The sequence below is a fragment of the Bradyrhizobium sp. U531 genome, assembly GCF_051710265.1.
Lineage (GTDB): Bacteria > Pseudomonadota > Alphaproteobacteria > Rhizobiales > Xanthobacteraceae > Bradyrhizobium.
The window spans coordinates 280,929-335,363 of the sequence record NZ_JASVEN010000003.1 but is presented as its reverse complement, the minus strand read 5'-3'; the positions used below and the strand labels follow the sequence as shown (position 1 = coordinate 335,363).

Sequence of the window (54,435 nt, the reverse complement as noted above, 5' to 3'; positions counted from 1 at the left end):
AGAAGCTCTTCGGAGGAAATCCCGTGATGATCCCGACCAAATCGTTCGCGCTGACCGCCCTCGCACTCTGTCTTGCCCTCGGACAGCCTGCTCTCGCCGCCGGACCACACGCGCACGAAGGACCAACCGCGACCGCACGGCCTCAGCTCGATCACGGCAAGAAATGGCCGACCGATGATGTCCTGCGCCGCGGCATGAACGACATCAGCCTTGCGATGAGGCAATCGCTGTCACCCATTCACAGCAACATGTTTACGCCTGCGCAATACGAGGCTCTGGCCACGCAAATCCAGGCGCGGGTCGATGACGTCGTGGGAAATTGCAAGCTGCCCGAGCGGGCCGACCAGCAGCTCCACCTCGTCCTCGAGCAGATCATCGAAGGTGCGGCCCATATGAAGACGGGCACCAGCCGCGACCAGGGAGCGATGAAGATTTTGCGGGCGCTCGCGGAGTACGGTCGGTATTTCGACCACGCCGGCTGGCAACCGCTGGAACACTGAGGTCGACTGCCGCCGCCTATGCCGCCACCGCCTCGTAGATATCCTCTTCCTGGGCCGTGTGCATGCGCACCAGCGTTTCGATCGCCTCGATCACGCGCTGAGCGTCCCGAATGAGGTAGCGGTCGATCTTCTCCGACGGCAGATCCTCCGCGATCCGGGCGAGCAGCCGCGCCAGATGCAGGATCTCGCGATGCGCCCGGCTCATGGCGGAGAGTCCGTGGCGATCGCGCAGCACCTCCGTGAGCTTCGGATACACGCTGTCTTCGTCCTCGCGCTCGTGCATCACGACGCTGCTCTGAACCAGTCGATCGGCCTCGCCAATCAAGGCGGCGGCGGATTCCGGCGCCGCATCGTCCAGCGCATCGACGATCCGGCGCAAGCGGTCGAGATCCCCAAGCAGGGCCTGGTGATCGTGATGCAATGTCAGCCCCTGCTCCGCGCTGAGGCGCGGACCAGTCCTGAGCAGGGGCGGATTGAGCGCCCGCAACGCGTTCAGAATGACGGCAACGTCGATCACTTCCTGGACGATCGCGGCGGGCACGGGATCGAGCCAGCCAACGGCGGCAGCGGCCATTGCCGCGAATGACAATCCCATGCCGACGAAAATGCTTTGCAGGGCAATGCGCCGCGCGCGCTGCGCGATGATGATCGCTTCGCCGACCCGGTCCAGCCGATCGGTGAGGATCACCACATCCGCCGCCTCGGAGGAGGCGCTTGCCCCGCGCGCTCCGAGCGCGACCCCGGTATCGGCCACGGCCAGCGCCGGCGCATCGTTAATGCCGTCGCCGACCATGATGGTCGGATGCAGCCGCTGCTCGCTGCGGACCGCTTCGACCTTGTCTGAGGGAACGCGGTCGGCCAGCACGGCATCGAGATCGAGCGCAGCTCCAATGGCCTGCGCCGCCGCGGCACGATCGCCCGTGACCATCACCATGCGCGCGACGCCGGCATCGCGCAGCAGCCGGATCGCGCGCGGCGTATCGGCCCGCAATTCGTCGGCCAGCAGCAACGCGCCGATGAGACGGCCGTCTACCGCGACAAAGACGATCAGCGCCGAGCGCCACGAGGCGCGTCGGATCGCCCGCAATTCCCATGGCGAGAGCTCGGCGCGCGAGAGCACCATGTCGCGCGAGCCAGCCACGACCTGGCGTCCGCCGATCTCGCCGCTGAGGCCCGACCCCATGGTCTCCTTGACGTGTTCCGGCGGCTTCAACTCGAGCCCCTTGGCGAGGGCCGCAGAAACCACGGCCTTCGCGAGCACGTGATGCGAAGCCTGCTCGAGCGACGCCCCAAGCGAGAGGACCTCATCCGGATCTTCGCCCGGCGCAACTTCCACGGACAGCAATCGCGCCCCGCCCACAGTCAGGGTCCCGGTCTTGTCGAACAGCACGGTGTGCGCACGGGCCAGCGCCTCCAGCGCCCGCCCGCCCTTCACCAGGATGCCGCGGCGGGCCGCTCGCGCCACGCCGGCGATGAAGGCGACGGGCGCGGCCAGAATCAGGGGGCACGGCGTTGCCGCCACCAGCACGGCAAGGCTACGGGTCAGATCGCCGGAGATGTGCCATGCCGCAAAGGAGACGACGAGCGTCACCGGCAGGAAGATCAGCGCATATCGATCCGCCAGACGCACGAAGGGAGCCTTTGCCGTCTGCGCCGCGGTCACCATGCGCACGATGCCCGCATAGGTGCTCTCGCTGGCCGCCGCGGTCACGGTCAATTGGAACGTGTCGCCCGCATTCAGAGAGCCGGAAAGAACGGCGCTTCCACGCGTCTTCTGCACCGGTATCGGCTCGCCGGTCACCGCGGACTCGTCGATCGCAGCGAAGGCCGAGGCGACGACGCCGTCGACCGGCACGATCTCGCCGGCCTTGACGAGAAGCTCGTCGCCGACCGCGACGCCCTCGATTGGAATATCCTCGATCCGCTCGCCGGACTTGCGATGGACCTGCCGCGGCGCCCGATCGACCAGGGACCTGAGATCATGCTCCGCCCGTGCGACCGCGATCTCCTCCAGCACGTTGCCGCCGGAATACATCAGCGCGACCACGGCGCCTGCAAGCGGCTGTCCGAGCGCCAGGGCCGCACTCATCGACAGCAGCGCAATCGCGTCCACCCCGACCCGGCCTCGCAGCAGATCCTGGACGATCGAGACCGCCAAACCCGCAATCACGGGCACCGTGCCGAGGGCCCACGCGCCATCGGCGAGTTCAGGCCGCCCTGCGGCCCGCGCGACAACACCTGCAGTCAACCCAGCGATCGCGATCGCAACCAGACCCCATCGCAAAACCCGATCAAACGACATGGCCTGGCGCACCCGCCCCTCGGTTTCCATTCGCTATTGCTGCGGGGCAGCGCCCTTGCTCCTGTGCATGAACGCCGTCATCTCGTCCGGAGTGAGCTTGCCGTCCTTGTTGATATCCATTGCCTTGAAAATTCGTTCATGCGCGACCTGAAACTCGGGCAACGAGACGGTGCCGTCGCCATCCGCATCCATCAGCGCGAAGATGATGCGGAAGGCGACCGGCGGCTCCATGGCCTCACCGCCCGCCGCGCCATGCCCCTTCATTCCCTGTCCCATCATGCCGCGCCCCATCATTCCCAACATATCTCCAGCGCGCGAAGGATTCTGCCGCTCGGTGGATGGGTTCGCAGGAGGGGTCGACTGCGGCGACGCCGGCGCCTGCTCATGTCCGTGATCGTGGTTCTGATGGTCCGCCGGGGATTGGGCCAATGCCGGCTGGCTCAAGATGGCGAACAGCAACGCTGCAGCAACGGTTCGACCTCGCATGGTGCTTCCTCCGACCCTGGTGTGGGGCCTCAGAAGGTGTCGAACTCTGCTGAATTTGCCTTGAGCCAAGTCAACAAAGCGGCTCATGCAGCCATGGCTTTTCGGTGCGCATGGCGCCGAATTCGGCCGGCGAAATCGCGCCAGTCGGACAGGCCGCTAGTCCTGCGTCCTAGCCGCCGCCGATACGGGCGCAGCCGATCGCCTCCGTCAGCACCTCGCGGTCGCCGATGTGATTGGCGAGCAGCAGGATCAGCCGGGCGTTCATGCGCAGCGCCTGCTCCTCGTCGAGGTCGCGCTGGCTGTTGATCAGCTCGGCATAGAAATCGTCGGGATCGGCGATGTTCGGTGAGAGGTTGAGCATCATGCCGCAAGCTCCGTCCGGTCGGCGGTGTCGTGGCCGGAGGCGCGCAGCGCCGCCTCGGTGATCTCTGCCTCGTCAAATCCGCTCCAGCGCGCGGCAACGTATTGATCCGGGCGGAACAGATAGGTGGTCCCAAGCGAGGCGCCATAGCGCTGCGCAAGGACGCCGGTGGGATCCTCGATGTCGCGGCCGACGAGAATGAGCTTCGCCGTGAAAGGGCCCACGGCGATCTCGGTCTTGTCGCTCACCTTGCCGAAGGCCACGACCGTGAAGCCGTCGCCGAGACAATGCAGGAACCAGCCCGGCCTGCCGTCGACGGCGATCGGCGCGTCGGCCGCATTGGTGCCGGGCCGCAGGCCGCCCGGCACCGCGCCGCGGTCGGGCGTATTAAGCGCCGACGTCACGTAAGGGGTCGGCGTCGAGAGCCGGCCGGAGTTGACCAGCGGTCGCGCAAAGCCGTGATGCCGGGCGAGTTCCAGCACCGCGTCACGGAAGTAGCGGCTCGGTTTGGTCTTCGGCGTGATGAAGTCGGTGGCGCGGGTGGAGTTCAGGATGTTGTCGTCCGCGGCATAGGCACGCTCCTCGTGATAGCTGTCGAGCAGCGCTTCGGACGCCTCGCCGCGCAGCACCATCGCGAGCTTCCAGGCGAGATTGTCGACGTCCTGGACGCCGGTATTGGCGCCGCGCGCGCCGAAGGGCGAGACCTGATGCGCCGCGTCGCCGGCGAACAGCACACGGCCTTGGCGGAAATTGTCGATGCGCCGGCAGGCGAACTGATAGATCGAGACCCATTCGAGCGCGAACTCGGTGTCCTCGCCGAGCATGGCGCGGATGCGCGGGATCACGCGCTCGGGCCGCTTTTCCTCCTCGGGATTGGCCTCCCAGCCAAGCTGGAAGTCGATGCGCCAGATGTTGCCCTCCTGCCGGTGCAGCAGCACGGACTGGCCGGGATGAAACGGCGGATCGAACCAGAACCAGCGCTCGGTCGGGAAGTCCGCCTTCATGGAGACATCCGCGATCAGGAAGCGGTCCCGGAAGAACTGCCCCGTGAACTCGGCGCCCACCATCTTGCGCACGTCGGAATTGGCGCCGTCACAGGCGATCACCCATTGCGCCTCCATGGTGAAGATGCCGTCGGGCGTTTCCACCGCCAGCGTCGCATGGTCGGCGGCCTGCTTGAGGCTGAGGAGACGGTGCTTCCAGCGCAACTCGATCAGCGGATTGGCCCGGCATTTGGCCACCAGCATCTCTTCCAAATGATATTGCTGCAGATTGATCATGGCCGGCCATTGGTGCTCGGCCTCGGGCAACAGATCGAACTGGTAGGACAGCTCGTCCTGGAAGAACATTTTCCCGACGTTCCAGCTTACGCCGCGCTCGACCATGGGGCCTGCGCAACCGAGTCGGTCCCATATCTCGAGCGGGCGCTTGGCGTAGCAGACCGCGCGCGAGCCGATCGAGACGGTGTCGTTGTCGTCCAGCACCACGACCGGCTGGCCGCGCGCCGCGCAATCGAGCGCCGCGGTCAGGCCGATGGGCCCGGCGCCGACCACCACGATCGGATGCCGCTTCACGACCCCCTCGGCCTGCTCCTGGGAACGCCGATAGCCGAACTTCGGATAGATGTAGCTCGTCATGTTCGCTTCCTGATGCGCGTGCCGGGGATCATTGCGCGTCCGCGAATTCCTTCTCGTGCATCCAGGCGGTGTGGCGCGGCGGACGCTTGGTGCGCGACCATTCCTCGACCATCTCGTGCGCGACCGACTTCATGCGATCGATCTGCTCGGGCGTGGCGGTCCAGACCGCGATCTCCAGGCGATGACCGCTGGGATCGCGGAAATAGATCGACTTGAAGATGGTGTGATCGGTGACGCCGACGACGTCGAGGCCGGCAGCTTCCGCGCGTGCCTTGGCCTCTTCGAGCTCGGCGAGGTCCTTGACCTGGAAGGCGATGTGCTGGGTCCATTCCGGCGTGTTGGGATCGCGACCCATCGGCGGCGAATTCGGCAGCTCGAAGAAGGCGAGGATGTTGCCGTTCCCGGCATCGAGGAAGATGTGCATGTAGGGATCGGGCGCCTTGGTCGACGGCACCCTGTCCTCGGCAATGGCGCCGAGAAGATCCATGTTCATGACCTTCTTGTAGAACTCGACCGTGGCCTTGGCGTCGACACAGCGATAGGCGACGTGATGGATCTTCTCGATCTTCATGACTTTCGCTCCCTGGATTTGCAGTTGCGAAATTGGTATCAGATGTTACTATTTGCTGGATTTGATCTGGATCAACCGGGTTCGGAGATTTTTTTCGGGATGGGTCGGCAGGCGGGACTCGCGTGATGGGACGTTCGGACGTGGCGCGCCGAGAAACGGCGCGGGCCGCAACGGCGCAGGACGGCGTCGAGCTGGACTTGCAGCGCTATTTTCCATACCGGCTGGCGCGCCTCGCCGAGCAGGTGTCGCTGGCGGTGGCCGAGGTCTATTCCGAGCGCTTTGCCTTGACGCGGCAGGAATGGCGCGTGCTTGCCATTCTCGGCGTGCGCCCGGAAATCGCCACCAAGGAGATCGGTCCGCTGACGACGCTCGACAAGATGCAGGTCAGCCGCGCGGTTCAGGGCCTGGAAGCGCGCGGCATCGCGAGCCGCAAGCACCATCCCGACGACCGGCGCGAGCTGATCGTCTCGCTAACCCCGGCCGGCCGTACGCTCTATCGCAAGATCGTGCCTTATGCGCTGGCGCGGGAGACGGAGCTGCTCGGCGTGTTGACCACCGAGGAAGCGAAGGTACTCGACCGGGTGATGCGCAAATTGTCGGCCGCGCTGGCGTAGCGTCTTCCGCTTAGCCCGACTTGATATCGCCCCTGGTAAACAAGTTTCCGCAATGAACGGGTGCCCTGTCTACGCCGCCGACCGCTCCGGCAGGCCGCCCTGCCAAGCCTCAAGCAGATAGAGCTCGCGTTTAGAAATATTCAGGCTCGTCGCCCTGTCAAGACGCCCCTTCGCCGCTCCCGCGATGCCGCCGGTGGGACCCTGAAAAAATTTTCGGCCGCCCTCTTGCAAGGTTTTTGAGGCGCTCTAATTCGTCTTTCGCCGCGAGAGCGGTGCGCCGGATGCCCGATCGGGTCCGGCGCGGGCGCCGGGGTCTTCGGATCCGCTTCCGATCCCCCTCGCGCTCCTTCGTAACCATCTTGCTCTTTGGAGGACTTGGTATGAGGACCACCTTTGACTTCGCGCCGCTGTGGCGCTCCACCATCGGCTTCGATCATCTGGCCGACCTCGTCGACAGCACGCTGCGGCAGGCGGGCGAGGACAATTATCCGCCCTACAACATCGAGCGCTCCGGCGAAGACCAGTACCGGATCACGTTGGCCGTGGCGGGCTTCGGCGTCAACGACATCACCGTGACGGCCGAACAGAACGCGCTCACCATCGAGGGCCGGAAGCCCGACAGCGCCACCCGCGAATATCTCTATCAGGGAATCGCGGCGCGCCCGTTCCGCCGCGTGTTCAACCTTGCGGACTACGTCCAGGTGAAGCAGGCAGCTTTCCAGGACGGTCTTCTGGTCATCGACCTCCTGCGCGAGATTCCGGAAGCCATGAAGCCGCGCCGGATCCAGATCGCGGGTGCTGCGTCACCGCAGATCGAGCAGAAGAAGGCGGCCTGATCGTGCCGCCGCGGCGGATGGCGACCTCCTCGCCGTCCGCCGATCAAACATCCCTTCGAAAGGAGTGTAGAGGGAGACCAGAGATGACCAACGCCAATGCGACCACCGGCAGCCTCGGCCCGCTGTTTCATCCCGCCGCGCATTATGCATCGCCGAACGCCGTGCTCGACGACGGCGAGCTCTCGACCGCGGAGAAGCGGATCATATTGTCGTCTTGGGCCTCGGACATGTACGCGGTCGAATCCCATCCGGCGCTGCGCGAGATCCCGGGCATGGATCACCCGGTCCGGCTCGTGGACATCCTCGCGGCGCTGCGCAAGCTCGATGACGACGACGACCCGCCGCCCGGCGGCGGCGTCCCGATGCGGCTGCGGCGGCCATGGGCCGCCGCAAAGGGACGAAGCCTGCCCTCGGCGCACCCATAACGAAACGCGAGACTACGGCAGATTGTCCCGCAGGAAAATATCGATGCGAATGCGCTCCTGGTCGGGGCTGATCGGCTCGCCCGAACAATGCGCGAGCAGGATCCGCGCCGCAGACCGCGCCTCGTGGCCGGCATCCTGGTTGATGACGGCATCGAGCGTCCCGCGAACCAGGAATCGCCGCGTGTACTCCGTCAGCTCATGCGTGATCCAGACCACCTCGCGGGCGCGGCCCGCGGCCTCGAGCGCATCGGCGATGCCGCGGTTGCCGGCGCCGCAGCAATAAATGCCGCGCAGGTCGGCATGGCGTGCCAGCAGCGCAGCCGTGAGCTTTCGCGTGCGATCACTGTCGTCGCGGCCCTCGATGACGGGGAGCGTGGACAGGTTAGAATACTCGCTGGACAGAATCTGGTGGAAGCCGAACTGCCGCTCGGTGTGATCGCGCAGCGACAACGATCCCGCAATCACGGCGACGGTCCCTTCCCGCTCCGCGAGGAAGCGCCCCATCAGTGTCGCGGCGGTGCGGCCTGCGGCCGGATTGTCGATCCCGACATAGTGGACACGGGACGAGCTCGGCGCGTCCGACACCAGCGTCACCACGGCGATCCCGCGTGCAACGAGGTCGTCGATCGCGGCGCGGACCCTGGGATGATCGAGCGCGACCACGGCAACGCCCTGATAGGCGGGCGAGAGGTTCTCCAGCGCACCGGCGAGCACATCGGGATCGAACACGTCGACATGGTGGATATCGATGAAGCCGCGCTGGCTGGCGAGCCAGTCTGCCGTGCGCTGCACCTGGTCGGTCAGATTGGTCATAAAGCTGTTGCTGCCCGTCGGCAACACGAAGGCGAAGCGGAACGTCTGCCCGCGGGCCAGCCGCGCCGCCGCAACGTCGGCGCGATAGCCGAGTTTCGCCACCGCTGCCTCGACACGCGCGACGGTCTTGGCGCGGACGCCGTCGCGCCGGTTGACGACGCGATCGACCGTGGCGAGCGAAACGCCCGCCGCTCGCGCGACGTCCTCGAGCGTGGCGCGCATTACCGGCTGGATCGCACCAGCCGTCATTCGCGCGCGGCCCACAGCATGCCGCGGGTCATCAACGTCCGGATCTCCGGCACGTCGAGCTCGTAGGCGCGGTGGCCGAGCGAGGAATAGAACACCCGCCCCGCGCCGTAGCGCTTCTTCCACACCACGGGCATCACCACGCCCTCGATCCAGGGCGCGTGCTCGCCGGTGAAAGTGGTCGTCGCCAACACCTCGTTGGCGGGGTCGACATGCATGTAATACTGCTCGGACCGATGTTCGAAACTCTTCAGGCCCTTCATGATGGGGTCATCGGGCTTCGTCAAGTCGACCTTGTAGTCGATGATGTTACCGGGATGGGCCACCCACTGTCCGCCGCACAGGAACTGGTAATCCACCGACTCGCGGAAGGCATCGCACATGCCACCGTGATGGCCGGCAAGCCCGACGCCATTGCGCACCGCCGCGCAGAGATTGAGCGCTTCCGCCTTCTCGATCTTCGACATCGTGTAGATCGGGATGATCAGCGAGAGATCATGGATGGCGGGATCGGCGAAGGCCGCCGTCGAGGTTTCGATCCGAACCTCGAAACCTTCCGCCTTCAGCCAGCCGCGGATCATCGACGCGCAGAGATCGGGATCATGTCCCGGCCAACCGCCCCATACAATCATTGCCTTGCGCATGGTCATTCCCTCAGTCGATCTGTCCGGTTTCACGTCCCGTGGGCAGCATCGCCGGCCGCTCGACCCGGCTCTCGATCCTGACGCGGCGGCCTTCGCCTGCGGAGGTCTGGAACGCCTCCATCACCTCCAGCACGTGGAAGGCGAGCGCGCCGCTGGCGCGATGCGGCCGGTCGTTCAGGATCGCGGAAGCCATGTCAGCGACGCCGATGGAGCGGAACTCGCCCTCGACATGGCCGTGAGTCAACGGCACCGTTTCCCATTCGCCGCCGGTCTTTGCGACCTGGACCTCGCCGCCAAAGCGGTTCGGGTCCGGCACCAGCATGCTGCCCTTGTCGCCGTAGATCTCCATCGGCGCATGCCGGTGCTTCGGCACGTCGAAGCTCATCGTGATCGAGACGACGGCGCCGCTCTCGAACTCCAGCGTCCCCGCGACGTGGGTCGCGACCTCGACCGGGATCATCGCACCGTTCATCGGTTGGCTGGTGACGAGACGCTCGGTTCTCGGACGCGCGGTCGAACCCATCACGCTGGCGACCGGGCCCAGCAATTGCACGAGATCGGTGATGTAATAGGGCCCCATGTCCAGCATCGGTCCGCCGCCGCGCAAGTAATAAAAACCGGGCGCCGGATGCCAGCGCTCGTGTCCGGGGCAGCCGAAGAACGCACTGCCGCCGACCGGCGCGCCGATCGCACCGTCGTCGATCAGCTTGCGCGCGGTCTGATGCCCGCCGCCGAGAAACGTATCCGGAGCGCAGCCGACGCGCAGGTTCTTCTGTGCGGCAAGCTCCATGACCTTGCGCGCCTCGCCGACATCGATGCCGAGCGGCTTCTCCGAATGAACGTGCTTGCCGGCGTTCAGCACCGCGAGGCTGACGTCGGTGTGGGCGAGCGGCACCGTGAGATTGACGACGATTTCGACATCGTCGCGCTTCAACAACTGGTCGACCCGCATCGCCGGCAAGCCGAACGCCGCTCCCTGCCGCTCCGCGACGTCGCTGCGCATGTCCGCGAGCGCCCGGACTTCCATGACCGGGAAGCGTTGCGCCGCCTTGAGGTAGGCGGTGCTGATCACACCGCAGCCGATAATTCCGACGCCGACTTTTCTCATTGTGATCTCCCGAGACGATGGCTCATCCCTTGACCGCGCCTGCGGTGAGGCCGGCCACGATGTGTTTCTGCGCCAGCAGGAACAGAATGATCGTGGGCAGGATGGTGAGCGTGATGAAGGCCAGGATCAGGTGCCATTCGGACGAGTATTCGCCCTGATAGACCATGATCCCGAGCGGCCAGGGATAGAGAGCGTCGGTGTTCAACATCACCAGCGGCAACAGATAGGCATTCCAGCTGTTGACGAAGGTGATGGTACCGACGGTCGCCAGGATCGGGCGCGACAGCGGCAGCGTCACATAGCGGAAGAACTTGATGTAGCTGCAGCCGTCGACCAGCGCGGCCTCGAGCAGCTCATACGGAATGTCCTTGAAGAAGCGGCGGAGCAGCAGCACGCTCATGGCGAGGCTGAACGCCACCTGCGGCAGCGCGACGCCGAAATAGGTATCGAGCAGCCCGAGATCGCGCACGTTGATGAACAGAGGCAGCACGGCGGTCGCAGCGGGAAACAGCAGGCCCAGCGTCAAATAGCTGAGCAGCATCGAACTGCCATAGAACCGGACATGGGCGAAGGTGAACGCGGCCATCGACGCCGTGATCAGCGTCAGCACCACCGCCAGCGTCGAGATGACAAGCGAATTGCGCAGGAGCTCCCAATAGCGCGCCGAGAACAGGATGTCCGCGTAGTTCTGCCATTCCCAATGCCTGGGCAGACCGAACGGATTGACACGCAACTCGCCGAGCGACTTGAAGCCGCCGAGCAGGGTCGCCAGCAACGGCACCAGGACGAAGACCGCGACCAAGCCGAGGAACAGCGCCTTGAACAGCGCGGCGGGATCGAATGCGCTTGTCGTCTCGACATTACTCATCGCGCATGAACCATCGCTTGTAGGTGAAGGCAAAGGTGACGCAGATCGCGAACAGGATGACGCCGATGGCGCTGCCATAGCCGACCCGCATGCGGGAAATGCCGTTGTTGTAGAGGAAGCTCACCATCGTGTTCGAGGAGTCGGCCGGCCCTCCCCGCGTCAGCGGCATGACGAGGTCGAACAATTGCAGGGACCCGACGATGGCGAAGAACACGGACAGACGGATGGTCGGGTAGAGCAAGGGGATGACGACGTGGCGCAGCGTCTGCGTCCGCGTCGCGCCGTCGATCCTGGCGGCTTCGACCAGGCTCTTGTCGAGGCCCTGGAGCGCCGCAATGAACAGCATCATGTGGAAGCCGAAATACTTCCAGACCACGACGATCAACACCGCCAGCATCGCCGTGTCGGTCGAGGCCAGCAGATGCGGCGGCTCGGCGCCGAAGGTACGCCAGATCGAGGCGACAAGGCCGTAATCGCCGTCGTAGACGAAGCTGAAGATCAGCCCGGTCGCGATCTCGGCCAAAATATACGGCATGAAGAACAGCATGCGCAGCGCCACCGCCCCGCGAAAGCGCTCGGCGAGCATGAGAGCCAGCGTGAGCGCAAGCGGCAGCTGGATGGCGAGCGAAACGGCGATGATCAGCCCGTTGTTGCGCAGTGCGAGCCAGAAAGCCCGCGTCTCCAGCACGAAGCGGTAATTGTCGAGGCCAATCCAGTTCGTCGGCCTGCCGAACCCGTTCCAGTTGAAAGCCGAGTACCAGGCGGCCTCACCGATCGGCAGCACCACGAACAGCGTGAACAGCAGCAGCGCGGGCGGCAGGAACAGGATCAGGACCGTGAAGCGGCCGTCCCAACTCGGCCCGCGAACCGCGACCTGAGGAGCCGCCTCGCCGGCAACGCCGATCGGCGAGGTGATCGCGATCCGTCGCGCCACCGTCAGTTCCCCTGCTTCCACGCGGCTTCGATCGCTTTCGCCGCGTCCTGCGGGCTCATGCTGCCGCCGGCGATCTCCGCCGTGACGTCGTTGACGACGCGACCGACCGAGGGACCGAGGCTCTGGTCATAGAAGTTCTGGTGATAGTTGGACTTCGCCAGATTGCCCGCGATCTGCTTCATGAAGGCGCTGCTGAGGCCGGCCTCGCCGCCCTTGACGACGGGAACGATGAAGTTGCCGCCAGCAAGCCGAGCCTGCACGTCCTTGGAGATAAAGAACTTGAGGAAGTCGGTGGCTTCCTTGGGCGCGCCCTTGGTGATCAGCCAGCCGGTGATGCCGCCGAGCGTGTCTGATGGCTCACCCTTGCCGCCGGGTACGACCGGAAAATCGAACCAGCCAAGCTTGTCGTCGCTGAGACCCACCTTGTCGGCGGCGAGTGCGCGCTGGGTGTGATAGAAGGACGAGATGGCCAGGATCATCGCGGCCTTGCCGTCACCGAAATAGCCGACGGCCTGCGGGTTCTTGAAGCCGAGGAAGCCATTCTGGAACGGCTGCAGATCGACCAGCTGCTTGAAAAGCTCGCCGGATTTCTGGAAGGTCTCGCCGGTGAAGCCACCGTTCTCCCCCTTCAGCGCTGCATCGAAGGCCGGCTTGCCGCCGATGCGCACTGCGAGATGCGTCCAGTAGAAATGCAGCGGCCATTTATCGGCACCGCCAACCACGATCGGCGTAACACCCGCGGCCTTCAACGTTTTCACCGCGCCGAGCAGATCGTCCCAGGACTTGATGGCAGCAGGATCGACCTTCGCCTTGGCCATCAGCTCCTTGTTGCAGAGGAATCCGACCTGCGACAGCGAGATCGGAAGTCCGAAGACGCGGCCGTTCTGGGTGAAGGCCGCGAGCGCCGCCGGTGCGATCGTGTCGCTATAGCCGTCGCTTTTCACGGAATCGGTGATGTCTTCCAGGACGCCGGCTTCGACCTGCGTCTTCAGGACCCCGCCGGCCCAGCTATAGATGATGTGCGGCCGGTCCTTCGATTGCAGGATGGTCGGCAGCTTGGCCTTGTAGGCCTCGTTCTCGAGGAACTGCATCTCCACCTTCACACCGGGGTGCGACGCCTCATAGCTGCGTGCGACTTCCTCCCAGATCTTCACTTGGGCCGGATTGACCTCGATGTGCAGCCATTTCACGGTGGTGTCGGCTGACGCGGCAGGGCCCCAAAGCAGGCATGCGACAGCGGCGAGTCTCAGCTTCCCGAGCAATCTCATCACATCCTCCCAACCGGCTCTTATTCTTTGGCCGCGATCCTGCCCTCAATTTTTGAGGTGCGCAACACAAATTCTGACCTATGTACCTCACGGACGGAATGGCTAAGGTCGGGACGAGAATCGGGCCAGCCGCTGTGCTGGCCGCAACAAACCGAGGTTGCCCATGGCTGCCATCTATTCCGACCTCGCCGGCAAGGTCGTGCTCGTCACCGGCGGTGCCGCAAGAATTGGCGCTGCGATCGTGCGGCGTTTCGCCGAGCAGAAATCCACGGTGGTGTTCTTTGACATCAAGCTCGACGAGGGGCAGCGCCTGGCGCGTGAGCTGTCCGACCAGGGACTGGCTGCGCATTTCCAGCACGTCGACCTCACGGACATCCCCGCGCTCCGCGCCGGCGTCGTCGAGGCACGCAAGACTCACGGCGCGATCAACATCCTGATCAACAACGCCGCGCATGACGAGCGGCACAACACCGAGGAGATGACGCCGGAATATTGGGACGACCGCATCGCGGTGAATCTGAAGCACCAGTTCTTTGCGTCGCAGGCCGTGTTGCCAGACATGAAGGCGGCCAATGCCGGCGCCATTGTCAATTTCGGCTCGGTGTCGTGGATCGCAGGACAAGGCGGCATGGCCGCTTACACCGCCAGCAAGTCGGGCGTGATCGGACTGACGCGCTCTCTGGCGCGCGACTACGGCCCGTACAACATCCGCGTCAACGCGATCGCACCGGGCTGGATCATGACCGAGCGCCAACTCGAGAAATGGATGACGCCGGCGGGCGAGATCGAGTTGCAGCAACGACAATGCTTGAAACGCAGGCTCGTGCCGGACGAAGTCGCGAAGTTCACCGTCTTCCTCGCGTCCGATGAGGCCTCCGCCTGCACCGCTCAACACTACATCGTCGATGGCGGCTGGGTCTGAGCTGCCTTGTGGGCGCGGACCACTTCACGGTCAGCGGGTCGCGACGTCGTGCAATTTCCCAAGCCGGGTGGGTTCGTCAGCAATCTGTGAGAAGCGGAGCATCTGGCTGGGGCGGGAGGGATCGAACCTCCGAATGGCGGAATCAAAATCCGCTGCCTTACCGCTTGGCTACGCCCCATCAGGCGACCAGGGAACGGGGCGGAAGAACTGGCTACCGCAGATTCCCGCTGGTCGCAGCCGGTCTATAGGGAGACCAGCGGCATTTCAACCGCCTGGAGGGGCAAAATACCGCGGGCCGCCGAGGCAGGCCGCGCCACACCTTATTATGGGGCCGGCAGAATCCCGATGCGGTGCCGTATCGCCCCCATTGAGACCTCTCCCGTTTCATGGGAATACGGCGCCAATGATGTCCACGGGAGTGAGCCATGACCTACCGCGCGCCGATCTCTGACATGCTGCTGTCGCTCAACCACGGCGCCGGCCTCAAGGCCGCCGTGGAGGCCGGTCATTACGGTGATTTCGACGGCGATATCGTCGCGGCCGTGCTGGAGGAAGCCGGCAAATTCGCAACCGACGTGCTGGCCCCGCTCAACAAGGTCGGCGACGAACACGGCATCAAGCTCGATGCCGGCAAGGTCACGACCGCACCGGGCTGGCCGGACGCCTACAAGCGCTGGATCGAGGGCGGCTGGAACGCGGTCTCGGGGCCGGAGGATTTCGGCGGCCAGGGCCTGCCGATCGCGATCAACGCCGCCTGCACCGAGATCTGGAGCGCCGCCAACGTCGCCTTCGGCCTCTGCCCGCTGCTGACGGCCTCCGCCATCGAGGCGCTGGACGCCCATGGCAGCGACGAGCTGAAGACGGTCTATCTCGAAAAGCTCGTCTCCGGCGAATGGACCGGCACGATGCAGCTGACCGAGCCGCAGGCCGGATCCGACGTCGGCGCGTTGCGTACGCGTGCGGAGAAACAGGCCGACGGCACCTATCGCATCAAAGGGACGAAGATCTTCATCACCTATGGCGAGCACGACATGACCGACAACATCGTGCATTTCGTGCTGGCCCGCCTGCCGGACGCGCCCGCCGGCACCAAGGGGATCTCGCTGTTCCTCGTGCCGAAATTCATGGTCAATGCCGACGGCTCGCTCGGCGCGCGCAACGACATCTTCGCCTCCGGCGTCGAGCACAAGCTCGGCATGCATGCCTCCCCGACCTGCACCATGACCATGGGCGATCATGGCGGCGCGATCGGCTTTCTGATCGGCGAAGAGAACCAGGGCATGCGCTGCATGTTCACGATGATGAACCAGGCGCGCCTCGGCGTCGGCCTGGAAGGCGTCGGCGTTGCCGACCGCGCCTATCAGCAGGCGCTGTCTTACGCGCAGGAGCGCAAGCAGGGCCGCGCCGTCGGCAAGAAGGGCGACGGGTCGGATGCGATCTTCGTGCATCCCGATGTCAAGCGCATGCTGATGCGGATGCGGGCGCAGACCGCCGCCGCGCGCACCATCTGCTATGCGACCGCGGTTGCGATCGACGTCTCGACCCGTGCCAAGGACCCGAAGGTGCGCGCCGACGCCGCCGCGCGCGCGGCGCTGCTGACGCCGATGGCCAAGGGATATTCCACCGACATCGGCAACGAGGTCGCCTATCTCGGCGTGCAGATCCATGGCGGCATGGGCTTCATCGAGGAGACCGGCGCGGCGCAGCATTATCGCGATGCCCGCATCACCGCGATCTACGAGGGCACCAACGGCATCCAGGCGATCGACCTCGTCACGCGCAAGCTGGCGGCCAATGGCGGCGCCTCGGTGTGGGCGCTGCTCGACGAGCTCGCGGCCACCGTCAAGCAGGTCGAGGCCTCCAACGATCCCGCTTTCGGCACCACGGGTGCGAAGTTGCGCGAAGCGCTGGACGCGCTGACCCGCACCAGCAAATGGCTGCTGGAGCGCGTGACGTCGGCGCCGAACGACGCCCTGGCCGGCGCGACGCCCTATCTGCAGCAGTTCGGTGCGACGCTCGGCGGTTGCCTGCTCGCCTCCGAGGCGCTCGCCGCCAAGGCCGACGGCAACACCGACGCCGCGCGTTACGTCTCGCTGGCACGCTTCTTCGCCGAGAACATCACCGTGCAGGCGCCCGCGCTCGAGCGCACGGTGACGGAGAGCGCGGAATCGGTGGCGGCGGCGGACGCCGTGCTGCTGGGGTAAGCTGACCCCGCAAGCATTGATGCGTAGGGTGGGTTAGCCGTAGGCGTAACCCACTGCTTGTGCCGCCGCGTGAACAGAATAGGTGGGCTGTCATTCCCCGCGAAGGCGGGGAATCCAGTACGCCGCGGCCTCTCGATCGATCCCCGGCGTCTCGGAGTACTGGATCGCCCGATCAAGTCGGGCGATGACACCGCCTTTGGGGTGAGCGCCTATCCCACCTTTCGATCTTGCCCTGGGGATAGATCTCGCGAGACGTGCCTCCCCGGCCGCCACAGCACGACACTCGCCGCCACCAGATCGAGCGCGACGCACATCGCAAAAGCCATCGTGTAATTGCCGGTGAAACTCCGCGCGAGGCCGACGATGCCGGGACCGAAGGCGCTGACGACCCCGCTGATCGAGGTGCCCAATCCCATGGCGGCGGCGAAGGCGCCGGCGCCGATCTCGCGCTGGATGATCAGGGGCGGGAACGTGATCATGTTGCCGATCGAGAAGCCGTAGACGGCGCAGCACAGCAGCAGCATCGTCGGGCTCGTGCTCTGCAGGAGAACGAGCAGCGCCGCCGCCTGGCTCGTCATCGACGCCGCGCAGGCGAGGCGCGGATCGAGCCGGTCCACGAACAGGCCGAGCGTCAGGCGGCCGACCACCGCCATCGCCGCCATCAGGGTCACGGCAAGGCCGGCACTCGCGCGCCCGATCAGCGGCTCGAGAAAACTCACCTGGTGGATGATGAACCCCATCTGCGCCATGACCGCGATCGCGATCGGCAGCACCATGGTCCAGAACGCGGCGTTGGCGAGCAGGTCCTTGCGCGTTTGGCCGCGCGCGGCGGCGCCCGCGCTTTCGGATCGCCTGTCCGATGCCGGCGAGGTCCCGACCGGCCAGCCGATGAAGCTCACGACGACGGGCAGCACCAGCACCATCATCGCGAGCGTGACCGCCAGCATGGCGGCGCGAAAGCCGATGCTGCCGCTCAGCGACAGCAGCAGCGGCACGAGGATGATGCCGCCGCAGGTCGCGCCGTTGAAGGCGAGGCTGAGCGCGAGCCCGCGCCGGCGTTCGAACCAGGAGTTCAGCACGGTCGCGATCACCACGGTGCCCATGCCGGTCCAGCCGACCGACATCAGCGCATAGGCGAGATAGAGCTGCCAGGGCGTCTGCATCAGCGCCAGCAGCACCGTCGAGGCGCCGAGCGCCACCAGGCCGCTCAGGATCAGCGAGCGCAGCCCGATGCGCGCCAAGAGATCGTCGGTGAAGACGACGAGCACGGAGGTCAGCAGGAACGAGAAGGTGCTGGCCGCGGAGACCAGCGTGCCCGGCCAGCCATGGGCGCGCTGCAGCTCGGCCAGATAGACGCCCTGCCCATACAGCCCGAAGCCGAACATGAAGAAGGCCATGAGAAAGCAGGCCAGCACGACGCGCCAGCCGCGATAGTGCAGCGAGGATTCGTCGACACGGGTTGCGGCAATCATCGATCGGGGCAATCGGTCAAATGGAACCGGACGATCGTGCACCACAACCAGCGGTTTTTCAAACGAAACATTGTAGCCGATTGTTGCAATGCGTGACAGCGACGGCTGCCATGCGCCGCCTCGCGAAATCCGCTGGCGAAAACCTTGACCCAGCGCATTGGCACGCCTGCGGGATGATGTAGGCTGATGCACGGCGAGGCTTGCAAAGCAGCAAGCGTCGCGGCGACCGCAGGGAGTTCTCATGCCGAACGGCAACATCGTCGTCACCGAAGAGCGTGGAACGCGCGTGATCACCCTGCGTCGTCCGGGCAAGAAGAACGCGATCACCCAGGAGATGTACCGGGAGATGGCCCGCGCGATCGACACCGCGCAGAACAACCCCGAAATCCGCTGCATGATCATCACCGGCGGCTCCGGCGTGTTCACCGCCGGCGACGACATCGACGATTTCATGCATGCCGACACATCCCGCCCCGAGACGCTGTCCGAAGGCGCGAAGTTTCTCTATTCGCTCGCCCTCAACGTCAAGCCGATCATCGCGGCCGTCGACGGCGCCTCGATCGGCATGGGCACCGTGATGCTGTTCCACTGCGACTACGTGCTGGCCTCGAACGCTGCGACCTTTTCCGCGCCTTACATCCATCTCGGCCTCGTGCCGGTCGGCGCAGCCAGCCTCCTGATGCCGAACACGATGGGCTATCAGCGCGCCTTTGCCTTGCTGGTGATGGGACGGACTTTCTCCGCCGCGGAGGCTCATGCCGCCGGCTTCGTCAACACCGTGGTGTCGCCGGGACATACCGAAGTCGAGGCGCGCAAGGTCGCGCGCGAGATCTGCCGGCTGCCGGCCGAGGCGGTCGCAACCTCCCGCAAGCTGCTGCGCGCGCCGGCCGAAGAGCTCACCCGCCGCATCGACCAGGAAGGCCATCTGTTCGGCGAGCGGCTGAAATCGGACGAAGCGGTCGCGGCGTTCAACGCGTTCGCGAGCAGGAAGAAGAGGTAGGGACTCTTCCCTCTCCCCTTGTGGGAGAGGGTGGCTCACCGCGTAGCGGTGAGACGGGTGAGGGGTATCTTGCCTCGCACTGACATGTCACCTTGTGGAGAGATACCCCTCATCCGGCGCTTCGCGCCACCTTCTCCCACAAGGGGAGAAGGAAGAATGCTTCGTGAAATCTTCGCGCGGAGCGACTAATCTGGTTCCATGCGATACCGATCCATCCTTGCCGCGCTCGCGCTGATCTTTGCCCTCCCCGCTGCGGCCCAGACCGCCGACCCCGTCGAGCTGCGCATCCTCGCGGTCAACGATTTCCACGGCAATCTGCGGCCGCCGCCGGGCGGTATCCGCATCAATGACCCCGAGGACAAGAGCAAGAAGGTCATGGTCGCGGCTGGCGGCGCCGAATACATGGCGACGCTGGTCAAGCAGCTGCGCGAGGGGCACAAGAACACAATCTTCGTCGCCGCCGGCGATCTGATCGGCGCGAGCCCGTTCCTGTCGGCGATGTTTCACGACGAGCCTTCGGTCGAAGCGCTGTCGATGATGGGACTTGCGATCACCTCGGTCGGCAATCACGAATTCGACGAGGGCAAGACCGAGCTGCTCAGGATGCAGAATGGCGGCTGCCACCCCGTCGACGGCTGCCAGGGACCACATCCATTCACAGGTGCCAAATTCAGCTATCTCGCAGCCTCGACGATCGAGACGGCGACGGGCAAGAGCGTGCTGCCGCCTTACGAGATCAGGGAATTCGAGGGCATCCCCGTCGCCTTCATCGGGCTGACCTTGAAGGAGACCGCCGGCATCGTCTCGCCCTCGGGCATCGCCGGGCTCGAATTCCGCGACGAAGCCGAGACGGTGAACGCGCTTGTGCCGCAGTTGAAGGCGCGCGGCGTCGAAGCGATCGTGGTGCTGATCCACCAGGGCGGCGAGCCCTCGGGCGATTACAACGAATGCCCTGCCATCACGGGGCCGATCGTCGACATCGTGAAAAAGTTCGACCGCGCCGTCGACGTCGTCGTTAGCGGGCATACCCACCGCGCCTATGTCTGCGACATCGACGGGCGGCTCGTCACCAGCGGCGATAAATACGGCACGCTGGTCACGGCGATCGACCTCAAGCTCGATCGCACGACGCGCGACATCGTCACCGCCAGGGCCGACAATTTTCTGGTCGCCAACGCCTCGCTCGCGAAGGATCCCGAGCAGACCGCGCTGATCGAGGCCTATGACAGGCTGTCGGCGCCGATCGCCAACCGGCCGGCCGGATCGGTGACGCAGACATTGTCGCGCGTGCCGAACGAAGCCGGCGAAAGCGCGCTCGGCGACATCATCGCGGATGCGCAGCTTGCCGCGACCCGGGCGGCGCAGGATGGCAGCGCTGTCATCGCCCTCACCAATCCCGGCGGCATCCGCACCGACATCGTGCCCAAGGAGAACGGCGCGATATCCTTCGGCGACGTGTTCGCCAGCCAGCCATTCCGCAACCGCCTCGTCACGATGACGCTGACGGGCAGCCAGCTCAAGGACATGCTCGAGCAGCAATGGCTGGACCCGAAGCGACCGCGGATCCTCCAGGTCTCGAACGGCTTCAGCTATGCCTGGGATGCGTCGAAGCCATTCGGCGAGCGCGTGCTGCCTGAGAAGATGACGCTGGGCGGCCGCCCGATCGAGCCGGGAAGCGGCTACCGCATCACCCTCAACGATTACCTCGCCGTCGGCGGCGACGGTTTTACCGTCGCCAAACAGGGCACGGCGCAGCAATATGGCGGCTACGACGCGGATGCGCTGTTCGCGTTCTTCCGGGCGCACGGGCCGATCGGTCCGTTGCCACCGACCCGCATCCTGCGGGTGAATTGATCCGGATCAAACCGGCGAGGGCCGGACGCCCCTTTGCCATTGCCGCCCAAGCGCATAGATTGGGGTTAGAGATTGCGTTTTGGCGCCGGATGCGCCAAGCGACGACGAGAGTCCGTTTCCTGTGAGGCCGACCTGATGAGCACGCTTCTTCTCTCCCACAAGGCCTGCCTCGACCACGTCACCCCGCCGGGACATCCTGAAAGGCCCGATCGCCTCCGTGCCGTGGAAGAAGCGTTGTCGCACGAGCGCTTCCAGTTCCTGGCGCGCGACCTCGCCCCCGAAGGCGATCTCGATCTCGTCACGCTCTGCCACAACGAGCATTACGTCACCGAGCTGCGCCACATCGCGCCGGCCAGCGGCCAAGTTTATATCGACGGCGACACCTCGATGTCCCCCGGCACGTGGGAAGCGGTGATGCGCGGCGTCGGCGGCGCGGTTGCGGCGACCGAAGCGGTGATGAACGGCGAGCATCGCAACGCCTTCGTCGCGGTGCGACCGCCCGGCCATCATGCCGAGATCGGCAAGCCGATGGGCTTCTGCTTCTTCGACAATGTCGCGATCGCCGCGCGCCACGCGCAGCGCAAATACGGCATCAAGCGCGCCGCCATCGTCGATTTCGACGTGCATCACGGCAACGGCACGCAGGACATCTTCTGGTCGGACCCGACCGTGATGTACTGCTCGACCCACCAGATGCCGCTGTTTCCGGGCACCGGCGCCAAGGGCGAGCGCGGCGACCACGACACCATCGTCAACGCGCCGCTCGCCTCGGAAGACGGCGGGCCGGAATTCCGCTCCGCCTTCGAGAATCTGATCCTGCCGCAGCTCGAAAAATTCAGCCCCGAATTGCTCGTCATTTCCGCCGGCTTCGACGCGCATTATCGCGATCCCCTGGCCTCGCTGAATCTGCGCGCAGAGGATTATGCCTGGGTGACGCGCAAGCTGATGGATCTCGCCGACAAGACCGCGGGCGGGCGCGTTGTTTCCGTGCTCGAAGGCGGTTACGACCTGCAAGGACTGAAAGAATCTGTTACGGCGCATGTCGGCGCCCTCATGGGCGCCTAGAGGACCCGCCACATTAAGCCCGCAAAACCCGCCTCCACTGCGGGCCAAAGGAATCGGGCAATCGGAAACGGATATGGCCGAAAACACCCAAGTCGACGTCAGCAGGCTCACCTTCGAGCGCGCGATCGAGGAACTCGAGACGATCGTGAAGCGGCTCGAAGACGGCAAGGTGCCGCTCGAGGAATCCGTGACGATCTACGAGCGTGGCGAGGCGCTGAAGCGCCGCTGCGAGGAATTGCTGCGCCAGGCCGAGGCACGCGTCGACAAGATCACCACCGATGCCAGCGGCCAGGCCACCGGCACGGCGCCGCTCGACGTCCAGTAACCCAGGCCCTTCCCAATCCGGCCCGGACCGCGCTCCCCTGCGAACTTTCTGCGCAAGGAGCCGCCGCGTTTTCCTGATCGCACGCCCCAGGGGTCCGCGGCGGATGTTGGTTTCATTGGCAATGCCGGGATTGGACGGCCCCAAATCGGCCCGTCGCGGCTCAAAAGCTTCCATTTCGGCAAAAAAAGCCTGCCAACGAACCCGGCAGGCCGGGAACCTCTGATCCCCGCCCACAGTTAACCACTCTGGCCCGCGAGTTGCACCTGCATACCCCTAAGCGGCCCAGCGGGTTGGCTTTGGCCCCAGCTTTGGTGTAAAGCTGCGCGCAGTGTGGCTTTTTGTTAGCCTTGACGTGGGGACCGATTTCCGACGACAAGCGCTTCAAATCGCTAATGAAATTGGCTGGGACGGACGAAGCCGATCTACGTGACAGGGATCACAGAGACTGAACCGGAGCGCACTTAAGCTCACCTAAGCTTGAAGACGGGGTTGTCAGCTTGAAGAAGAGGCTTGGCCCCATGCAGGTGGCTCCGACGGTTTGAGGACTCGCGCTGCGCCGATATTGTGCAAACCCATCGCGCACCGGAATGACCTTCCGGCGCTGACAAATTGGAAATCGCCGTGAACGCATATAGCAAGACGCCGCTTCTCGACACCATTCGGACGCCGGAAGACCTGCGCAAGCTCAAGATCGAGCAGGTTCGCCAGGTTGCCGACGAGTTGCGGCAGGAGACCATCGATGCCGTCTCGGTGACCGGCGGTCACTTCGGCGCGGGCCTCGGCGTGGTCGAGCTCACCACGGCGATCCATTACGTCTTCGACACGCCGCGCGACCGGCTGATCTGGGACGTCGGCCACCAGGCCTATCCCCACAAGATCCTGACCGGGCGGCGCGACCGCATCCGCACCTTGCGCACCGGCGGCGGCCTTTCCGGCTTCACCAAGCGCAGCGAGAGCGATTACGATCCGTTCGGCGCGGCGCACTCCTCGACCTCGATCTCCGCCGGCCTCGGCATGGCCGTCGCGCGCGACCTCTCGGGCGGCAAGAACAACGTTATCGCCGTGATCGGTGACGGCTCGATGTCGGCCGGCATGGCCTATGAAGCCATGAACAATGCGGGCGCGATGAACTCGCGCCTGATCGTGATCCTCAACGACAACGACATGTCGATCGCGCCGCCGGTCGGCGCCATGAGCGCCTATCTGTCCCGCCTCTACTCCGGCAAGACCTATCGCACGCTGCGCGAGGCGGCCAAGCAGATCAACAAGCGCCTGCCCAAGATCATCGCCAACCGCGCCAACCGCGTCGAGGAATACTCGCGCGGCTTCATGATGGACGGCGGCACCCTGTTCGAGGAGCTCGGCTTCTACTACGTCGGCCCGATCGACGGTCATAACCTCGACCATCTGCTGCCCGTGCTGAAGAACGTCCGCGACATGGAGACCGGCCCGATCCTGGTCCACGTCGTGACGCAGAAGGGCAAGGGCTACGGCCCCGCGGAAGCCTCCGCCGACAAGTACCACGCCGTCGTCAAGTTCGACGTCGCCACCGGCACCCAGGCGAAGGCCAAGCCGAACGCTCCGGCCTACCAGAACGTGTTCGGCCAGAGCCTCGTCAAGGAAGCCCAGAAGGACGACAAGATCGTCGCCATCACCGCGGCGATGCCGTCGGGCACCGGCGTCGACATCTTCAACAAGGCTTTCCCCGACCGCACCTTCGACGTCGGCATCGCCGAGCAGCACGCGGTGACCTTCGCCGCCGGTCTTGCGACCGAAGGCTACAAGCCGTTCTGCGCGATCTACTCGACCTTCCTGCAGCGCGGCTATGACCAGATCGTGCACGACGTAGCGATCCAGAACCTGCCCGTGCGCTTCGCGATCGACCGCGCCGGCCTCGTCGGCGCCGACGGTGCGACCCATGCCGGCTCGTTCGACAACGCCTATCTCGGCTGTCTGCCCAACATGGTGATCATGGCTGCGGCCGATGAGGCCGATCTCGTGCACATGGTGGCGACCCAGGTCGCGATCAACGACCGCCCGAGCTCGCTGCGCTATCCCCGCGGCGAAGGCCGCGGCATCGAGATGCCCGAGGTCGGCATTCCGCTCGAGGTCGGCAAGGGCCGCATGATCCGCCAGGGCAGCAAGATCGCCCTGCTCTCCTTCGGCACGCGTCTCGCCGAGTGCGAGAAGGCGGCCGACGAGCTCGCCGCGCACGGCCTCTCCACCTCGATTGCGGATGCGCGCTTCATGAAGCCGCTCGACACCGAGCTGGTGCTCAAGCTCGCGCGTGACCATGACGTGCTGATCACGATCGAGGAAGGCTCGATCGGCGGCTTCGGCTCGCATGTCGCGCAGTTCCTGACCGATCAGGGCGTGCTCGACAGCGGCATGGTCAAGTTCCGCACGATGGTGCTGCCCGACGTGTTCCAGGACCACGACACCCCGGCCGCGATGTACGCCCGCGCCGGTCTCGACGCCAAGGGCATCGTCGCCAAGGTGTTCGAGGCGCTCGGCAAGGACGTCAAGGCCGAGACCGTCAAGCTCGCCTGAGGGCGAGCTTCGACGCTCTGCGGCGAAGCGATAGCACTCGATGAAAATCTATCTGGCAGGTCCCGACGTGTTCCTGCCGGATGCCATCGAGATCGGCCGCCAGAAGGTCGCGATCTGCGCGGCGCACGGGCTGACCGGCCTCTATCCTCTCGACAATTCCATCGATCTTGCCGCGCCCGATGCCGCGCGACAGATCTTCTGCGGCAACGAGGCGATGATGGATGCGGCCGACGCCATCATTGCGAACCTCACCCCGTTCCGCGGCGCCGGGGCCGATCCCGGCACGGTCTACGAGCTCGGCTACATGGCGGGACGACGCAAGTTCTGCCTCGCCTATTCCAACGACCCCGCCACCTATGTCGACCGTGTCGGCCGATTCCTGGACGTCACCTCCGAGGACGGGCGGCTGGTCGATGCGCAGGGACTGACGGTCGAGGATTTCGGCCTCGTCGACAATCTCATGATGATCCATGCGCTGGAGCTGCACGGCTGTCCGCTGGTGACACCGGCCACGATGCCGATCGACGTCTGGCATGATCTGGCCGCGTTCGAGACTTGCGTCCGGATGGCGGCTGCGCGATTGATCGCACCCTGAGCGCCAGTCCCTGTTGAGAGAGCCGATGTCCCCTGCCCGCAAGCGCGCGGATGTTCTTCTGGTCGAGCGCGGCCTGTTCGAAAGCCGGGCGCGGGCGCGCGCGGCCATCGAGGCCGGGCTGGTCACGGCCGACGACAAGCAGGTTTCAAAGCCCTCGGAGACAATCGCCGAGGACGCGGTGATCCAGGCCGAGCCCGCACACCCCTACGTCTCGCGCGGCGGCGTCAAGCTCGCCGGCGCGCTGGAGCGCTACAGAATCGAGATCGAGGACCACGTTTGCCTCGACGTCGGCGCCTCAACCGGCGGCTTCACCGAGGTCCTCCTGGCCAACGGCGCGAGCCTGGTGTTCGCGATCGACGTCGGCACCAGCCAGCTGCACGCCTCGCTGCGCGGTCATCCCAAGATCGTGTCGATGGAGGAGACCGACATCCGCAGCTACGACGGCAAGCGGCTGCCGGCGCGGCCCGATGTCGTCGTCATCGACGTCAGCTTCATCTCGCTCAAGACGGTGCTGCCGGTGGCGCTGTCGCTCGCCGCGGCGCCCATGAGCCTGCTGGCCCTGATCAAGCCGCAATTCGAGGCCGACCGGAAGCACAACAAGAAGGGCATCGTGCGCGACGCCGCCGTGCACCGGGAGATCTGCGACGACATCACAGCCTTTGCCGCCTCGCTCGGCTGCACCGACATCGAGGTGTTCCCCTCGTCGATCTCGGGGGGCGACGGCAATATCGAATTCTTCCTGGGCGCGCGCCGTGGTTGAGCGTCTGACCATCGATCACGTCGGCCATCGCGGCGACGGCATCTCGCTCACCACGGGCGATGCGGTCTATGTGCCCTACACGCTGGGCGGCGAGACCGTCGAGGTCGATCACGTCGTGGGTCATCATCCTGATCGACGCAAGCTGCTCGCCGTGGAGGTCGCAAGCCCGGAACGCATCGCGCCGTTCTGCCCGCATTTCGGCGTCTGCGGCGGCTGCGCGATCCAGCATTGGGCGGCAGAGCCCTACCACGCCTGGAAACGTGGCATCGTGGTGGAGACGCTGGCGCAGGCCGGCATCGATTGCGAGGTCGCGCCGCTGGTGGACGCCCACGGCGCCGGCCGCCGGCGCATCACGCTGCACGGCCGCTTCGGCACCCATGCCATCCTCAAGGTCGGCTTTTCCGCTACGGGCTCGCACGACGTCATCCCGATCGATCGCTGCCCGATCCTCGATCCCGCGCTCGACGGCGCGCTCGAAGCCGCCTGGGCGATCGCCGAGCCGCTGACATCGAAGATGCCGGTGACCAAGCCGCTCGACATCCAGGTCACCGCGACCGCCAACGGTCTCGACGTCGACGTGCGCGGCTCCGGCCCGCTGCCGACGCCGCTGGTCACCGCGCTGTCGCAGGTCGCCGAGCAGAACCGCCTGGCGCGGCTGACGCGGCACGGTGAGCTCGTGCTGCAACGCCTGCCCCCGACGGTGAAGATGGGCCGCGCCGAGGTGACGCTGCCGCCGGGCTCATTCCTGCAGGCGACGGTCGCCGGCGAGGAGACGCTCGCCGCGCTCGTCGTCGAGCGTATCGGCAAGGCCAAGGAGATCCTCGACCTTTTCTGCGGTGTCGGCCCGTTCGCGCTGCGGCTCGCCGAGAAGGCGCGCGTCACGGCCTACGACAGCGATGCCGGCGCCGTTGCGGCGCTGGCGAAGGCCGCGCGCACGCCGGGCCTGAAGCCGATCAAGGCCGAGCCGCGCGACCTGTTCCGCCGGCCCCTGGTGCCACCGGAGCTGCGCGACTTCGACGCCGTGGTGTTCGACCCGCCGCGCCAGGGCGCGCAGGCGCAGGCGCTGAAGCTCGCCGCAAGCAAGGTGCCCGTCGTGGTCGCGGTATCCTGCAACGCCGCCACGTTTGCTCGCGACGCGCGGCTATTGATCGACGGCGGCTACCGGCTGGAGGCGGTGGTGCCGGTCGATCAATTCCGACACACGCCCCATGTCGAGCTGGTGGCACGCTTCAGCCGCTGACGTCAGGCTCTACTGTTTGAGCATGATCTTTTCGGAGAACCGCTGCACACTTTGCGCTAACGCGGCCCTCCGGGTCCGGATCATGCTCTACGCCGACGCCTCGAATTGCGGCTGCCAGCGCAGCAAATAGGATTGCAGCGAGCGCACCGCGATCGCGAGCAGGATGCCGACGAACATCATGACGAAGATGGCGACCATCATCTCGCTGGCATTGGCGCGCGCCTCGGCTTCGATGATGAGCTTGCCGAGGCCACGTTCGGCGCCGATGAACTCGCCGACGATGACGCCGATCAGCGCAAAGGACACCGCCGGCAGCAGCGAAGCGAACACCCAGGCGAGCGCGGAGGGAATCACGACGGTTCGCAGCACGGTGAATTCGCTGGCGCCGAGCAGGCGGGCGGCGGCGATCTGGTCGCGGTCGACCGCGCGCGTGCCCTCGAAGGTGTTGAAGAACACCACGAAGAACACGACGAGCCAGGCGGTCGCGATCTTGGAGAGGTCGCCGAGGCCAAAGATCAGGATGACGAGCGGCACCAGTGCGATGCGCGGGATCGAGTTGAGCGCCACGATGTAGGGGCCGAACACGCGGGCGAGGAAATCGGACCGGCCGAGAACGAGGCCCGCCGCGATGCCGCTGGCCGAGCCGAACAGAAAGCCCCACCATGTGTTCTTCAAGGTGACGAGCGTCGCAAGCCACAGATTGTTGTCGTTACCCTTGATGCAGGCGGTAAAGCCGCTCGCATCGGCAAAGCAGCCGAGCCGCAGAAAGCTCTGCCAGATCAGTGACGGCTTGGCGACGAAATAGGGATCGAGGATCTTCGGCACATAGGCTTTCGGCAGCAGTGCCTTGCTCCACTCGAAGCCCCACTGCCAGACGACGAGAACGGCGGCAAGGATGGCCAATTGCCAGAACAGGATGACGGTGCGGCTGTTGGACATGGTCAGTCGGCCCTGGTGCGGCGGAATTCCTCGCCGAGCGAATGCCAGATGTGCGAATAGAGGCGGCCGAACTCGGCGGTCTCGCGCACCGAAACGGGATCGCGCGGACGCGGAATGGCGACGTCGAAGTCCTCCTTGAGACGGCCGGGCCGCGCCGAGAGCAGGATGATGCGGCTCGCCAGTGTCAGGGCTTCGCCGAGATCGTGCGTCACGAACAGCACGGTCTGCCGCTCGCGTTCCCAGATCTCCAGCAGCGTCTTGTGCATCTCCAGCTTGGTGTGGGTGTCGAGCGCACCGAACGGCTCGTCCATCAAGAGGATCTCGGGCTCGAGGATCAGCGTGCGCATCAAGGCGACGCGCTGGCGCATGCCGCCGGACAGCATGCGCGGAAAGCTCTGCCCGAAGCCCGCGAGCCCTGCCTTCTCGACGGCCGAGGCGACGCGTCCTGCGCGCTCGGCCTTCGGAAGACCCGCGATCTCCAGCCCATAGCCGATGTTCTGCTCCACGGTTCGCCAGGGAAACAGCGTATCGCGTTGGAAGACGTAACCGACTCTGGCGTTGACCGTGCCGGTCTCGACCGTGTCATCGTCGATCAGGATGCGTCCGCCCGTGCGCGGCAGCAGCCCCGCGACCATGTTGAGAATGGTGCTCTTGCCGCAGCCGGAGGGACCGAGCAGCGCGACGAACTCGCCTTGCTTGACCTCGAAGGAGACGTCGTCCACCGCCACGAACTCGCGACCGGACGCGGTGAAGCGCTTGGCAAGCCCCTGCACCGCGATGCGGGTGCGCGCCGCCGTCGTTGCATCCGCTTCGCGTGCGAGCGCGAGGCCCGGGCCTGGCGCGGCGATCATTTGTATTTCGCCCTGGCCGCCTGGAGGAAGCTCATGTCGACGACGTCCTCGTATTTGGTCTCGGGAATATCCGTACCCTTGCGATACCAGGGCTTGGCACCGCGCTCGAACGCGGCCTTGTCGATGACGCCGTCATAGGCCCAGGTCGACTTGTCGAAGCCGAGCTCGGCACTGACCGCGTCGGGATCGATCCCTGAGAAATATTTCGGCGTGACCAGCGCCTGTACCTCCGCGAGCGGCGTCGCCTTGACGAAGGCCATCGCGCGGTAGATCGCGTTGACGTAGGCCTGCACCATCGCCTTGTCCTGCTCGACCGTGTCCTGCAGCGTGTAGATCACGAGCACGGGCAGCGCGCCGCCGAAATCCTTCTCGAACACGCCAGGCTTGGACGTGTCGTAGATCGTCCTGCCAAAGCCCTTCTTCTCGACCTCGACGATCCAGCTCGGCGGCGCCATGATGGCATCGAACTGCTTGGTTTGGAGCGAGGGGAACATCGTGTTGGGGCCGCCGCCGGCGACCCAGTTCACCTTGCCGCCGAGCCCGCGCGCTTCGAACACGTAAGTGCCGAACACCCAGGTGCCGGATCCGATCGCGGTCGCGGCAACGATCGGCTTGGCGCCGTCGGGGCGCTTGTACTCGGCGAGCTTCTCGACCGAATTGATGCCACTCTCATAGAGGTCCTGCCGCACCATGATGCTGGCGTAGGAGCACACCATCTCGGTCGCGAGCAGGATCTTGCAGGGCTTGCCGCGGGCACCGAGCTGCAGCGGATGGCTGGCATCGCCATGGGCGAACAGCGCCTGCCCTGCCGCCAGCGTCTGGCGACCGAATGTGCCGGCATTGCCGGTGACGAGCTTGGAATCGAGTCCTTCGTCTTTGAAGTACCCCTTCAGCTCCGCGATCATGCCGATGGCGTAGACCGGCGACACCGGCCCGAAGGCGAGCGAGACCTGCTTGGCCTCGGCGTGCAGCTGGCCGGGCAGCAGCGATGCGCCGGCCCATGCGGAGCCCGCGATCAGTGCCTGGCGCCTGGTAATGCTCATATGCTCCTCCCTCCCTTGGTTTTGTTCGGTTATGCCGATCCGTCAGGATGGCGCGACCTTGATCGTCCCCGCCGCTCGCAGCGCTTCGATGTCGTTCGCGGACATGCCGATCTCGCGCAGGATCTCGCCGCTGTGCTCGCCGATCCCGGGGGGATCGTAGCGATTGGGCAGGCGCCTTCCGTCCATCGAGATCGGCAGCAGCGGCGTCCTGGCCTCCCTGCCGTCGGGCAGCCGGATATCCGTCAGGCCGCCCGACTGGTTCAGATGCGGATCATCGAAGAGATCGCCGGGCTTGTTCACCGGCGCGTAGGGCAAATCGAGCTGCTCAAGACGCGCGGCCAGATCGGCCTTGTCCCATTGCCTGAATATCTTCGCGATCTCCGGGATCAGCCAGCTGCGATGATCGACGCGGTCGTTGCTGGTCGCAAAGCGCGGATCGACGAGCCAGGCTTCGCGATCGAAGGCGCGGCAGAACGCCGCCCATTGCTCCTCGCCGACGATGGTGACGAACAGTTTCGAGCCGTCCCTGGTGTCAAAGAGATCGTAGACCGGCCATGGGCTGTCCTTGATCGAATACGGGATCGAAGGCTGGCCGCTGACCACCTCGCACATCATGGCCTGCGCCATCAGGAACACGTTGTTCTCGTACAGCGCGCTCTGGATGTAGCGGCCCCGGGCAGTGCGCTGCCGTTCGGCGAGCGCCGCCTGGATCGCGATCACGCCGAACATGCCGCCCATGACGTCGTTGACCGAGGCCCCCGCCCGCATCGGACGATCGGGCAAGCCGGTCATGTAGGCGAGACCGCCCATCATCTGCACGACCTCGTCGAGCGCGAGGCGGTTCTCGTAAGGCCCGGGCAAGTAGCCCTTGAGCGAGCAATAGATCAGGCGCGGCGCGAAGGCCGCGACGCTCTCATAGTCGAGGCCGATCCGCTTCAGCAGGCCGGGGCGGAAGTTCTCGATCAAGACGTCGCTGTTCTCGATCAGCCTGCGTGCGACGCCCTGGCCTTCGGCCGTATTCGTATCCAGCGCGATGCTGCGCTTGTTGCGGCTGTAGGTGGCGAAGAAGCCGGCGGCAGGCCCCTTGAAGGTGCGGGTGCGGTCGCCCTTGGGCGGCTCGACCTTGATCACGTCGGCGCCGAGATCGGCGAGGATCAGGCCGCAGCTCGGCCCCATCACCATCTGGCTGAACTCGATCACCCGAAGCCCGGCCAGCGGACGAAGCTCCGATGCCGCCTCACGCGCAGCCGAAATCATGCCGCGCTCCGCAGGACTTTGGGGACGCCGGCTTCGTGCAGATGGCCGGTCAAGTGCTTTGCGGGGATATGGCGTGCGAGAATCTCGCGCGTCTGCATCAGGCGGTCGAGGTCGATGCCGGTGGACAATCCCATCCGCTCCAGCATGAACACGAGGTCCTCGGTGACGATGTTGCCGCGTGCCCCGGGTGCGAAGGGGCAGCCCCCGAGCCCGGACACCGCGGCGTCGAAGCGGCGGATGCCGGCTTCCAGGCCCGCGACGGCATTGGCAAGGCCGGCGCCAAGCGTGTCGTGCAGATGCAGCCGCAGAGTCATTTGCGATCCGATCTCGCGCCGCACGGCCGTGACGATCCCACCGATCGATTTGGGCGTCGCATAGCCGACGGTGTCGGCAAGCCCGATCTCGTCGGCGCGGGCTTCGGCAAATGCGCGCGCGACGCGACACACCGCGGCTTCGCTCACCTCGCCTTCCAGTGAGCAGCCGAACGAGGTCGAGATCGCTCCCATCAATTGCGGCCGCTGGCCCGCGGGCCGGGCGTCGATCGCGGCGCGGACGGCGCGAAATCCCTCGAGCTGCTCGTCGACCGTGCGGCGGACATTGGCCTGGTTGTGCGTCTCGCTCGCCGAGATGACGAAATAGACGGCATTGACGCCTGCCGCGATGGCGCGCTCGGCGCCCTTCGGGTTCGGCACCAGCGCGCCGATGGTCGCAGATTTGTGCGTCAGCGCATGGGCCATGACGGCGTCAACGTCGGCGAACTGCGGCACGACCTTTGGCGGAACGAACGATCCGGCGTCGATCTCGCGGACGCCGGCGGCGGCGATCGTGTCGATCAGCGCGCATTTGGCCTCGGTCGGAACGAAGATGTCCAGGTTCTGGAGGCCATCGCGGGGAGCGACCTCGCAAATGTAGACATCGGGCGCGGACGCCATCGGGCTCTCTCCCTGGTCGATTGTATATTGTTGCTTAAAAGAACAATCCGTGGGACAGTCTGTCAAGCCCTAAAACTTGCGTGCACTGCAATGAGCGCATCCGACAGTTCCCGACAACGCAGCGACAAGATCGGTTCCGAACGCGCCGAGCACCTCGCCGGCCTGATCATGGCCCTCGCCCGGCGCGACGGCATGAAGGCCGGAGACCGCCTGATCGAGCAAAAGCTTGCGGATGCGCTCGACCTTTCACGCGCGCCGATCCGGCTCGGCCTGAAGGCGCTGGAAGCAGCGGGGCTGGCGCGCGGCGAGTCCCATCGCGGCTTCGTGCTGGCAAAGAATCCGACCAGCGGCGCGGCCCAACCCGCGCTCGCGGCGGTCAGGCGCAGCGAGCAGGTCTATACGTCGGTCGCCGGCGACGTGCTCGCGACACGGTTGCCGACCGACGTCACCGAAGCGGAGTTGATGCGCCGCTACGACGTCACGCGCGCAGAACTGCAGCGGCTGCTGGACCGGATCGCCGCCGAAGGCTGGATCGCGCGTCTGCCGGGCTATGGCTGGCGTTTTGCGGAGACGGTCTCGAGTCCCGAAGCCCAGGCGCAGGCCAAGGCATTTCGCGCGGTGATCGAGCCTGCGGCGATCGCACAGCCCGGCTTCGCGCTGTCGCAGGACGTGATCGTGCGCCTGCGCGAGCGCCAGCTGCGCGTGTTCGAGGGCGAGATCGAGAAGATGACGATCGGCGAGATCTTCCAGTCCGGCTGCGAATTCCACGAGGACATCATCCGCGGCGCCGGCAATCCCTTCTTTCTCGAAGCGCTCAAGCGCGTGAACTCGATCAGACGCCTGTTCGCCTATCGCAGCTTCGCCGACCGTGACGGCATGCGGCGGCACGTGCGCGAGCATCTGCGCCTGCTCGACGTTCTGGAAACGCGACGCTACACGGAGGCGGCCCAGCTGATGGCCCGGCACCTGCAACGGCCGCTGGTCGCGGGCTTGTCGTGATGTCAAAACCAGCATCGTTTGGATCCGTCATCCGAGCTTGATTCCGGTCAATCGTTCTGAAGACCGTTGCTGCTAAACGCTACCTGCACGAGGGCACGGAGCGGACGCTTGTGATTAACCGACGACAGCTCATCGCAACCACGCTCGGTTTGTCCGCGGCTGCGATCAGCGGAGTCCCCGCAGCAGGGGCAACGATGACCTTCGAAGAGGCCGTGGCGGCATCGCGCGCTCCGCTGCGGGCCGGGACGAGGGACCGCGAACTCGTGCGTTTTGCGACGCTCGCGTCCAACAGCCACAACACCCAACCGTGGATCTTCTCCGCCCACGGCAACGAAATCGCGATTGCCCCCGACTTCGCGCGCCGTTGCCCGGCCGTCGATCCCGACGATCATCACCTGTTCGTCAGTCTCGGCTGCGCCGCCGAAAACCTCATCCTCGCGGCATCCACGCTGGGCTGGCGCGCCACTCCTGTGATCGACGGCGACCGGATCGTGATCACGCTCGAGGAGGCGCCGCCTGTCACCTGGGCGTTGGCGGCCGCAATTCCAGCCCGGCAATGCACCCGCGCGACATACGACGGCAAGCCGGTCGCGCCAGAGATTTTGCGCCGGCTCGAAGATGCCTGCCGCGAACCTGATGTCACGGCCATCCTGCTGACCGAGCGCACCGCGATCGCCGGCGTCACCGACTACGTCCTCGCCGGCAATTCGGCGCAAATGCGCGACAGGGCCTTCATGCGCGAGCTCGTGAGCTGGATTCGCTTCAACGAGGCGGAGGCACTTGCGACCATGGACGGGCTGTTCGCGCCCGCCTCGGGAAATCCCTCCCTGCCGTCATGGCTGGCGCGGCCGCTGCTGAACCTCTTCTTCACCGAGAGCGGCGAGAACAAAAAGTATCGCGAACAGCTCGCCAGCTCGGCGGGCATCATGGTGCTCGCCGCCGATCGCAGCGACAAATCGCACTGGATTGCGGTCGGCCGCGCCTGCCAGCGCTTCGGTTTGCAGGCGACCGCGCTGGGGCTCAAATATTCCTTCGTCAACCAGCCGGTCGAGGTGGCAGCACTGAGGCCGCAATTTGCGGCCTCGCTCGATCTCGGCGGTCGCCGCCCCGACATCGTGATGCGCTTCGGAGCAGGTCCGGACCTGCCGAGATCGCCCCGGCGTCCGCCGGACGCGGTGATGCGAGCCTAACGCCGAAGCCCGCTGAGGGCCGGCGACTCGCCGGGCAGCATGTTCGAACGGATATCGCTGTCCATGCGGCCGGAGTCCTGCTGGATCACGCCGGCGCCGAACGACAAGCTGAGATTGGAGGTCGGCTTGAACTCGATGCCTGCAAAGGCGCTGGTGCCGGGCGCCGTACCTGAGGTCAGCGGCCCAACCGAGCTGCCGATGCCGTTGCCATATTTCAGCGTATCCACACCGGCGAAGAACGTGACAGGCAAGCCGCCCGCGGTCTTGGTCGTGTAGCCGAACTGCGTGCTGTCATAGGAGAGCGCGCTGAAATTGCCGGCTAGTCCGGACTGACCGAATCCGGTCTGGCTGAGGCCGCTCCAATTGAGATTGCCGCGCTGGCTGCCGACGAAGAAGCCGTTCGCAAAATTGGTACGCCCGCCCACCTCGCCGGCATTGAAGCTCGAAAAATTGCCGTAGAGATCGGAGTTCTGGCCGTCGCTGCCGCCGAAGCCGAACGGTCCGCCCGGTATGAAATATTGCAGCGGCGCAACCTGCGCAGCGGCGGGCGTTCCGCCGAGGCCGAGCACGGCAAAGAGAGCTGCAAGACCGCATGAAATTGCAAGGCGGGACATTCAGGTAACCTTCGAAAACCTCGTAAATCATACCCTCCCGGGAGGAGGAATGCCAGCGAGACCGCGCCGGCTGCGTCTCACCCGGGTTCCGGGATACCCATGCCGAATGTGAGCTGATTGCCGTCGGCATCGACGACGTCGAAATCGCGCATGCCGTAATCGCGGTCCTCCGGCCGATTGATGGCCCGGGCGCCGCGTCCCGTCACCTCCGCATGGATCTTGTCGACGTCGGTGACGAAGATGCAGAGACCGCCTTGTCCGGGCAGCCGCTTGGTGGCAGCGGAGGCGAGCAGATGCAGGGCGACCTCGTCGCGGCAAAGGCAGGCATAGGACGCAGGCTGACCGTATTCGAAGGTGACCTCGAAGCCGAGCACGTCGCGGTAATAGACGAGGCTCGCGGCCATGTCCGAGACGACGAAGACGGTGGCGGAGCCGGCCATCATGGGATGTTCGTCGGCCATTTGTCCTCTCCATCGCGAGCAATCTCTCCCGCGCAGTCTAGCATGCGCGCCCGAGGTCTTGCACGGGTCGCGCCGCAACGTAAGCTGATCCTCACACAAGGCGGCGCAAGTCCGCCGGAATGGGGAGACTACAATGAGATATCCTGGTCTGACGCTGGCGGTGCTGTTCGCTTTGGCGGCCTCGGGCGCGGTCCGCGCCGCCGAACCAACCCGCTTCGTGCCGCTGAAGGCGGACGAGCTCACGCCGCCGCAGAAGGAATGGGCGGATGCGATCGCGGTGCCGCCGCGCAACGCCAAGTTCACCAACCCGCCCTATCGCGCCTACATCCGCAATCCCGAGCTCGCGCCGAAGCTCTCGGCGATGTCGGACTATCTGCGCTGGAATTCGTCGTTGCCGGCGCGCCTCAGCGAGCTCGCGATCCTGATCACCGCAAGGCAATGGACGGCGCAATATGAATGGTTCGCGCATTATCCGCTGGCGATGAAGGCCGGCCTCGATCCGCAGGTCGCCAAGGACATCGCCAACGGCGTACGGCCGCAGACGATGAAGGACGACGAGGCCGCGCTCTATGATCTTGCGATGGCGCTCTATCGCGACAAGAAGGTGTCCGACGACGTCTATCGCGCCGCGCAGCAGAAATTCGGCGAGCGCGGCATCATGGATATCATCGGCCTGATTGGCTATTACGACCTGGTCTCGATGACGCTGATCACGATGCAGGCGGAAGCTCCGAACGACAGCGTCCCTTCACTGCCGCCGCTCGCGGCGAAGTAGTGGGGCCACACCGCCGATGCCGCTCGATCCCTTGCTCGCGCGCCTGACATCCGCTTTCGGCGGAGTGCCGGGCGTCGCGGCCATCGTGCTCGGCGGCTCGCGGGCGCGGGGCAGCGCGCATTCCACCTCCGACTACGATCTCGGGCTCTACTTCGCCGGTGCGAGCCCGCTCGACACCGGGCGGCTGCTGGCGGCGGCGAAGGAGATCGCCGACGATCCCGCCTCCACGACCGTGACGCCGATCGGCGAATGGGGACCGTGGATCGTCGGCGGCGCCTGGCTCTCGGTGCAGGGCCGCAAGGTCGACCTGCTCTATCGCAACGCCGATGCGGTCGAAGCCGTGATGCAGTCCTGCCGCGCCGGCCTCATCACCATGGATTATCAGCCCGGCCATCCCCACGGCTTCTGCTCGGCGATCTGGATGGGCGAGGTGGCGTATTGCCAGCCGCTGCACGATCCGCAGGGCCTGATCGCCCGGCTGAAATCGATCGCCCTGCCCTATCCCGGCCCGTTGCGCGCCGCCCTGATCCAGCGCTTCCGGTGGGAGATCCTGTTCGGCATCGAGAACGCCGAGCTCGCCGTTGCTCGCGATGGACGCACCCATGTCGCGGGATCGCTCTACAGATCGCTCGCCTGCATCGCGCAGGTGCTGTTCGCGCTCAACGAACGCTATCTGATCAACGAAAAGAGCGCGCTTCAGGAAGCGGCGCACTTTCCGCTCACAATCCCGCATCTGGCGGAGCGGACGGACGATGTTTGGCGGCTGATCGGCGATGGCGCCCTCGCGCCGGCCTGTGAAGCCTTGCGCCAGATCGAGCGCCAGTTGCAGACGTTGTGTCAATGAAAGCATGGAGAACGTGGTGACATCCGACGGCCCGGTCGCATATGAACGTCTCGACGACATCGCCCGCATCACGCTGCGTCGGCCGCCCGTCAACGCGCTCAGCCTTGAGATGATCCGCGACGTGGTCGCCGCCTTCCGCCGCGCTACAAGCGATGACGGCGCGCGCGTCGTCGTGCTGGCGAGCGCCATTGCAAAGCGCTTTTCGGCGGGCCTCGATCTCGACATCCTGCTCGGCAAGTCCGGCGCCGAGATCCGCGAATTCCTTCAGGCGCTCTATATCGACCTCTACGATGCCCAGTACGCGCTGGGAAAGCCGTCGATCGCCGCGGTCGGCGGCGCGGCACGTGGTGGCGGCATGACCATGGCGGTGTCCTGCGATGTGGTGCTGGCGGCAGAAAGCGCGACGTTCGGCTATCCCGAGATCGACGTCGGCGTCATTCCCGCGATCCATTACGCACATCTGCCGCGCATCGTCGGACGTCATCGTGCCTTCGAGCTGCTGTTCACCGGCCGGGTCTTCAGCGCCGAGGAAGCGCGCGAGCTCGGCGTGGTGAACCGCGTCGTCGCAGATACCGAGCTCGAGGCGGAGGTGCTGAAGCTTGCCGCGCAATTCTCCGCCAAGCCGGCGGCCGTGCTGCGGATGGGCCGTGCCGCCTTCATGCGCCAGATCGATCTCGACTATCGACGCAGCATCGCGAGCGCCGTGGACGATTTCTGCAATGTCGCGACGCTGGATGAGGCGCAGGAACGCTTGAGAGCCTTCGTGGAGAAACGCCCGCCGAACCGGTGATTGGGAGACCGGCGAAGGTCCGCCTTCAGGCCGTCCGGTCCACCGAGGAGGACGTATCGGCCGGCGGATATTTGGTCACCGGGACCACGAAGGATTTGGTGCCGACCTGGTAGATGATCTTGCCGTTCTGCCCGTCATCGGTGGCGATCTGCGCCTGCCCGAACATGATGACGTTCTTGTAGACGTAGCCGGTGCCCTGGCGGGTGACGCCGTCGGTGGTGACGCTGACCTGCGCTTCCTTGCCATTGACGGCCAGCACCTTGAAGCTCGCGCTCTTGCCATTGTCGGGAGAGTAACCGCCCCAGCTTCCCATGAGACGGCTGTCGGAAGCCGGCGGATCCTGCTTCTCGAGATTGGCGGTCTGCTTGCCGGCGCCGCCGAAGGAGAACAGCATCACCATGTTCTTGCCGTCCTTGGTACCGACCGTCACCCCGCCGTAGGTGATGAGCGTGCCCTGGACCTCGGCAAAGCCACGTTCGGTGTGCCCGTTATGGGTGTACTCGACCTGTGCCCGGGCGCCGCGGATGTTCACGACCTTGAAGCCGACGGGCTGATTGCCGTTGCCCACCCAATTGCCCTTCCAGTCGCCGACCAGAGCGCTCTGATGATACAGGCGCTCGTTGGCGGGTGAAATCTGGTTGGTGGTCGATGAGACGATGGCCATTGGATTGCTCGGACGGGCCTGACAAACCCGCTCTCGTTCACTCCGGCAATGTCAGGATGCCGACAGGAAACGAACAGAAACCATGCGATTAGGGCCATGCACCGGTTAACGAGCGGTTAAGTTCGAACAGGGACCGGGCGGGCAAAAGGTCTCAGCCGGCGTGGGAACCGTCGGGCCCGAGCTTCGAGCGACCGCCTCGCGCGCTTTTTGGGATCACGCCCTAGCGTCCCCAGCGATCCGACCAGATCTTCTCGCCGATCAGGCAGTTGACGCGCGGCTCCTTGTCGGCGACGCGCATCACCGGACGCTCGGGCATGCGGCCGGCGACCTCCATCAGCAACTTGGTGCGGATGGCCTCCTTGAACTTGTCGCGGTCCTTGATCGTGATGACGAAGGATCCGGGACCGCCGACCACGCAGTCCTCGTAATAGAAATCGAGGTTGTCGATATCCATGGTCGAATAGGACGGCTCCTTCACCATGATCGGCAGGCCGTTGATGACGATCCCCTTCTCCAGCGCGGCGTCGCGCGCCACGGTGACCGGACCGCCATTGTTGTTGGGACCGTCGCCGGAAATGTCGATGACGCGGCGCAGGCCCCGATAGGGATCTTCGTCGAACAGCGGCATCGCGAACATGATCGCGCCGGAAATCGATGTCCGCGAGGCGCGCCGGATCGGCGTCTTCATGATCTCGGCGGCGACGGCATCAGCCGTCTCGGGGCCATCGACCAGCCGCCAGGGAATGATGATCTTCTGGTCGCTCGATGCGGCCCATTCGAAATAGGTCACCGCGATCCGGCCGTTCGGACCGAGCTTGAGCGCCTGGAGAAACTCCTTCGACTGGATCGCCTGCGCATAGCCCTCGCGCTGGATCGCGAGCTCGTCCATGTCCATGGAGTAGGATACGTCGACCGCGAGGACCAGCTCGACATCGACCGTCTGCGCATCTCTGTCGGCCGCCAACCGCTGCGGTTGATGTTTGGGTGGTTCGAATTTCGGCCCCGGTGCCGCGATGCCCGCGACGTCCCCTCCGGCAAACATGCCGGCAAACAGCACAGCCCCGATCGAGAACAGCATGCGCATCGCAGTCTCCCGTCGTATGACGCGATGGTGACATGCAATCGGCTTGCCGCAAAGCGGGAAGATCGCTTGTGCTTCACATTCGAGTGCATCGCTGCTGCGCGTTGCCGTCGTTCGGCCATCGCGCCGACACGGGAACAGGCGCCATCTCTCGCACACTCATTCCGCGGCGATGCGCAGCATCGAACCCCGGTGCGCCCTTGCGCACCTGAGAATCTCGCGTTCGCGGGACGGCTGCGCAATGTGGAGACACTCCCTCGCCCACTTGTCCGGTGCGATTTCCATGCTAGGTTGGCCGCACAGATGGGGATGGAGTCCCCCGATAACCGCCCGGCGGCCAATCGAATCCCGGACCGTAGTGGGCTGATGACTCCTGCTTGAGGAGGGGCATTGTTGGCCTCTGCCTTCGGCGGGAGCATGGACAAACCCGCCTATGGCGGGTTTTTTGTTGTCTGGCGACAGGGCCAGAAGGAGAGAAGGCGACAACGTGACGACGACGACACCGAATGCTGCGCGGAGCGGGCTGCCCAAGGGGATCTGGGTGCTCGGCTTCGTTTCCATGCTGATGGACATCTCCTCCGAGATGATCCACGCGCTGCTGCCGGTCTATCTCGTCACCGTGCTCGGCGCTTCGACGCTGACCGTTGGGTTCATTGAAGGTATCGCGGAAGCGACGGCCTCGATCACCAAGATCTTTTCCGGCGCGCTGTCGGACTGGCTCGGCCGGCGCAAGCTGCTCGCCGCCCTCGGCTATGGCCTCGCCGCCTTCACCAAGCCGCTGTTCCCGCTCGCGCCCAGTGTCGGATGGCTGGTCGGCGCGCGCTTTGTCGATCGCGTCGGCAAGGGCATTCGCGGCGCGCCGCGCGATGCGCTGATCGCCGATATCGCTCCCGCCGGCCTGCGCGGGGCGAGCTTCGGCCTGCGCCAATCGCTCGACACCATCGGCGCCTTCATCGGGCCGCTGGTGGCGATCGGCCTGATGTGGTGGACGGCGGACAATTTCGCCCTCGTCTTCTGGTTCGCCGTGCTGCCGGCCTTCCTGTCATTCGGCCTGATCACCTTCGCCGTGAGCGAGCCGGATCCGGACCCGAGCCGGGAGCCCGCCAAGAACCCGCTCAATCTCGCCGCGATGCGCCAGCTCGGCGCGGTCTATTGGCGCGTCGTCGCCCTCGGCGTCGTCTTCACGCTCGCACGCTTCAGCGAAGCCTTCCTGATCCTGCGCGCGCAGAACATCGGGCTCAATGCGATGTGGGTGCCGGCGGTGCTGGTGCTGATGAACGTCGTCTATGCGCTCTCCGCCTATCCCGCCGGCGTGCTGTCGGACCGGATCAACCGCACCGCTCTGCTCGCGGTCGGCCTCGTCTTCCTCGCCGGCGCCGATCTCGCGCTCGCGCTGCTGCCGAGCCTCGGAGGCCTCGCCCTCGGCGTCGTGCTGTGGGGGCTGCATATGGGACTGACGCAAGGCCTGCTCTCGGCGCTCGTCGCCGACGCCGCGCCGCCCAGCCTGCGCGGCACCGCGTTCGGCTATTACAACCTGTTCACCGGTCTTGCCTTGCTGGCCGCGAGCGTGATCGCGGGCGCGCTGTGGGATGGCTATGGTCCGGCGGGAACGTTCCTTGCAGGCCTCGCCTTTGCGCTGATTTCGCTGCTGGGGCTGCTCTTGATCGGCAATGGACTGGCCACGGAGGACAAGCGATGACGGGGGACACTTCATCGTGCTGAGCGGGACAATCGCGATCGTGATCGGTAGCGCGCTGGGCGGCTGCGCGCGTTATTTCGTCTCCGGCACAATCGCGCGGCGGCTGGGCGAAACCTTTCCGTGGGGCACCATGACGATCAACGTCAGCGGTGCCTTCCTGATCGGAATCTTCGGCGCGCTGGCAACCCATCCCGGCTCGGTCTTCGCCGCGCCCAATCCCTGGCTGTTCGCGGTGACCGGTTTTCTCGGCTGCTACACCACGGTGTCCTCGTTCAGCCTGCAAACGCTGACACTCGCGCGGAGTGGCGAGCCCATGCACGCGCTCGGCAATATCGCAGCTTCGGTCGGGCTGTGCCTCGCGGCCGTCAGTTGCGGCTTCCTCCTCGCCGATGGTCTGGGAGGCTAGCGGCCGATGAACTCGCCCTCCTCTGCCGAGCGCTGGCGCACCGCGATGCTCTATGCCTGGGTTGCTGCCGGCAGCATCGTCGGCGGCCTGACGCGTTATCTCGTCGGGCTGACGCTCGACACCGGGCCGGGCTTTCCCTACGCAACGCTGTTCATCAACGCCACGGGCTCACTGATCATCGGCTTCTACGCGACGCTGACCGGCCCCGACGGCCGCATGCTGGCACGGCCCGAGCACCGGCAGTTCGTCATGACCGGCTTCTGCGGCGGCTACACCACCTTTTCGACCTTCAGCCTCGAGACCTTCCGCCTGGTCCATGGCGGCATGAAATTCACGGCGCTCGCCTACATCGCGGCATCCGTGATCTGCTGGCTGGTGTCGGTATGGGCCGGCCATATGATGGCGAGCCGCTACAACCGTTTGACGAGGAGCTGATCATGCAAATTCCCAATCAGGCAGTGTCGCTCCGGATCTTTATCGGCGAGAGCGACCATTTTGACGGCAAGCCGCTCTATGAGGCGATCGTGACGCGGGCGCGCGAACTGCACCTCGCCGGCGCCACCGTGCTGCGCGGCCCCATGGGCTTCGGCAAGTCGAGCCGGCTGCACACCTCGAAGATCCTGCGGCTTTCGGAAGACCTGCCGCTGCTGATCGAGATCGTCGACAGCGAGGACAACATCAACGCATTCCTGCCCATCCTGGACGGCATGATGTCGAGCGGGCTGATCACCTTGGAGAAGGTGCAGGTTCTGCAATATGGTGAGAAGTCCGCGAGCTGATCGCTCCGGGCAGGGAACCGCGCCCCGCCGCGTCCAGGAGGCGGAATGAACGACACCGTCAAGCCGAAGACCAGGACCAGGACCAAGGTCGAGCGGCCGAAGCTGCACAAGGTCATCCTGATCAACGACAACTACACGCCGCGCGAATTCGTGACGATGATCCTCAAGGCCGAATTCCGCATGACGGACGACCAAGCCTACAAGGTGATGATCACCGCGCACAAGCTGGGGGCCTGCGTCGTCGCCGTGTTCACCAAGGACGTCGCCGAGACCAAGGCGACGCGCGCCACCGACGCCGGCCGCACCAAGGGCTACCCGCTGCTGTTCACGACAGAGCCGGAGGAATGAGGCTTCATCCTGCGGGGATGGATGCCCCTCGGATCGGTGCGCGTCACGCCATCACCGCGGGCGTCTCCTCGCCGAGCCCGTAGACGCGCTGCGCCTTGGAAAATCCGGCGATCGGAAACTCGCCGAGCTCGCGCCAGTCGTGGCGGCAAGCCTTGGCAAAGCCTTCGGAGGCGACGACCGTCCGTCCCAGGCGGCTCGTGATCTTCTCGAGCCTGGCCGCGAGATTGACGGCGGGGCCGATGCAGGTGAAGTCGAGCCGGTTGCCACCGCCGATATTGCCGTAGAGGATGTTGCCGACATGCAGCGCGACGCCGAAGCGGAAGCGCTCGACCACGTCGCCAACCGGAAAGGCCAGCGCCTCGACGCTGGCACGGGACTCGCGCGCCGCTTCCAGCACGCGCATGCAGACATGCGCGGCATCGCCGACATATTCGTCGATCGGAAACACTGCGAGCAGGCCGTCGCCCATGAACTTCAGTACCTCGCCGCCATGGCCCCGGATCGCGGTGACCTGGCAGTCGAAATAATGATTGAGGATCTCGACCACCGTCTCGGGCGGCAGACGGTCCGACAGCGCGGTGAAGCCGCGCAGGTCCGACAGCCAGATCGCGGCCTGCATGGTGTCGTTGTGGCCGCGGCGGATCTGGCCGCCGAGGATGCGCGCGCCGGCGCGGTTGCCGACATAGGTGTCGAGCAGCATCTCGGCGGTGCGGCGCAGGCTGATGATCTCGGTGACGCGCGCCAGCGGCCCCATGATCATCCTGATGGCTGCGATGTCGTCGTCGCCGAAGCCGCCGGGATCACGCGTGACCCAGCTCGTCGCATGGATCGAGCCGTCGAGAAACGGCATCGGCACTGCGATGTAATCGGTCACGCCTTCGGCGCGCATGTCGTCGAGGAAGGGAAACCGCCTGCTGTCGGGGTCGTCCATGCGGCCCCTGACCTCGATCCCCTGCTCGAACACGATGCGAAGCGGGCTTTGGGCAAATTCGGGCGTCTCGAGGATCTCGAAATCGACGGTGCCCATTTCGACCTTCTGGCCCTGGCGCCAGATGAAGTTGCGGCCGAAAATTTCCGGATGCAGCGTGCGGATGAAGATGCCGAACCGCGCCAGCGGCAGCCCGGCATCGACCAATTGCTCGCAGACGGCGGCGACCATATCGGCCGACGTCCCGGAGGTCCTCGCCCCGTCGATCAGCCAGTTCAAGACGCGTTGGAGCCCGGACCTGTCCATGGCCGCATTTGCGAACGAAGTCGTGGCGACGTCAAGCTGCGCGGTGGGCTAGTACCGCGATAGCAAGATCTAGCGTCCCACCTGTCCGCGGTCGCGCAGGAAATGATCGGCCAGCACGCAGGCCATCATGGCTTCGCCGACGGGGACCGCACGGATGCCGACGCAGGGGTCGTGGCGGCCCTTGGTGAAGATCTCGGTGTCGGCACCTTTGCGATCGACGGTGAGGCGCGGCTGCAGGATCGACGAGGTCGGCTTCACGGCGAAACGCACCACGATCGGTTGTCCGGTGGAGATTCCGCCCAGCACGCCGCCGGCATGGTTGGAGAGGAAGCGCGTGCCGTCATTGCCGGTGCGCATCTCGTCGGCGTTCTCTTCGCCAGTCAATTCCGCCGCGCCAAAACCGGCGCCGATCTCGACGCCCTTCACGGCGTTGATTGTCATCATCGCGCCCGCCAGATCGGAATCGAGCTTGGCGTAGATCGGCGCACCGAGGCCGGCCGGCACGCCATCGGCCACGACCTCGATCACCGCGCCGATCGAGGAGCCGCTCTTGCGGATGCCGTCGAGATAGGTCTCGAAGAACGCGGCCTTGTCCTTGTCCGGGCAGAAGAACGGATTCTTCGCGATCTCGTCCCAGTCCCATTTTGCGCGGTCGATCTTGTGCGGGCCGATCTGCACCAGGGCGCCACGCACCCTGACGTCGGGCAGCACCTTTCGGGCGATGGCGCCGGCGGCAACCCGCGTCGCGGTCTCGCGCGCCGAGGAGCGGCCGCCGCCGCGATAGTCGCGCAGGCCGTATTTGGCTTCATAGGTGAAGTCCGCATGACCGGGACGAAACTTGTCCTTGATCTCCGAATAGTCCTTCGAGCGCTGGTCGGTGTTCTCGATCAGGAGGCTGATCGGCGTACCCGTCGTCACCTGAACGCCGGTCTCCGGATGCGCCATCACGCCGGACAGGATCTTCACCTGGTCCGGCTCCTGGCGCTGGGTGGTGAAGCGCGACTGGCCGGGACGGCGGCGGTCGAGGTCGCCCTGGATGTCGGCCTCGGTCAGCGGGATCATCGGCGGGCAACCGTCAACCACGCAGCCGATCGCCACCCCGTGGCTCTCGCCGAAAGTGGTGACGCGGAACATGTGGCCGAAGGTGTTGAAGGACATTGCTGCTCGCTGGCTCGTAAGTCAGTGCTGACTTGTGGTAGCGCCGAGGAACACGGCGTTCAACCCCGTTCCCGTCATTCCGGGATGGTCCGAAGGACCAGACCCGGAATCTCGAGATTCCGGGTTCGGTGCTGCGCACCGCCCCGGAATGACTGTGGATGGACTTAACTGAACTTCTCCAGCCGCCCCTCGCGAAATACGTAGACGGCGCCCTGCTGGATATAGAGCTCGGCGGCGCTGGCCGGTGTCTCCAGGCCCAGCGAAACCATCAGGGCGCGGCAGGTGCCGCCATGGGCCACCGCGACGGTGTCGGTTTGGAGCTGGTCGTACCAGGCGCGGACGCGGACCTGGACATCGGCATAGGTCTCGCCCCCTGCGGGGCCCACCGTCCATTTGTCGGCGAGGCGTCTCGCGTAAATGTCGGGATCGGCCGCCTCGCTCTCGACCAGCGTCAGCCCCTCCCAGGAGCCATAGCCGATCTCGCGCAGGCGATCATCGAGTGCATATTCGGCAACCGGCAGCTCGAGCTTGCCGCGCGCGAGTTCCATGGTCTGGCGTGCACGGCCGAGCGGGCTCGACACGTAGGGCAACGCCGCCTTGTCGCGCCCTTCGCGCTTGAACAGGTCGACAAGAATGCTTCCCGCCTGCACGGCCTGATCGCGCCCGCGCGCATTCAGCGGGATGTCCTTGGTGCCCTGAAGCCTGCCGAGCGCATTCCACTCGGTCTCGCCGTGGCGAAGATAGTAGATCGTGGGCACGGCCATACAGCCTGAGGATCAGTCCTTGCCACCGAACGAAATGTCCGGCGCGTCGGGCCGCTTCATGCCCAGCACGTGATAGCCGGAATCGACGTGGTGCACCTCGCCGGTGACGCCGCGCGACAGGTCGGAGAGCAGATACAGCGCGCTGCCGCCGACGTCCTCGGTCGACACATTGCGCCGCATCGGCGAATTGTTCTCGTTCCACTTCAGGATATAGCGGAAGTCGCCGATTCCGGAGGCGGCGAGCGTCTTGATGGGACCTGCCGAGATCGCGTTGACGCGGATGTTCTTCTCGCCGAGATCGGCGGCGAGATAGCGCACGCTGGCTTCCAAGGCGGCCTTGGCGACGCCCATCACGTTGTAATGCGGCATCCACTTCTCGGCGCCGTAATAGCTGAGCGTGATCATCGAGCCGCCGTCGGTCATCAGCTTCTCGGCGCGCTGCGCCACGGCCGTGAACGAGTAGCAGGAGATCAGCATCGACTTGGAGAAATTCTCCGCCGTGGTGTCGACGTAGCGTCCTTCGAGCTGCTCGCCATAGGCGATCGCGTGCACCAGGAAGTCGATCTTGCCCCACTTCTCCTGCAGCACCGCGAAGGCCGCGTCGATGGTCGCGGCATCGGTGACGTCGCAATGGCCGAGCACGAGACCGCCGATCTCGGCGGCGAGCGGCTCGACGCGCTTCTTGAGCGCATCGCCCTGATAGGTGAAGGCGAGCTCGGCGCCGGCGGCGTGGCATGCCTTGGCGATGCCCCAGGCGATCGAGCGGTTGTTGGCAAGGCCGAGGATCACGCCGCGCTTGCCTTGCATCAGACCTGAATTCTGCGCCATTCTTGAACGTCCCGTCGAACTCTTCGTGAGGTCTGGAGGTACACCAGCCCTCCCCCGCGGTACAGTCCTAATACGCCGCGTTAACGCTGTTTAGAGCGCCGGAATAGCCGTTCCATTCGGGTGTTATGATCGCTATGGGCGCTCGCGCCCGACATCAGGACGTCAAGACCGCAATGAGTGCGTTTCGCCAGAGTGTGGAAGCCATGATCCCGGCGTTGCGCCGCTACGCCCGCGCGCTCACGCGCGACGCGGACGCGGCCGACGATCTGGTGCAGGATACGCTAGTGCGGGCGCTGCGCTCGGAGCGATTGTTTCTCGGAGGCGACGTCAGGAGCTGGCTCTATACGATCCTGACCAACCTCAACAAGAACCGGCGCCGCTCGCTGGCAAGGCGGCCGCAATTCATGCAGCTGACCGAGAACAACCCGGACGCCAGCGGCACCGAAGCCGAGGGACGCGACATCGAGAAGGCCTTGGCGACGCTCGTCGAGGAGCAACGTTCGGTGCTGCTGCTGGTCATGCTGGAAGGCATGAGCTACCGCGAGGTCGCCGACATCCAGGGCGTGCCGATCGGCACGGTGATGTCGCGCCTCGCCCGCGCCCGTGCCCACGTCAAGGCCTCGCTGGAGGGCGAGCGCCCCGCGCTCAGGCGGGTGAAATGATGGCAGGGTTGATGCATCGCGTAAGGTTCGCCTGCAGCTCTCCGACGCAGCGAACGAAGTTGAGCTTTGAACGAGTTTTAGGGCCACAGAGCCAGAGACGATCGATATGAACGACCGCAATATCCCAGTGACCGAGGACGAACTGCACGCCTATGTCGACGGCGAGCTGCCGGCCGAGCGCCGTGCCGACGTCGAAGCCTGGCTTGCCGCCCATCCCGAGGATGCCGAACGGGTGCAGTCCTGGCGCGCCATGGCCGAGATGCTGCACGCCCGCTACGACGCCATCGCCCAGGAGCCGGTGCCGGCGCGGCTGGAGCTCGAGCGGCTGGAGCGCCGTCCGCGGCAATGGCTCTATGGCGCCGCCGCGGCCGTGCTGGTCGCCTTCGTGGCCGGCGGCACCGCCGGCTGGGTCGCGCATGGCGCCGCCAGCGCGCCCTCGACCTTCCAGAGCTTTACGGCGGACGCGCTCGACGCCCACCGCCTCTATGTCGTCGAGGTCCGCCACCCCGTCGAGGTCGGCGGCAACGAGCGCGACCATTTGCAGGCCTGGCTGACCCGGCGCTGCGGCTGGACCGTGTTCGCGCCGAACCTGGAGGCCAGCGGGCTGAAGCTGGTCGGCGGCCGGCTCTTGCCGGGGCCGAGCGGCCCCGCCTCGTTCCTGATGTACGAGGGCCCGTCGGGCGAGCGCTACACGATCTACACCGCCAAGACCGAGAATGGTGCGACGCAAATGCGTTACGCCAGGACCGACAAGGACGGCGCGCTGTTCTGGGCCGAACGCGGCGTCGGCTACGTCGTCAGCGGCGGCGGCGACCGCGATCGTCTGACCAAGGTGGCGCAGGCGGTGTACGACCAGGCAGAGAAAAACGGCGGCTGACAACCCGCCACAGCCCAAGCTTGCTGGGGCGTTTTTCAAAAGACATGGCCCAAGCTTCGCTTGAGCGTTCGTCAAAAGACGCCGTGCCTCGATTCCGTCATTGAAAATTTGGAATCAAGACATGTGTGCGTCTCATTATCGCACCGGATGATCACGCGAAAATGAGCAGCGTTCGATCCGCCGATCGACGCGGGCGGCCTCGATTGGGGTTTTTGGTACCGCGCTGGTCCCCCTCTCGAGGCCGCACCTTTTTATCGGCTGCCCCGCCGGACAGCCGACACGTCGAGCATCGAAGCGCTACCACGCCTCGCGTGTATGATGGGCATCATCTCCTGAACGATGCCCTAGGTCTTTAGGAGAAACCCCTTCAGTCCGATCTCGCCACCCTAAAGCGCGATAGCTCGCGCTTTCGCTCTTTGTTCGCGCACGATCGTTCCGGAAAACCACTACGCGCTTTGCACTAGCCGGCGTTCCGGGTGCGGATCATGCTCAGCCAAGCCCGCTACGTGGATTGTAGGGGTGCTGGTCCCGCCACTTTTCCATCAATGCTTCAAGCTCGGCGTCGTTCCCGTCCGGTAGCATAATCCTGATCGTGACAAAGAGATCCCCGGTTCCGCCAGATTTTGGCAGGCCCTTGCCCTTGAGGCGGAAGGTCCGGCCGCTGGAGGTGTTCTTCGGAACCGAAAGCTCAACCGCGTTGCCGAGGGTGGGCACGCGGACCTTGGCCCCCAGCACCGCCTCGTAGAGCGTGACCGGCAGGTCGATCCGCAGGTCGGCGCCCTCGACCTTGAAGAACGGGTGCGGTGCGATACCGATGGTGATCAGGAGATCGCCGGGCGGATGGCCCTGGGCGCTCTCGCCCTGCCCCCGCAGCCGGATCTGCTGGCCCTCGGTCACGCCGGCCGGAATTTTGACGTTGAGCTCCTTGCCCGTCGGCAGCCGGACCCGCTTCTCGCCACCCCTGACCGACTCTTCCAGCGAGACGGACATGGCGACGTTGACGTCGAGATCGAGCCCGATTCCGCCAGTGTCGAATTCGAACTGCCCGGCGCCGCCGGCCCCGGGACGCGCACCGCGCGCTCCCCCGCCGAACATGCTGTTGAGGATGTCCTCGAACGCGCCGCCGCCCTGGCCGGGGCCACCACCCGACCGGAACGAATAGCTTTCAAAGCCGCCCGGGCCGGCGCGGCCGCGCGGCCCGCCGCCGCCCGGAAAACCTTGGAAGCGCGGCTTGCCGTCGGCGTCGATCTCGCCCCGGTCGAACTGCTTGCGCTTGTCCTCGTCGCCGATGATCTCGTTCGCCGAGTTGAGCTCGGAGAAGCGTTCGGCGGCTTTAGGGTCGTCCTTGTTGCTGTCGGGGTGATGCTTCTTGGCAAGCTTGCGATAGGCGCTCTTGATCGCGGCAGCGCTGGCGCTCCGCGGCACCCCCAAGACCTCATAGGGGTCGCGCATCCGTCACGTCTCCTTCAAGAAATCGAATTGTTCAAAGGGCTCCCCGCCCCACCTACGATCCATGTGGGAAGAGAGTGGCATTTTTGCAACTAGTCAGGTGAAGCGATTCCTAACTTCGCCACGGCTTTAGCGTATGAATCTCCCAACGGCCACGGCTGCTTTGGCAGCCGGCGCCCTGGAGCCAGCTTTCGGTGGCGCCGTTGACGTAGCTCGCCAGGAAATCACGGCATTTGCGGCCGTCCTCGGCGGCATAGGACTGCGCGATCGGCGTCACCGAGCCGCGCGCCCCGGTTTCCGGATTCTCCCAGTGCTGGCTGGAATCCCTGTCGCCCTTGCTGAGGACATCGGAGGCGGCGTTGCGGGCGAAGGCGAGATCGGTCTCTGTCGGCGGGGCGTCCTTCGCCGGCCGCGCGATCGACCCGGTGAGGTCGCTCTCGTCGACCTTGGCATAGGCGCTGGTGTCATTGCGGGAGAAGCTGCAGCCGCCGGTGCCGAGCCCGATCAGAATCATCGTCATCACGAAGCCTGAAGGCCGGATCGCCGATAGGCCAACGCATCCCCATGCCCTATATAGGGCGGCAGCGGACAACAACGCGTTTTGGGCCGCGGGACGCAACTCGGACTCCAGACATGACCGACACGACCTCGATGAAACACCAGACACCCTTAACATCCGGTGATTTTACCGCCGCCGATGAACCATTTGCTCTGTTCGAGGCCTGGTTGAACGAGGCGATCAAGAGCGAGCCGAACGATCCGAACGCGATGGCGCTCGCAACCGTCGACCCCGACGGGCTGCCTGATGTGCGCATGGTGCTGATGAAAGGCTTCGATACCGAGGGTTTTGTCTTCTACAGCCACATCGCCAGCCAGAAGGGCCGCGAACTCGCCGCAAATCCTAAGGCAGCGTTACTTTTTCACTGGAAGTCGCTGCGCCGTCAGGTCCGCGTCCGCGGCAACGTGACGCCGGTGGCCGACGCGGAGGCCGACGCCTATTTCGCGACGCGACCGAAGCAGGCGCAGATCGGCGCCTGGGCGAGCAAGCAGTCGCAGGAGCTGGAGAGCCGCTTCGCCTTCGAGCAAGCCATCGCCAAAGTCGCGGCCAGACACGTCATCGGCGAAGTGCCGCGGCCGCCGGGCTGGAGCGGCTGGCGCATCACGCCGTCGCGTATCGAGTTCTGGCACGACCGCCCGTTCCGCTTGCACGACCGCATCGAATTTCGCCGTGACGCGGCCGGCCAACCGTGGTCCAAGACCCGGATGTACCCATAGAGCTTTAGGCCGACCTGAAAGATGTCCATGCCGCATTCGTCCAATGCGCCGCGCCGCACGCTGCTCCTGACCGGAGCCAGCCGCGGCATCGGCCACGCCACCGTGATCCGCTTCTCCTCGGCGGGGTGGCGCGTCATCACCTGCTCGCGGCATCCATTTCCGGAAGACTGTCCGTGGGACGCCGGCCCCGAGGACCACATCCAGGTCGATCTCGGCAATCCCGCCGACACCACCCGCGCGATCTCGGAAATCCGCGACCGCCTCGAAGGCGGAATGCTGCACGCGCTCGTCAACAACGCGGCGATCTCGCCGAAGGGCCCGGGCGGCTCGCGGCTCGGCTCGGTCGACACCGATCTCGACACCTGGACGCACGTCTTTCACGTCAACTTCTTCGCGCCGATCATGATCGCGCGCGGGCTGATCGAGGAATTGAAGGCGGCCAAGGGCTCGGTCGTGAACGTCACCTCGATCGCGGGCTCGCGCGTGCACCCGTTCGCGGGCGCCGCCTACGCGACATCCAAGGCCGCGCTGGCATCGCTGACGCGCGAGATGGCGTCCGATTTCGGCCGCGTCGGCGTGCGCGTCAATGCAATCGCGCCGGGCGAGATCGACACCTCGATCCTGTCGCCGGGCACCGAGAAGATCGTCGAGCAGCAGATCCCGATGCATCGCCTCGGCACGCCCGACGAGGTCGCCAAGATCATCTACGTGCTGTGCACGGACACCAGCTCCTACGTCAACGGCGCCGAGATCCACATCAACGGCGGCCAGCACGTCTAGGCGTCGCGGTCATTGCCAGCGACGCGTCCGCCGCCGCTCGAGGAGCGAAGGCGGAAGCAGCAATCACGAATTGGAAAATAGCACCTGGGGAAGCAAGGCGATCCAGACAAGGCCGCCGCAAGACCTGGATCGCCCTTACCTTCCGTTCCTCAATCGATTCGAATCCGACGTGACCTGTCGCGCGGTCGCGGAGCGGCCGTGCTGAATGCGGTCGAGCAGTCGTCGTCATTCTCACCGTCGAGCAGCGGAGCACCACAGTGCCGGCACATGCGTGCCGACATCGACGACGCCTTGCCGATCGTCATCGCCTGACGATAGTTCGCCAGGTCGATGACGTTGCGGGGCGACGTTATGTGTTTTTCAACCATGGTTGTTCCTCGCGGCTACGCACTGCTTATCGCAGACAAGTTTCGCGCAAACGTTCAGCCCACTGCTCAAATTTTACCGGAGGAATTGGGGCACTGGCCACGCATCACCGCGCGGCCGCAATCCCGCTCTATTCTGCGACACCAAGCGTGATGTCTCTGCGACCGGTGTAAGGTCTCGGTAGGGATCTTCCTTTGAGCATGATCTTTCCGGAAAACCGCTGCGCACTTTGCGCTGCGCGGCCCTTCGGGTCCGGATCATGCTCCTACAGCCACTTCTTGAGCTTGAAAATCCAGTACGGGACGATGGCGGCGATCAGCATCATCACCAGCGCCATCGGATAGCCGTGCACCCATTCGAGTTCCGGCATCACCTTGAAGTTCATGCCGTAGATCGATGCGATCAGCGTCGGCGGCATCAGGACAACGGCCATGACCGAGAACAGCTTGATGATGTTGTTCTGCTCGAGATTGACGACGCCGAGCATGGCGTCGAGCACGAAGGTGATCTTGTTGGAGAGATAGGAGGCGTGGTCGGTCAGCGATGCCACGTCGCGCTGCATGGTCTTGAGCTGCTCGCGCATGTCCTTCGACCATTTCACGCCCTCGACCACTGCGGACAGGAACGTCACGACGCGGCCGATCGAGACAAGGCTCTCGCGAACCTTGGAGGTCAGGTCGCCCTTGCGGCCGATCGAGATCAGGATCTGGGAATATCTCTTGGCCTGACCGTGGCGCTCGCTCTCGGGCTCGAAGATGTCGTGGCTGACCTGGTCGATCTCGGCGCCGCAGCGCTCCAGGATGTCGGCGCAGCGGTCGATCACGGCGTCCAGCAGCTCCATCAGCACGGCCTCGCCGGTAACGGAGGGCGTGCAGGAGCGGGCGAGCTTGGCCTCGACCAGGGCGAAGGGTTTTGGCTGATCGTAGCGCACCGTCACCAGGCGGTGGTCGCCGAGGATGAAGGTCACCGCCGTGGTCCGGGGCATGTCGGTATCGGAGTGGCACATCAGCGTCGCGGTCATGTAGCGCGCGCCGTTCTCGATATAGAGGCGGCTGGAGATCTCGATCTCCTGCATGTCTTCCCGGGTCGGGATGGCGATGCCCGCGAGCCGCTCCACCGCCTTGTCCTCGGCCGCGCTGGGATTAACGAGATCGATCCAGACCGCGTTTTCCGGCAGTGCGGAAAGATCCTCGACCACGACCTTCTTCAGGGCGGACTCGGAGGGAACAAACACCGAAAACATCTACGACTCCGAGGGCCTGCGACAGAATGACAGTCCGTTAGCGCGATTCTGACACGTTGACGATGACAACCGCATTAACGAAGCGTTGGCATTTATGGCGATGCCGTGGCCCAACTGTGGCACGGAATCGACAGTCCGGCCGCCAAGGCCCCAAAACCTTCACGTGGCCGCAAAACTTGCGGCAGAAAAGCCACAGGTAAGCTCTCGCAGCGCGGGAAAAGGCCTTCAGTGCTGGAATTGTGGCAGATTTCAACGATAATGGGATTAACGGAGTCGAGGAACTTGGGCGGTAAGCTCAGGCCATCCGCACGGTATTGTTTTGATTGGAACCAAACCATGTCGTCGCTGAAAGTTAAGTTTGGGATTTTGGCCGCTGGCCTGATGCTGTCGGGCTGCATGCAGGCCACTCATTTCGAGGCGACCGACACCAAGGCCTTCAAGCCGAAGGACAAGGAACTGCTGGCCAAGGTCCGGTACGAGAACACCCCGGTCGCGGAGCCGTTCCGCCGCGCCATCGTCGAGTATCA

General features: G+C 65.3%; 58 protein-coding genes, 1 tRNA gene and 1 riboswitch (1 of these 60 cut by a window edge). Of the genes, 29 read left to right on the top strand and 30 right to left on the bottom strand.

The window, feature by feature from the left end:
- The first annotated feature begins 26 nt into the window (after positions 1 to 26).
- Positions 27 to 500 carry a hypothetical protein gene (locus QRQ56_RS17855; RefSeq protein WP_438741864.1) on the top strand — a complete coding sequence of 158 codons (474 nt, stop codon included), beginning with the start codon at positions 27 to 29 and terminating at the stop codon, positions 498 to 500.
- Between the two features lie 16 nt (positions 501 to 516).
- Here QRQ56_RS17855 and QRQ56_RS17850 read toward each other — a convergent pair whose 3' ends face one another.
- The 5 genes from QRQ56_RS17850 to QRQ56_RS17830 all read right to left on the bottom strand — a co-directional run bounded on the left by QRQ56_RS17850 (position 517) and on the right by QRQ56_RS17830 (position 5,857).
- Positions 517 to 2,802, bottom strand: coding sequence for a heavy metal translocating P-type ATPase (locus tag QRQ56_RS17850; protein WP_438741863.1), 2,286 nt, complete (start codon positions 2,800 to 2,802; stop codon positions 517 to 519).
- A 33-nt stretch (positions 2,803 to 2,835) separates the two neighbouring features.
- Positions 2,836 to 3,288 (bottom strand): EF-hand domain-containing protein, encoded by a 453-nt coding sequence (locus QRQ56_RS17845; RefSeq protein ID WP_438741862.1) that lies wholly within the window; start codon positions 3,286 to 3,288, stop codon positions 2,836 to 2,838.
- A 169-nt stretch (positions 3,289 to 3,457) separates the two neighbouring features.
- The gene (locus tag QRQ56_RS17840; protein WP_438741861.1) at positions 3,458 to 3,652 is read right to left on the bottom strand and encodes a DUF2783 domain-containing protein; all 195 of its coding nucleotides are present in this window, start codon (positions 3,650 to 3,652) and stop codon (positions 3,458 to 3,460) included.
- Positions 3,649 to 5,286, bottom strand: a complete 1,638-nt coding sequence (locus QRQ56_RS17835; RefSeq protein WP_438741860.1) for an FAD-dependent oxidoreductase — start codon at positions 5,284 to 5,286, stop codon at positions 3,649 to 3,651. The genes QRQ56_RS17840 and QRQ56_RS17835 overlap by 4 nt, the downstream gene beginning before the upstream one ends.
- A gap of 28 nt (positions 5,287 to 5,314) precedes the next feature.
- Positions 5,315 to 5,857 carry a VOC family protein gene (locus QRQ56_RS17830; protein ID WP_438741859.1) on the bottom strand — a complete coding sequence of 181 codons (543 nt, stop codon included), beginning with the start codon at positions 5,855 to 5,857 and terminating at the stop codon, positions 5,315 to 5,317.
- Between the two features lie 125 nt (positions 5,858 to 5,982).
- On the opposite strand from QRQ56_RS17830, the gene QRQ56_RS17825 reads away from it, so the two are divergent.
- The 3 genes from QRQ56_RS17825 (at position 5,983) to QRQ56_RS17815 (ending at position 7,732) form a co-directional block, all read left to right on the top strand.
- Positions 5,983 to 6,471, top strand: a complete 489-nt coding sequence (locus tag QRQ56_RS17825) for a MarR family winged helix-turn-helix transcriptional regulator (RefSeq protein ID WP_438741858.1) — start codon at positions 5,983 to 5,985, stop codon at positions 6,469 to 6,471.
- Between the two features lie 380 nt (positions 6,472 to 6,851).
- Positions 6,852 to 7,307, top strand: coding sequence for an Hsp20 family protein (locus QRQ56_RS17820; protein WP_438741857.1), 456 nt, complete (start codon positions 6,852 to 6,854; stop codon positions 7,305 to 7,307).
- Between the two features lie 83 nt (positions 7,308 to 7,390).
- A complete protein-coding gene (locus QRQ56_RS17815) occupies positions 7,391 to 7,732 on the top strand; it encodes a hypothetical protein (protein ID WP_438741856.1) in 342 nt (113 codons plus the stop codon).
- A 12-nt stretch (positions 7,733 to 7,744) separates the two neighbouring features.
- Here the strand turns inward: QRQ56_RS17815 and QRQ56_RS17810 are convergent, their stop codons facing one another.
- From QRQ56_RS17810 to QRQ56_RS17785, 6 genes are read right to left on the bottom strand one after another with little or no spacing between them, the layout of a single operon-like run.
- A complete protein-coding gene (locus QRQ56_RS17810) occupies positions 7,745 to 8,794 on the bottom strand; it encodes a LacI family DNA-binding transcriptional regulator (RefSeq protein ID WP_438741855.1) in 1,050 nt (349 codons plus the stop codon).
- The gene (locus tag QRQ56_RS17805) at positions 8,791 to 9,435 is read right to left on the bottom strand and encodes a ThuA domain-containing protein (RefSeq protein ID WP_438741854.1); all 645 of its coding nucleotides are present in this window, start codon (positions 9,433 to 9,435) and stop codon (positions 8,791 to 8,793) included. Before QRQ56_RS17805 ends, QRQ56_RS17810 begins: the two co-directional genes overlap by 4 nt.
- 10 nt (positions 9,436 to 9,445) lie before the next feature.
- Positions 9,446 to 10,543 (bottom strand): Gfo/Idh/MocA family protein, encoded by a 1,098-nt coding sequence (locus tag QRQ56_RS17800; RefSeq protein ID WP_438741853.1) that lies wholly within the window; start codon positions 10,541 to 10,543, stop codon positions 9,446 to 9,448.
- Between the two features lie 22 nt (positions 10,544 to 10,565).
- Complete coding sequence (locus QRQ56_RS17795) at positions 10,566 to 11,411, bottom strand: carbohydrate ABC transporter permease (protein ID WP_438741852.1); 846 nt, start codon at positions 11,409 to 11,411, stop codon at positions 10,566 to 10,568.
- Positions 11,404 to 12,345: a carbohydrate ABC transporter permease gene (locus QRQ56_RS17790; protein ID WP_438741851.1), complete on the bottom strand. Its 942-nt coding sequence runs from the start codon at positions 12,343 to 12,345 to the stop codon at positions 11,404 to 11,406. The genes QRQ56_RS17795 and QRQ56_RS17790 overlap by 8 nt, the downstream gene beginning before the upstream one ends.
- A gap of 2 nt (positions 12,346 to 12,347) precedes the next feature.
- Positions 12,348 to 13,613: an ABC transporter substrate-binding protein gene (locus QRQ56_RS17785; protein WP_438741850.1), complete on the bottom strand. Its 1,266-nt coding sequence runs from the start codon at positions 13,611 to 13,613 to the stop codon at positions 12,348 to 12,350.
- 163 nt (positions 13,614 to 13,776) lie between these two features.
- Here QRQ56_RS17785 and QRQ56_RS17780 point away from each other — a divergent pair, with 163 nt between their 5' ends.
- Complete coding sequence (locus QRQ56_RS17780; protein WP_438741849.1) at positions 13,777 to 14,535, top strand: SDR family NAD(P)-dependent oxidoreductase; 759 nt, start codon at positions 13,777 to 13,779, stop codon at positions 14,533 to 14,535.
- A gap of 103 nt (positions 14,536 to 14,638) precedes the next feature.
- Here QRQ56_RS17780 and QRQ56_RS17775 read toward each other — a convergent pair.
- Positions 14,639 to 14,713, bottom strand: a tRNA-Gln gene (locus QRQ56_RS17775).
- Positions 14,714 to 14,960: 247 nt separating this feature from the next.
- On the opposite strand from QRQ56_RS17775, the gene QRQ56_RS17770 reads away from it, so the two are divergent.
- Entirely contained in the window at positions 14,961 to 16,739 is a 1,779-nt protein-coding gene (locus QRQ56_RS17770) for an acyl-CoA dehydrogenase (RefSeq protein ID WP_438741847.1), read from the top strand.
- A 209-nt stretch (positions 16,740 to 16,948) separates the two neighbouring features.
- Here QRQ56_RS17770 and QRQ56_RS17765 read toward each other — a convergent pair whose 3' ends face one another.
- The gene (locus tag QRQ56_RS17765; RefSeq protein ID WP_438741846.1) at positions 16,949 to 18,211 is read right to left on the bottom strand and encodes an MFS transporter; all 1,263 of its coding nucleotides are present in this window, start codon (positions 18,209 to 18,211) and stop codon (positions 16,949 to 16,951) included.
- A gap of 241 nt (positions 18,212 to 18,452) precedes the next feature.
- On the opposite strand from QRQ56_RS17765, the gene QRQ56_RS17760 reads away from it, so the two are divergent.
- The 8 genes from QRQ56_RS17760 (at position 18,453) to QRQ56_RS17725 (ending at position 27,600) form a co-directional block, all read left to right on the top strand.
- A complete protein-coding gene (locus tag QRQ56_RS17760) occupies positions 18,453 to 19,211 on the top strand; it encodes an enoyl-CoA hydratase-related protein (RefSeq protein WP_438741845.1) in 759 nt (252 codons plus the stop codon).
- 198 nt (positions 19,212 to 19,409) lie between these two features.
- Positions 19,410 to 21,065, top strand: coding sequence for a bifunctional metallophosphatase/5'-nucleotidase (locus tag QRQ56_RS17755; protein WP_438741844.1), 1,656 nt, complete (start codon positions 19,410 to 19,412; stop codon positions 21,063 to 21,065).
- A 135-nt stretch (positions 21,066 to 21,200) separates the two neighbouring features.
- Complete coding sequence (locus tag QRQ56_RS17750; protein ID WP_438741843.1) at positions 21,201 to 22,130, top strand: histone deacetylase family protein; 930 nt, start codon at positions 21,201 to 21,203, stop codon at positions 22,128 to 22,130.
- Positions 22,131 to 22,203: 73 nt separating this feature from the next.
- Complete coding sequence (locus tag QRQ56_RS17745) at positions 22,204 to 22,455, top strand: exodeoxyribonuclease VII small subunit (RefSeq protein ID WP_008132970.1); 252 nt, start codon at positions 22,204 to 22,206, stop codon at positions 22,453 to 22,455.
- A gap of 621 nt (positions 22,456 to 23,076) precedes the next feature.
- The gene (dxs, locus tag QRQ56_RS17740) at positions 23,077 to 25,005 is read left to right on the top strand and encodes a 1-deoxy-D-xylulose-5-phosphate synthase (protein ID WP_438741842.1); all 1,929 of its coding nucleotides are present in this window, start codon (positions 23,077 to 23,079) and stop codon (positions 25,003 to 25,005) included.
- Positions 25,006 to 25,045: 40 nt separating this feature from the next.
- Positions 25,046 to 25,600 carry a nucleoside 2-deoxyribosyltransferase gene (locus tag QRQ56_RS17735; protein ID WP_438741841.1) on the top strand — a complete coding sequence of 185 codons (555 nt, stop codon included), beginning with the start codon at positions 25,046 to 25,048 and terminating at the stop codon, positions 25,598 to 25,600.
- Positions 25,601 to 25,625: 25 nt separating this feature from the next.
- Complete coding sequence (locus QRQ56_RS17730) at positions 25,626 to 26,360, top strand: TlyA family RNA methyltransferase (protein WP_438741840.1); 735 nt, start codon at positions 25,626 to 25,628, stop codon at positions 26,358 to 26,360.
- On the top strand, positions 26,353 to 27,600 hold the full coding sequence (locus tag QRQ56_RS17725) for a class I SAM-dependent RNA methyltransferase (protein ID WP_438741839.1): 1,248 nt from the start codon (positions 26,353 to 26,355) through the stop codon (positions 27,598 to 27,600). The genes QRQ56_RS17730 and QRQ56_RS17725 overlap by 8 nt, the downstream gene beginning before the upstream one ends.
- Before the next feature lie 87 nt (positions 27,601 to 27,687).
- Here the strand turns inward: QRQ56_RS17725 and QRQ56_RS17720 are convergent, their stop codons facing one another.
- Genes QRQ56_RS17720 through QRQ56_RS17700 form a run of 5 tightly spaced genes read right to left on the bottom strand, consistent with a single transcriptional unit; the run spans position 27,688 to position 32,622 of the window.
- Positions 27,688 to 28,539 (bottom strand): ABC transporter permease, encoded by an 852-nt coding sequence (locus QRQ56_RS17720; protein WP_438741838.1) that lies wholly within the window; start codon positions 28,537 to 28,539, stop codon positions 27,688 to 27,690.
- A gap of 2 nt (positions 28,540 to 28,541) precedes the next feature.
- Positions 28,542 to 29,390, bottom strand: a complete 849-nt coding sequence (locus QRQ56_RS17715; RefSeq protein ID WP_438741837.1) for an ABC transporter ATP-binding protein — start codon at positions 29,388 to 29,390, stop codon at positions 28,542 to 28,544.
- Entirely contained in the window at positions 29,387 to 30,433 is a 1,047-nt protein-coding gene (locus QRQ56_RS17710) for an ABC transporter substrate-binding protein (RefSeq protein WP_438741835.1), read from the bottom strand. Before QRQ56_RS17710 ends, QRQ56_RS17715 begins: the two co-directional genes overlap by 4 nt.
- A gap of 42 nt (positions 30,434 to 30,475) precedes the next feature.
- Entirely contained in the window at positions 30,476 to 31,690 is a 1,215-nt protein-coding gene (locus tag QRQ56_RS17705) for a CaiB/BaiF CoA transferase family protein (protein WP_438741833.1), read from the bottom strand.
- On the bottom strand, positions 31,687 to 32,622 hold the full coding sequence (locus tag QRQ56_RS17700; RefSeq protein WP_438741831.1) for a hydroxymethylglutaryl-CoA lyase: 936 nt from the start codon (positions 32,620 to 32,622) through the stop codon (positions 31,687 to 31,689). Before QRQ56_RS17700 ends, QRQ56_RS17705 begins: the two co-directional genes overlap by 4 nt.
- Before the next feature lie 90 nt (positions 32,623 to 32,712).
- Between QRQ56_RS17700 and QRQ56_RS17695 the strand changes: the two genes are divergently transcribed.
- Together QRQ56_RS17695 and QRQ56_RS17690 are read left to right on the top strand one after the other, a co-directional pair.
- A complete protein-coding gene (locus QRQ56_RS17695; protein ID WP_438741830.1) occupies positions 32,713 to 33,621 on the top strand; it encodes a GntR family transcriptional regulator in 909 nt (302 codons plus the stop codon).
- Between the two features lie 113 nt (positions 33,622 to 33,734).
- On the top strand, positions 33,735 to 34,811 hold the full coding sequence (locus QRQ56_RS17690) for an Acg family FMN-binding oxidoreductase (protein ID WP_438742335.1): 1,077 nt from the start codon (positions 33,735 to 33,737) through the stop codon (positions 34,809 to 34,811).
- Here QRQ56_RS17690 and QRQ56_RS17685 read toward each other — a convergent pair.
- Together QRQ56_RS17685 and QRQ56_RS17680 are read right to left on the bottom strand one after the other, a co-directional pair.
- Positions 34,808 to 35,425, bottom strand: coding sequence for a hypothetical protein (locus tag QRQ56_RS17685; protein ID WP_438741829.1), 618 nt, complete (start codon positions 35,423 to 35,425; stop codon positions 34,808 to 34,810). The genes QRQ56_RS17690 and QRQ56_RS17685 overlap by 4 nt on opposite strands.
- Positions 35,426 to 35,502: 77 nt before the next feature.
- Positions 35,503 to 35,886 (bottom strand): bleomycin resistance protein, encoded by a 384-nt coding sequence (locus tag QRQ56_RS17680; RefSeq protein ID WP_438741828.1) that lies wholly within the window; start codon positions 35,884 to 35,886, stop codon positions 35,503 to 35,505.
- Between the two features lie 133 nt (positions 35,887 to 36,019).
- Between QRQ56_RS17680 and QRQ56_RS17675 the strand changes: the two genes are divergently transcribed.
- From QRQ56_RS17675 to QRQ56_RS17665, 3 genes are read left to right on the top strand one after another with little or no spacing between them, the layout of a single operon-like run.
- Positions 36,020 to 36,661: a carboxymuconolactone decarboxylase family protein gene (locus tag QRQ56_RS17675; RefSeq protein WP_438741827.1), complete on the top strand. Its 642-nt coding sequence runs from the start codon at positions 36,020 to 36,022 to the stop codon at positions 36,659 to 36,661.
- 16 nt (positions 36,662 to 36,677) lie between these two features.
- The gene (locus QRQ56_RS17670) at positions 36,678 to 37,505 is read left to right on the top strand and encodes a nucleotidyltransferase domain-containing protein (RefSeq protein WP_438741826.1); all 828 of its coding nucleotides are present in this window, start codon (positions 36,678 to 36,680) and stop codon (positions 37,503 to 37,505) included.
- Positions 37,506 to 37,521: 16 nt separating this feature from the next.
- Positions 37,522 to 38,295, top strand: a complete 774-nt coding sequence (locus QRQ56_RS17665) for an enoyl-CoA hydratase/isomerase family protein (protein WP_438741825.1) — start codon at positions 37,522 to 37,524, stop codon at positions 38,293 to 38,295.
- A gap of 25 nt (positions 38,296 to 38,320) precedes the next feature.
- Here the strand turns inward: QRQ56_RS17665 and QRQ56_RS17660 are convergent, their stop codons facing one another.
- Positions 38,321 to 38,959 carry a hypothetical protein gene (locus QRQ56_RS17660; RefSeq protein WP_438741824.1) on the bottom strand — a complete coding sequence of 213 codons (639 nt, stop codon included), beginning with the start codon at positions 38,957 to 38,959 and terminating at the stop codon, positions 38,321 to 38,323.
- 220 nt (positions 38,960 to 39,179) lie between these two features.
- A complete protein-coding gene (locus QRQ56_RS17655; protein ID WP_438741823.1) occupies positions 39,180 to 40,043 on the bottom strand; it encodes a DUF1194 domain-containing protein in 864 nt (287 codons plus the stop codon).
- Between the two features lie 293 nt (positions 40,044 to 40,336).
- Positions 40,337 to 40,423, top strand: a riboswitch (Fluoride riboswitch).
- Positions 40,424 to 40,527: 104 nt separating this feature from the next.
- On the opposite strand from QRQ56_RS17655, the gene QRQ56_RS17650 reads away from it, so the two are divergent.
- From QRQ56_RS17650 to clpS, 5 genes are read left to right on the top strand one after another with little or no spacing between them, the layout of a single operon-like run.
- The gene (locus QRQ56_RS17650) at positions 40,528 to 41,739 is read left to right on the top strand and encodes an MFS transporter (protein ID WP_438741821.1); all 1,212 of its coding nucleotides are present in this window, start codon (positions 40,528 to 40,530) and stop codon (positions 41,737 to 41,739) included.
- On the top strand, positions 41,711 to 42,145 hold the full coding sequence (gene crcB / locus QRQ56_RS17645; protein WP_438741820.1) for a fluoride efflux transporter CrcB: 435 nt from the start codon (positions 41,711 to 41,713) through the stop codon (positions 42,143 to 42,145). Before QRQ56_RS17650 ends, crcB (QRQ56_RS17645) begins: the two co-directional genes overlap by 29 nt.
- 6 nt (positions 42,146 to 42,151) lie before the next feature.
- A complete protein-coding gene (crcB, locus tag QRQ56_RS17640; protein ID WP_438741819.1) occupies positions 42,152 to 42,580 on the top strand; it encodes a fluoride efflux transporter CrcB in 429 nt (142 codons plus the stop codon).
- A gap of 2 nt (positions 42,581 to 42,582) precedes the next feature.
- Positions 42,583 to 42,924 (top strand): DUF190 domain-containing protein, encoded by a 342-nt coding sequence (locus QRQ56_RS17635; RefSeq protein ID WP_438741818.1) that lies wholly within the window; start codon positions 42,583 to 42,585, stop codon positions 42,922 to 42,924.
- A gap of 45 nt (positions 42,925 to 42,969) precedes the next feature.
- On the top strand, positions 42,970 to 43,272 hold the full coding sequence (gene clpS, locus QRQ56_RS17630; protein WP_438741817.1) for an ATP-dependent Clp protease adapter ClpS: 303 nt from the start codon (positions 42,970 to 42,972) through the stop codon (positions 43,270 to 43,272).
- A 43-nt stretch (positions 43,273 to 43,315) separates the two neighbouring features.
- Here clpS and QRQ56_RS17625 read toward each other — a convergent pair whose 3' ends face one another.
- From QRQ56_RS17625 to fabI, 4 genes are all read right to left on the bottom strand, one after another.
- Complete coding sequence (locus tag QRQ56_RS17625; RefSeq protein WP_438741816.1) at positions 43,316 to 44,506, bottom strand: adenylate/guanylate cyclase domain-containing protein; 1,191 nt, start codon at positions 44,504 to 44,506, stop codon at positions 43,316 to 43,318.
- Positions 44,507 to 44,575: 69 nt separating this feature from the next.
- Positions 44,576 to 45,664, bottom strand: a complete 1,089-nt coding sequence (aroC, locus tag QRQ56_RS17620) for a chorismate synthase (RefSeq protein WP_438741814.1) — start codon at positions 45,662 to 45,664, stop codon at positions 44,576 to 44,578.
- Positions 45,665 to 45,828: 164 nt separating this feature from the next.
- Positions 45,829 to 46,428, bottom strand: coding sequence for a histidine phosphatase family protein (locus QRQ56_RS17615; RefSeq protein ID WP_438741813.1), 600 nt, complete (start codon positions 46,426 to 46,428; stop codon positions 45,829 to 45,831).
- A gap of 12 nt (positions 46,429 to 46,440) precedes the next feature.
- Positions 46,441 to 47,256, bottom strand: coding sequence for an enoyl-ACP reductase FabI (gene fabI / locus QRQ56_RS17610; RefSeq protein ID WP_063196440.1), 816 nt, complete (start codon positions 47,254 to 47,256; stop codon positions 46,441 to 46,443).
- 173 nt (positions 47,257 to 47,429) lie between these two features.
- Between fabI and QRQ56_RS17605 the strand changes: the two genes are divergently transcribed.
- Both QRQ56_RS17605 and QRQ56_RS17600 read left to right on the top strand, forming a co-directional pair.
- Entirely contained in the window at positions 47,430 to 47,918 is a 489-nt protein-coding gene (locus QRQ56_RS17605; protein WP_011085414.1) for a sigma-70 family RNA polymerase sigma factor, read from the top strand.
- A gap of 106 nt (positions 47,919 to 48,024) precedes the next feature.
- On the top strand, positions 48,025 to 48,795 hold the full coding sequence (locus QRQ56_RS17600) for an anti-sigma factor family protein (protein ID WP_438741812.1): 771 nt from the start codon (positions 48,025 to 48,027) through the stop codon (positions 48,793 to 48,795).
- 489 nt (positions 48,796 to 49,284) lie between these two features.
- Here the strand turns inward: QRQ56_RS17600 and QRQ56_RS17595 are convergent, their stop codons facing one another.
- Together QRQ56_RS17595 and QRQ56_RS17590 are read right to left on the bottom strand one after the other, a co-directional pair.
- A complete protein-coding gene (locus QRQ56_RS17595) occupies positions 49,285 to 50,247 on the bottom strand; it encodes a DnaJ C-terminal domain-containing protein (RefSeq protein ID WP_438741811.1) in 963 nt (320 codons plus the stop codon).
- 109 nt (positions 50,248 to 50,356) lie between these two features.
- Positions 50,357 to 50,764, bottom strand: coding sequence for an RT0821/Lpp0805 family surface protein (locus QRQ56_RS17590; RefSeq protein ID WP_438741810.1), 408 nt, complete (start codon positions 50,762 to 50,764; stop codon positions 50,357 to 50,359).
- A 113-nt stretch (positions 50,765 to 50,877) separates the two neighbouring features.
- On the opposite strand from QRQ56_RS17590, the gene pdxH reads away from it, so the two are divergent.
- Together pdxH and QRQ56_RS17580 are read left to right on the top strand one after the other, a co-directional pair.
- Positions 50,878 to 51,519 carry a pyridoxamine 5'-phosphate oxidase gene (gene pdxH, locus QRQ56_RS17585; RefSeq protein ID WP_438741809.1) on the top strand — a complete coding sequence of 214 codons (642 nt, stop codon included), beginning with the start codon at positions 50,878 to 50,880 and terminating at the stop codon, positions 51,517 to 51,519.
- A gap of 27 nt (positions 51,520 to 51,546) precedes the next feature.
- Positions 51,547 to 52,299 (top strand): SDR family NAD(P)-dependent oxidoreductase, encoded by a 753-nt coding sequence (locus QRQ56_RS17580; protein WP_438741808.1) that lies wholly within the window; start codon positions 51,547 to 51,549, stop codon positions 52,297 to 52,299.
- A gap of 149 nt (positions 52,300 to 52,448) precedes the next feature.
- Here the strand turns inward: QRQ56_RS17580 and QRQ56_RS17575 are convergent, their stop codons facing one another.
- Positions 52,449 to 52,667, bottom strand: coding sequence for a hypothetical protein (locus tag QRQ56_RS17575; RefSeq protein ID WP_438741807.1), 219 nt, complete (start codon positions 52,665 to 52,667; stop codon positions 52,449 to 52,451).
- Between the two features lie 263 nt (positions 52,668 to 52,930).
- Complete coding sequence (locus QRQ56_RS17570) at positions 52,931 to 53,908, bottom strand: magnesium transporter CorA family protein (RefSeq protein WP_438741806.1); 978 nt, start codon at positions 53,906 to 53,908, stop codon at positions 52,931 to 52,933.
- Between the two features lie 336 nt (positions 53,909 to 54,244).
- Here QRQ56_RS17570 and QRQ56_RS17565 point away from each other — a divergent pair, with 336 nt between their 5' ends.
- Positions 54,245 to 54,435, top strand: partial view of a L,D-transpeptidase gene (locus tag QRQ56_RS17565; RefSeq protein WP_438741805.1) — the 5' portion only. It continues 496 nt past the right edge of the window; only the first 191 of its 687 coding nucleotides appear in the window; it begins with the start codon at positions 54,245 to 54,247; its stop codon lies off the right edge, out of view.

Bases quoted from the DNA above. Each gene is read 5' to 3' on its own strand.
- QRQ56_RS17680 (WP_438741828.1), bottom strand. From the start codon at position 35,886: ATGGCCGACGAACATCCCATGATGGCCGGCTCCGCCACCGTCTTCGTC.
- QRQ56_RS17600 (WP_438741812.1), top strand. From the start codon at position 48,025: ATGAACGACCGCAATATCCCAGTGACCGAGGACGAACTGCACGCCTAT.
- QRQ56_RS17660 (WP_438741824.1), bottom strand. From the start codon at position 38,959: ATGGCCATCGTCTCATCGACCACCAACCAGATTTCACCCGCCAACGAG.
- QRQ56_RS17830 (WP_438741859.1), bottom strand. From the start codon at position 5,857: ATGAAGATCGAGAAGATCCATCACGTCGCCTATCGCTGTGTCGACGCC.
- QRQ56_RS17820 (WP_438741857.1), top strand. From the start codon at position 6,852: ATGAGGACCACCTTTGACTTCGCGCCGCTGTGGCGCTCCACCATCGGC.
- QRQ56_RS17695 (WP_438741830.1), top strand. From the start codon at position 32,713: ATGAGCGCATCCGACAGTTCCCGACAACGCAGCGACAAGATCGGTTCC.
- QRQ56_RS17815 (WP_438741856.1), top strand. From the start codon at position 7,391: ATGACCAACGCCAATGCGACCACCGGCAGCCTCGGCCCGCTGTTTCAT.
- QRQ56_RS17770 (WP_438741847.1), top strand. From the start codon at position 14,961: ATGACCTACCGCGCGCCGATCTCTGACATGCTGCTGTCGCTCAACCAC.
- pdxH (WP_438741809.1), top strand. From the start codon at position 50,878: ATGACCGACACGACCTCGATGAAACACCAGACACCCTTAACATCCGGT.
- QRQ56_RS17700 (WP_438741831.1), bottom strand. From the start codon at position 32,622: ATGGCGTCCGCGCCCGATGTCTACATTTGCGAGGTCGCTCCCCGCGAT.
- QRQ56_RS17715 (WP_438741837.1), bottom strand. From the start codon at position 29,390: ATGATCGCCGCGCCAGGCCCGGGCCTCGCGCTCGCACGCGAAGCGGAT.
- QRQ56_RS17825 (WP_438741858.1), top strand. From the start codon at position 5,983: ATGGGACGTTCGGACGTGGCGCGCCGAGAAACGGCGCGGGCCGCAACG.
- QRQ56_RS17580 (WP_438741808.1), top strand. From the start codon at position 51,547: ATGCCGCATTCGTCCAATGCGCCGCGCCGCACGCTGCTCCTGACCGGA.
- QRQ56_RS17855 (WP_438741864.1), top strand. From the start codon at position 27: ATGATCCCGACCAAATCGTTCGCGCTGACCGCCCTCGCACTCTGTCTT.
- QRQ56_RS17805 (WP_438741854.1), bottom strand. From the start codon at position 9,435: ATGCGCAAGGCAATGATTGTATGGGGCGGTTGGCCGGGACATGATCCC.
- QRQ56_RS17720 (WP_438741838.1), bottom strand. From the start codon at position 28,539: ATGTCCAACAGCCGCACCGTCATCCTGTTCTGGCAATTGGCCATCCTT.
- QRQ56_RS17670 (WP_438741826.1), top strand. From the start codon at position 36,678: ATGCCGCTCGATCCCTTGCTCGCGCGCCTGACATCCGCTTTCGGCGGA.
- QRQ56_RS17765 (WP_438741846.1), bottom strand. From the start codon at position 18,211: ATGATTGCCGCAACCCGTGTCGACGAATCCTCGCTGCACTATCGCGGC.
- QRQ56_RS17685 (WP_438741829.1), bottom strand. From the start codon at position 35,425: ATGTCCCGCCTTGCAATTTCATGCGGTCTTGCAGCTCTCTTTGCCGTG.
- crcB (WP_438741820.1), top strand. From the start codon at position 41,711: ATGGACTGGCCACGGAGGACAAGCGATGACGGGGGACACTTCATCGTG.
- QRQ56_RS17710 (WP_438741835.1), bottom strand. From the start codon at position 30,433: ATGAGCATTACCAGGCGCCAGGCACTGATCGCGGGCTCCGCATGGGCC.
- QRQ56_RS17795 (WP_438741852.1), bottom strand. From the start codon at position 11,411: ATGAGTAATGTCGAGACGACAAGCGCATTCGATCCCGCCGCGCTGTTC.
- aroC (WP_438741814.1), bottom strand. From the start codon at position 45,664: ATGTCCTTCAACACCTTCGGCCACATGTTCCGCGTCACCACTTTCGGC.
- QRQ56_RS17840 (WP_438741861.1), bottom strand. From the start codon at position 3,652: ATGATGCTCAACCTCTCACCGAACATCGCCGATCCCGACGATTTCTAT.
- QRQ56_RS17635 (WP_438741818.1), top strand. From the start codon at position 42,583: ATGCAAATTCCCAATCAGGCAGTGTCGCTCCGGATCTTTATCGGCGAG.
- QRQ56_RS17655 (WP_438741823.1), bottom strand. From the start codon at position 40,043: ATGCGCATGCTGTTCTCGATCGGGGCTGTGCTGTTTGCCGGCATGTTT.
- QRQ56_RS17785 (WP_438741850.1), bottom strand. From the start codon at position 13,613: ATGAGATTGCTCGGGAAGCTGAGACTCGCCGCTGTCGCATGCCTGCTT.
- QRQ56_RS17625 (WP_438741816.1), bottom strand. From the start codon at position 44,506: ATGGACAGGTCCGGGCTCCAACGCGTCTTGAACTGGCTGATCGACGGG.
- QRQ56_RS17590 (WP_438741810.1), bottom strand. From the start codon at position 50,764: ATGACGATGATTCTGATCGGGCTCGGCACCGGCGGCTGCAGCTTCTCC.
- QRQ56_RS17850 (WP_438741863.1), bottom strand. From the start codon at position 2,802: ATGTCGTTTGATCGGGTTTTGCGATGGGGTCTGGTTGCGATCGCGATC.
- QRQ56_RS17595 (WP_438741811.1), bottom strand. From the start codon at position 50,247: ATGCGCGACCCCTATGAGGTCTTGGGGGTGCCGCGGAGCGCCAGCGCT.
- QRQ56_RS17755 (WP_438741844.1), top strand. From the start codon at position 19,410: ATGCGATACCGATCCATCCTTGCCGCGCTCGCGCTGATCTTTGCCCTC.
- QRQ56_RS17760 (WP_438741845.1), top strand. From the start codon at position 18,453: ATGCCGAACGGCAACATCGTCGTCACCGAAGAGCGTGGAACGCGCGTG.
- QRQ56_RS17800 (WP_438741853.1), bottom strand. From the start codon at position 10,543: ATGAGAAAAGTCGGCGTCGGAATTATCGGCTGCGGTGTGATCAGCACC.
- fabI (WP_063196440.1), bottom strand. From the start codon at position 47,256: ATGGCGCAGAATTCAGGTCTGATGCAAGGCAAGCGCGGCGTGATCCTC.
- QRQ56_RS17810 (WP_438741855.1), bottom strand. From the start codon at position 8,794: ATGACGGCTGGTGCGATCCAGCCGGTAATGCGCGCCACGCTCGAGGAC.
- QRQ56_RS17835 (WP_438741860.1), bottom strand. From the start codon at position 5,286: ATGACGAGCTACATCTATCCGAAGTTCGGCTATCGGCGTTCCCAGGAG.
- QRQ56_RS17730 (WP_438741840.1), top strand. From the start codon at position 25,626: ATGTCCCCTGCCCGCAAGCGCGCGGATGTTCTTCTGGTCGAGCGCGGC.
- QRQ56_RS17675 (WP_438741827.1), top strand. From the start codon at position 36,020: ATGAGATATCCTGGTCTGACGCTGGCGGTGCTGTTCGCTTTGGCGGCC.
- QRQ56_RS17845 (WP_438741862.1), bottom strand. From the start codon at position 3,288: ATGCGAGGTCGAACCGTTGCTGCAGCGTTGCTGTTCGCCATCTTGAGC.
- QRQ56_RS17780 (WP_438741849.1), top strand. From the start codon at position 13,777: ATGGCTGCCATCTATTCCGACCTCGCCGGCAAGGTCGTGCTCGTCACC.
- QRQ56_RS17605 (WP_011085414.1), top strand. From the start codon at position 47,430: ATGAGTGCGTTTCGCCAGAGTGTGGAAGCCATGATCCCGGCGTTGCGC.
- QRQ56_RS17750 (WP_438741843.1), top strand. From the start codon at position 21,201: ATGAGCACGCTTCTTCTCTCCCACAAGGCCTGCCTCGACCACGTCACC.
- QRQ56_RS17615 (WP_438741813.1), bottom strand. From the start codon at position 46,428: ATGGCCGTGCCCACGATCTACTATCTTCGCCACGGCGAGACCGAGTGG.
- QRQ56_RS17735 (WP_438741841.1), top strand. From the start codon at position 25,046: ATGAAAATCTATCTGGCAGGTCCCGACGTGTTCCTGCCGGATGCCATC.
- QRQ56_RS17570 (WP_438741806.1), bottom strand. From the start codon at position 53,908: ATGTTTTCGGTGTTTGTTCCCTCCGAGTCCGCCCTGAAGAAGGTCGTG.
- QRQ56_RS17575 (WP_438741807.1), bottom strand. From the start codon at position 52,667: ATGGTTGAAAAACACATAACGTCGCCCCGCAACGTCATCGACCTGGCG.
- QRQ56_RS17705 (WP_438741833.1), bottom strand. From the start codon at position 31,690: ATGATTTCGGCTGCGCGTGAGGCGGCATCGGAGCTTCGTCCGCTGGCC.
- clpS (WP_438741817.1), top strand. From the start codon at position 42,970: ATGAACGACACCGTCAAGCCGAAGACCAGGACCAGGACCAAGGTCGAG.
- crcB (WP_438741819.1), top strand. From the start codon at position 42,152: ATGAACTCGCCCTCCTCTGCCGAGCGCTGGCGCACCGCGATGCTCTAT.
- QRQ56_RS17745 (WP_008132970.1), top strand. From the start codon at position 22,204: ATGGCCGAAAACACCCAAGTCGACGTCAGCAGGCTCACCTTCGAGCGC.